37 protein-coding genes and 3 tRNA genes (1 of these 40 running past the window's edge) are annotated in these 57,671 nt (G+C 61.1%); 25 read left to right on the forward strand and 15 right to left on the reverse strand.

Going from position 1 to position 57,671, the window contains the following annotated elements; all coding sequences use genetic code 11:
- Positions 1-131 precede the first annotated feature (131 nt).
- The 4 genes from AP059_RS08995 to gltX all read right to left on the reverse strand — a co-directional run bounded on the left by AP059_RS08995 (position 132) and on the right by gltX (position 2,184).
- A tRNA-Ala gene (locus tag AP059_RS08995) sits at positions 132-207 on the reverse strand.
- A gap of 50 nt (positions 208-257) precedes the next feature.
- Positions 258-333 (reverse strand) — tRNA-Glu (locus AP059_RS09000).
- Between the two features lie 74 nt (positions 334-407).
- Positions 408-483, reverse strand: a tRNA-Ala gene (locus tag AP059_RS09005).
- Between the two features lie 219 nt (positions 484-702).
- On the reverse strand, positions 703-2,184 hold the full coding sequence (gene gltX / locus AP059_RS09010) for a glutamate--tRNA ligase (RefSeq protein ID WP_059762914.1): 1,482 nt from the start codon (positions 2,182-2,184) through the stop codon (positions 703-705).
- A gap of 262 nt (positions 2,185-2,446) precedes the next feature.
- Between gltX and AP059_RS09015 the strand changes: the two genes are divergently transcribed.
- Positions 2,447-3,751 carry an Nramp family divalent metal transporter gene (locus AP059_RS09015; RefSeq protein ID WP_371260629.1) on the forward strand — a complete coding sequence of 435 codons (1,305 nt, stop codon included), beginning with the start codon at positions 2,447-2,449 and terminating at the stop codon, positions 3,749-3,751.
- Positions 3,752-3,820: 69 nt separating this feature from the next.
- On the opposite strand, the gene AP059_RS09020 is transcribed toward AP059_RS09015, so the two are convergent.
- The 3 genes from AP059_RS09020 to AP059_RS09030 all read right to left on the reverse strand — a co-directional run bounded on the left by AP059_RS09020 (position 3,821) and on the right by AP059_RS09030 (position 27,677).
- Positions 3,821-4,780, reverse strand: a complete 960-nt coding sequence (locus tag AP059_RS09020) for an alpha/beta hydrolase fold domain-containing protein (RefSeq protein ID WP_059762916.1) — start codon at positions 4,778-4,780, stop codon at positions 3,821-3,823.
- A 104-nt stretch (positions 4,781-4,884) separates the two neighbouring features.
- Positions 4,885-16,620: a non-ribosomal peptide synthetase gene (locus AP059_RS09025; RefSeq protein WP_059762917.1), complete on the reverse strand. Its 11,736-nt coding sequence runs from the start codon at positions 16,618-16,620 to the stop codon at positions 4,885-4,887.
- Entirely contained in the window at positions 16,620-27,677 is an 11,058-nt protein-coding gene (locus AP059_RS09030) for a non-ribosomal peptide synthetase (RefSeq protein ID WP_059762918.1), read from the reverse strand. The genes AP059_RS09025 and AP059_RS09030 overlap by 1 nt, the downstream gene beginning before the upstream one ends.
- A 167-nt stretch (positions 27,678-27,844) precedes the next feature.
- Here AP059_RS09030 and AP059_RS09035 point away from each other — a divergent pair, with 167 nt between their 5' ends.
- Complete coding sequence (locus AP059_RS09035; RefSeq protein WP_082706782.1) at positions 27,845-28,795, forward strand: siderophore-interacting protein; 951 nt, start codon at positions 27,845-27,847, stop codon at positions 28,793-28,795.
- A 27-nt stretch (positions 28,796-28,822) separates the two neighbouring features.
- Here AP059_RS09035 and AP059_RS09040 read toward each other — a convergent pair whose 3' ends face one another.
- Together AP059_RS09040 and AP059_RS09045 are read right to left on the reverse strand one after the other, a co-directional pair.
- Complete coding sequence (locus AP059_RS09040; RefSeq protein ID WP_082706781.1) at positions 28,823-29,671, reverse strand: YceK/YidQ family lipoprotein; 849 nt, start codon at positions 29,669-29,671, stop codon at positions 28,823-28,825.
- 168 nt (positions 29,672-29,839) lie between these two features.
- A complete protein-coding gene (locus AP059_RS09045) occupies positions 29,840-30,616 on the reverse strand; it encodes a sulfite exporter TauE/SafE family protein (protein WP_059762921.1) in 777 nt (258 codons plus the stop codon).
- Between the two features lie 94 nt (positions 30,617-30,710).
- Between AP059_RS09045 and AP059_RS09050 the strand changes: the two genes are divergently transcribed.
- From AP059_RS09050 to lpxO, 16 genes are all read left to right on the forward strand, one after another.
- A complete protein-coding gene (locus tag AP059_RS09050; RefSeq protein ID WP_059762922.1) occupies positions 30,711-31,619 on the forward strand; it encodes a LysR family transcriptional regulator in 909 nt (302 codons plus the stop codon).
- Between the two features lie 215 nt (positions 31,620-31,834).
- On the forward strand, positions 31,835-33,043 hold the full coding sequence (locus tag AP059_RS09055) for a PepSY-associated TM helix domain-containing protein (RefSeq protein ID WP_059763062.1): 1,209 nt from the start codon (positions 31,835-31,837) through the stop codon (positions 33,041-33,043).
- On the forward strand, positions 33,040-33,582 hold the full coding sequence (locus AP059_RS09060; RefSeq protein WP_059762923.1) for a hypothetical protein: 543 nt from the start codon (positions 33,040-33,042) through the stop codon (positions 33,580-33,582). The genes AP059_RS09055 and AP059_RS09060 overlap by 4 nt, the downstream gene beginning before the upstream one ends.
- Complete coding sequence (locus tag AP059_RS09065; protein WP_059762924.1) at positions 33,582-33,926, forward strand: hypothetical protein; 345 nt, start codon at positions 33,582-33,584, stop codon at positions 33,924-33,926. Before AP059_RS09060 ends, AP059_RS09065 begins: the two co-directional genes overlap by 1 nt.
- Positions 33,923-34,477: a DUF6162 family protein gene (locus AP059_RS09070; protein WP_059762925.1), complete on the forward strand. Its 555-nt coding sequence runs from the start codon at positions 33,923-33,925 to the stop codon at positions 34,475-34,477. The genes AP059_RS09065 and AP059_RS09070 overlap by 4 nt, the downstream gene beginning before the upstream one ends.
- Before the next feature lie 34 nt (positions 34,478-34,511).
- Entirely contained in the window at positions 34,512-35,450 is a 939-nt protein-coding gene (locus AP059_RS09075; protein WP_059762926.1) for a metal ABC transporter substrate-binding protein, read from the forward strand.
- The gene (locus AP059_RS09080) at positions 35,447-36,202 is read left to right on the forward strand and encodes a metal ABC transporter ATP-binding protein (RefSeq protein ID WP_059762927.1); all 756 of its coding nucleotides are present in this window, start codon (positions 35,447-35,449) and stop codon (positions 36,200-36,202) included. The genes AP059_RS09075 and AP059_RS09080 overlap by 4 nt, the downstream gene beginning before the upstream one ends.
- A complete protein-coding gene (locus AP059_RS09085; protein WP_048366105.1) occupies positions 36,199-37,098 on the forward strand; it encodes a metal ABC transporter permease in 900 nt (299 codons plus the stop codon). Before AP059_RS09080 ends, AP059_RS09085 begins: the two co-directional genes overlap by 4 nt.
- Positions 37,099-38,004 (forward strand): metal ABC transporter solute-binding protein, Zn/Mn family, encoded by a 906-nt coding sequence (locus AP059_RS09090; protein WP_059762928.1) that lies wholly within the window; start codon positions 37,099-37,101, stop codon positions 38,002-38,004. It abuts the gene before it with no gap.
- A gap of 181 nt (positions 38,005-38,185) precedes the next feature.
- Positions 38,186-38,437 carry a DUF1654 domain-containing protein gene (locus tag AP059_RS09095; protein WP_059762929.1) on the forward strand — a complete coding sequence of 84 codons (252 nt, stop codon included), beginning with the start codon at positions 38,186-38,188 and terminating at the stop codon, positions 38,435-38,437.
- Positions 38,438-38,441: 4 nt separating this feature from the next.
- The gene (locus tag AP059_RS09100; RefSeq protein ID WP_048366108.1) at positions 38,442-39,131 is read left to right on the forward strand and encodes an endonuclease; all 690 of its coding nucleotides are present in this window, start codon (positions 38,442-38,444) and stop codon (positions 39,129-39,131) included.
- A gap of 157 nt (positions 39,132-39,288) precedes the next feature.
- Positions 39,289-40,002: a GntR family transcriptional regulator gene (locus AP059_RS09105; RefSeq protein WP_059762930.1), complete on the forward strand. Its 714-nt coding sequence runs from the start codon at positions 39,289-39,291 to the stop codon at positions 40,000-40,002.
- Positions 39,999-41,003, forward strand: a complete 1,005-nt coding sequence (locus AP059_RS09110; RefSeq protein ID WP_059762931.1) for an ADP-ribosylglycohydrolase family protein — start codon at positions 39,999-40,001, stop codon at positions 41,001-41,003. Before AP059_RS09105 ends, AP059_RS09110 begins: the two co-directional genes overlap by 4 nt.
- Positions 41,004-41,097: 94 nt before the next feature.
- Entirely contained in the window at positions 41,098-42,561 is a 1,464-nt protein-coding gene (locus AP059_RS09115; protein WP_059762932.1) for a purine-cytosine permease family protein, read from the forward strand.
- A complete protein-coding gene (locus tag AP059_RS09120; RefSeq protein ID WP_059762933.1) occupies positions 42,554-43,489 on the forward strand; it encodes a PfkB family carbohydrate kinase in 936 nt (311 codons plus the stop codon). The genes AP059_RS09115 and AP059_RS09120 overlap by 8 nt, the downstream gene beginning before the upstream one ends.
- A gap of 231 nt (positions 43,490-43,720) precedes the next feature.
- On the forward strand, positions 43,721-44,620 hold the full coding sequence (gene lpxO, locus AP059_RS09125) for a lipid A hydroxylase LpxO (RefSeq protein ID WP_059762934.1): 900 nt from the start codon (positions 43,721-43,723) through the stop codon (positions 44,618-44,620).
- A 58-nt stretch (positions 44,621-44,678) separates the two neighbouring features.
- Here the strand turns inward: lpxO and copD are convergent, their stop codons facing one another.
- Positions 44,679-45,527: a copper homeostasis membrane protein CopD gene (gene copD, locus AP059_RS09130; RefSeq protein ID WP_059762935.1), complete on the reverse strand. Its 849-nt coding sequence runs from the start codon at positions 45,525-45,527 to the stop codon at positions 44,679-44,681.
- 4 nt (positions 45,528-45,531) lie between these two features.
- Positions 45,532-45,906: a copper homeostasis periplasmic binding protein CopC gene (gene copC, locus AP059_RS09135; RefSeq protein ID WP_059763063.1), complete on the reverse strand. Its 375-nt coding sequence runs from the start codon at positions 45,904-45,906 to the stop codon at positions 45,532-45,534.
- A 109-nt stretch (positions 45,907-46,015) separates the two neighbouring features.
- Here copC and AP059_RS09140 point away from each other — a divergent pair, with 109 nt between their 5' ends.
- Positions 46,016-46,561, forward strand: a complete 546-nt coding sequence (locus tag AP059_RS09140; protein ID WP_059762936.1) for a histidine phosphatase family protein — start codon at positions 46,016-46,018, stop codon at positions 46,559-46,561.
- Positions 46,562-46,567: 6 nt separating this feature from the next.
- Here AP059_RS09140 and bkdR read toward each other — a convergent pair whose 3' ends face one another.
- Positions 46,568-47,056 carry a Bkd operon transcriptional regulator BkdR gene (gene bkdR, locus AP059_RS09145; protein ID WP_048366117.1) on the reverse strand — a complete coding sequence of 163 codons (489 nt, stop codon included), beginning with the start codon at positions 47,054-47,056 and terminating at the stop codon, positions 46,568-46,570.
- Positions 47,057-47,262: 206 nt separating this feature from the next.
- Between bkdR and AP059_RS09150 the strand changes: the two genes are divergently transcribed.
- From AP059_RS09150 to lpdA, 4 genes are read left to right on the forward strand one after another with little or no spacing between them, the layout of a single operon-like run.
- Entirely contained in the window at positions 47,263-48,498 is a 1,236-nt protein-coding gene (locus AP059_RS09150) for a 3-methyl-2-oxobutanoate dehydrogenase (2-methylpropanoyl-transferring) subunit alpha (protein ID WP_059762937.1), read from the forward strand.
- 4 nt (positions 48,499-48,502) lie between these two features.
- A complete protein-coding gene (locus AP059_RS09155; protein WP_048366119.1) occupies positions 48,503-49,558 on the forward strand; it encodes an alpha-ketoacid dehydrogenase subunit beta in 1,056 nt (351 codons plus the stop codon).
- Positions 49,559-50,848 (forward strand): dihydrolipoamide acetyltransferase family protein, encoded by a 1,290-nt coding sequence (locus AP059_RS09160; protein ID WP_059762938.1) that lies wholly within the window; start codon positions 49,559-49,561, stop codon positions 50,846-50,848.
- A 2-nt stretch (positions 50,849-50,850) separates the two neighbouring features.
- The gene (gene lpdA / locus AP059_RS09165) at positions 50,851-52,239 is read left to right on the forward strand and encodes a dihydrolipoyl dehydrogenase (RefSeq protein ID WP_059762939.1); all 1,389 of its coding nucleotides are present in this window, start codon (positions 50,851-50,853) and stop codon (positions 52,237-52,239) included.
- Positions 52,240-52,302: 63 nt separating this feature from the next.
- Here the strand turns inward: lpdA and AP059_RS09170 are convergent, their stop codons facing one another.
- Positions 52,303-53,946 (reverse strand): ABC1 kinase family protein, encoded by a 1,644-nt coding sequence (locus AP059_RS09170; protein ID WP_059762940.1) that lies wholly within the window; start codon positions 53,944-53,946, stop codon positions 52,303-52,305.
- A 184-nt stretch (positions 53,947-54,130) separates the two neighbouring features.
- Here AP059_RS09170 and AP059_RS09175 point away from each other — a divergent pair, with 184 nt between their 5' ends.
- Both AP059_RS09175 and AP059_RS09180 read left to right on the forward strand, forming a co-directional pair.
- A complete protein-coding gene (locus AP059_RS09175; protein ID WP_059762941.1) occupies positions 54,131-55,516 on the forward strand; it encodes a nucleobase:cation symporter-2 family protein in 1,386 nt (461 codons plus the stop codon).
- A gap of 153 nt (positions 55,517-55,669) precedes the next feature.
- The gene (locus tag AP059_RS09180; protein ID WP_059762942.1) at positions 55,670-55,930 is read left to right on the forward strand and encodes a helix-turn-helix domain-containing protein; all 261 of its coding nucleotides are present in this window, start codon (positions 55,670-55,672) and stop codon (positions 55,928-55,930) included.
- Between the two features lie 3 nt (positions 55,931-55,933).
- Here the strand turns inward: AP059_RS09180 and AP059_RS09185 are convergent, their stop codons facing one another.
- Both AP059_RS09185 and AP059_RS09190 read right to left on the reverse strand, forming a co-directional pair.
- Positions 55,934-56,692: an ABC transporter permease gene (locus AP059_RS09185; RefSeq protein WP_048366188.1), complete on the reverse strand. Its 759-nt coding sequence runs from the start codon at positions 56,690-56,692 to the stop codon at positions 55,934-55,936.
- Between the two features lie 8 nt (positions 56,693-56,700).
- Positions 56,701-57,671 carry the 3' portion of an ABC transporter substrate-binding protein gene (locus tag AP059_RS09190; protein WP_059762943.1) on the reverse strand. Its footprint extends 229 nt past the window's final position, so the window shows 971 of its 1,200 coding nt (coding positions 230-1,200); its start codon lies off the right edge, out of view; its stop codon occupies positions 56,701-56,703.

A 57,671-nucleotide genomic window follows, 5' to 3' on the forward strand; every position in this document is an offset into this window, starting at 1 on the left:
AACCCCTGTTACCGCCGTGAAAGGGCGGTGTCCTAGGCCACTAGACGAAGGGGACACAAACCCTTCTAACAGTGATCAAGCTTAAGCTTGATCGATTCAACGCCAGTGTGGCCCGACGTTGAACTGTAAATTGGTGGAGCTAAACGGGATCGAACCGTTGACCTCCTGCATGCCATGCAGGCGCTCTCCCAGCTGAGCTATAGCCCCGATTTATCGCCTGGCGGCGGAGCAACACCGAAGTGCTGCTTCTGTAAAACTGGCGTCCCCTAGGGGACTCGAACCCCTGTTACCGCCGTGAAAGGGCGGTGTCCTAGGCCACTAGACGAAGGGGACACAAACCTTCTAACTGATCACGCTGATGCTTGATCGATTCAATGCCGGTGTGGCCAGGCATTGAACTGTAAATTTGGTGGAGCTAAACGGGATCGAACCGTTGACCTCCTGCATGCCATGCAGGCGCTCTCCCAGCTGAGCTATAGCCCCAAACAGTCAGTGTTGCTTGTTGCTGTGTGGACGGGGCGCATATTAAGACTGGATCGGGAGGCTGTCAAACTTATTTTCAAAGTTTTTTAAAAAAAATGGTCGAGAGAACAACCACTTACCCTTCCCGGCCCGTAAATACAGGCTAAACCTTCAGTACAACCGCATAGCAACTACCGCCAGACGCCGCCTTCGGCAGCTGCTACACGCCTTACATTCTGATCAACCGATTGCGTTGAACAGTTTTTCCCACTCTTTGTTTTCTTTCTTCGACACGCCGCCCAGCAAGTCCAGCGCCTGACGCAGACGGAAACGGGTCAGGTCCGGCCCCAGAATTTCCATTGCATCGAGCACCGACACCGAGCTGGCTTGGCCGGTGATCGAGGCAAACATCAGCGGCATCGCATCGCGCAGCTTCAACTCAAGGGACTCGACCACTGTTTGAATGCAGCCGGTGATCGCCTCTTTCTCCCACTGACGCAGGCTTTCAAGCTTCCACAGAATCAGTTGCATCAGCTGACGCACTTGATCGCCGGACAACTTCTTGTGCTCAAACAGCTTGGCATCCAGCTGCAAGCCGCCCGAGAAGAAGAACCCGGCCAACGGCGCTATCTGGCTGAAGGTTTCAACCCGGCCCTGAACCAGCGGCGCGATTTTCATCATGTACTCAGGGTTCAACGCCCATTGCTGCACACGGCTGGCGAATTCTTCGAGTGGCAGGTCGCGCAGCCACTGGCCATTGAGCCAGGACAGCTTCTCAACGTCAAAGATCGGCCCGCCCAGCGACACACGGGACAGGTCAAAGTTGTCGACCATCTCTTGCAGCGAGAACTTCTCGCGCTCATCCGGCATCGACCAGCCCATGCGGCCCAAGTAGTTGAGCATCGCTTCAGGCATGAAACCCATGCGTTCGTAGAAGGTCACCGACGTCGGGTTTTTACGCTTGGACAGCTTGCTCTTGTCCGGGTTACGCAGCAGCGGCATGTAGCACAGCTGCGGCTGCTCCCAACCAAAGTATTCGTACAGCAGAATCAGTTTCGGCGCTGACGGCAGCCATTCTTCGCCACGCAGTACGTGGGTGATGCCCATCAAGTGGTCATCGACCACGTTGGCCAGGAAGTACGTCGGCAAGCCGTCGGTCTTCATCAACACTTGCATGTCCATACGATCCCACGGGATCTCGACGTCGCCACGCAGCAGGTCCGGCACCACGCACACACCTTCGCTCGGTACTTTCATGCGGATCACGTGCGGTTCGCCAGCGGCCAGGCGCTGCGCCACTTCTTCTTTGGACAGCAACAGCGCGCGGCCGTCGTAGCGCGGGGTTTCACCCTTGGCCATTTGCTCGGCGCGCATCTGGTCGAGTTCTTCGGCCGTGCAGAAGCACGGGAAGGCGTGGCCCATGTCGACCAGTTGCTGGGTGTACTGCTTGTAAATGTCGCTGCGTTCGCTTTGACGATACGGACCGTGCGGGCCACCGACATCCGGGCCTTCGCTCCAGGTGATGCCCAACCAACGCAAGGCATCGTAGATCTGCTGCTCAGACTCACGGGTCGAACGCAGTTGGTCAGTGTCTTCGATCCGCAGGATGAACTCGCCGCCATGCTGCTTGGCGAAGCAGTAGTTGAACAAAGCGATGTAGGCGGTGCCTACGTGAGGGTCGCCGGTAGGCGATGGCGCGATGCGCGTGCGAACGGTGGTCATGGGCGGTCTCGAAGTGGAGATGAAACAAAGGGGCGAATGGTAACAGGCCGACCCCGCTTGGCTCCAGCACAGGACTGACCGGTGGGCCAGATCCCCACCTAAACCCGTGCAAAAGCCGGAAATAGAGCCGGTGTATCAACCTGATCAGCGGCAAAAAAACCGACACAGGTGTAACCTCGCTCCATTCTCATGCCGGTGCGCCTGGCCAAACCCGCCCCCCCTGGATACCCGGAGCCAGCGTTTGAAATTCAGTCTGCCGAAAATCGCCACAGCGCCGTTCTGCCCGCCTGAAGTCAGTGGCAGCGTACCGGTGGACGCCCGCGCACCCTTCTGGAAACGCGCCCTGCGTTTTGCTGGCCCCGGCTTGCTGATCAGCATCGGTTACATGGACCCCGGCAACTGGGCCACCGCCATCGAAGCCGGTTCGCGTTATGGCTATAACCTGTTGTTCGTGGTGTTGCTGGCCAGCCTCGCGGGCATGGCCGTGCAATGCCTGTGTTCGCGCCTGGGCATCGCCACCGGGCGTGATCTGGCGCAACTGTGCCGGGCGCGCTACAGCAAGCGCTCAGCCCGCGTGCAGTGGCTGTTGGCTGAAGTCTCGATTATTGCCACGGATCTTGCCGAGGTACTGGGCTGCGCGCTGGCCTTCCACTTGCTGCTGGGTTGTTCGCTGACTTTCGGCATCGCCCTGACCGCCTTCGACACCTTGTTGATCCTCGCCTTGCAGGGCAAAGGCTTCCGCCGCCTCGAAGCCATCATGCTGGTGCTGGTGTTGACCATTGGCGCGTGTTTCTTCGTCGAACTGGTGCTGATCAAACCGTACTGGCCTGACGTGTTTGAAGGGTTCAAACCGTCCTTGTCCGCCATCAGCGAAGCGGCGCCGCTGTACCTGGCCATCGGTATCCTCGGCGCGACGGTGATGCCCCACAACCTGTACCTGCACAGCTCAGTGGTGCAAACCCGGCGAGTGGGCAAAGACTACGCCAGCAAACTCGACGCCGTGCGCCTGGCGCGCATTGATACCATCGGCTCCCTGGCCTTGGCGTTGCTGGTGAACGCCGCGATTCTGATCCTCGCCGCAGCGGCCTTTCATACCACGGGCCACACCGAGGTGGTAGAGATCCAGGACGCCTACCGCCTGCTCGACCCCTTGGTGGGCGGCGCGATGGCCAGCGTGTTGTTTGGCGTGGCGCTGCTGGCCTCCGGGCAAAGCTCGACATTCACCGGCACCATCGCGGGCCAGGTGATCATGGAAGGCTACCTGGACCTGCGCATCCCGTGCTGGCAACGGCGCTTGATTACCCGTGGCCTGGCCTTGATTCCAGCGTTTGTCGGGGTGTGGTTGATGGGCGACAACGCCGTCGGCAAATTACTGATCCTCAGCCAGGTGGTGCTGAGTTTGCAGTTGCCATTTGCGCTGTACCCGCTGATCCGCATGACCAGCGACGAGACGTTGATGGGGCCTTTTGCCAACCGCTTGCCGACCCGGTTGCTGGCCTGGTTTCTGTTTGCCGTTATCAGCGCGGCCAACATTTGGCTGATTGCACAGATCACTTTTGGCGACTGACCCCTCACCTTGCCGCAGGCTGCGCGCCTTTGATCTTGAGCGCGCGCAGCCTGCGGTAGCGGCTACGAATCAATTCAAGTTTTTGTCCAGCCACTGCGCCACGCGCTGATGAATCCCTGCCACCTCCTCCAGCAAGCCGCTCATGCGCATGAAATCGTGGGTCATGCCCGACTCTTGCCACAGCGCCACCTCATTGCCCGCCCGCTGGAGCTTTTGGGCATAAGCCAGCCCTTCGTCATACAGCGGGTCGTAACCGGCCAGATAGACCAGTGTCGGCGCCAGGCCGCTAACATCTTGCGCCAGCAGCGGCGAAATCCGCCAATCCTGCACGTCATCTGCCGTGCGCGTGTAGTGCTGGTAAAACCAGTCCATCGTGGCGGCCTCAAGCAGATAACCTTGCGCGTAGCGCGTATGCGAATCACGCTTGCAACTGCCATCGGTGACGGGGTACAGCAGCACCTGCGCACGCGGCACAATGGCCACTTCTTGTGGGTCGCGAACCGCCAGAATCGACAACACGGTGCTCAAGGTGCCACCCGCGCTGTCACCGGTAAACGCCACACGCGTGGCGTCCAACCCGTGCCGCGCGCCCTCGCGCAGCAACCAGTTCACGGCGTCGCACGCGTCATGCACCGCCGTGGGGAATTTCCACTCGGGCGCCAACCGATAATCCACAGCCAGCACGGCGAAATGCCCGGCATCCGCCAGACGGCGGCACAAAGCATCATGGCTATCCAGGCTGCCGATCACATACCCCCCGCCATGAAAATACACCACCACCGGCAGCGGCCCCTCTGGCAACTGCGGGCAGCGATACAGCCGTGCAGGCAGGCTAAAACCGTCTCGGGCACTGATGCGCAGGTCATAGCAGTCGATGTCCGCTAGCGGCACATCAAACACCCCCGAACTCATTTCGAACTCCACCCGCGCATCGGCCGGTGTCATGTCATGCATCGCCTTGCTTTTGCCGGTCATGCGGCTGTATTCGGCCAATTCCAAAAACGCTTCAAGCTCAGGTACTACCGACATGCGTGTTTCCTTATCAATAAACAGGCTTCTTGAGGTGCGCAGGCGGCGCGCTTTTTAGGATTTAAAGATCGCCGCCTGCGACAGCTTCTACGCAATAAAAGTGCTCACGCCCGCTCAGGCTGCCCCGCCAGCAAGTGCTCCAGTCGGGTCAGTAACGCGGCCTGGCGCAGCAGTTCGTAGTGTCCACCCGCCAAAACTGCATGACTGGCCCCGGCACCGATTTGTGTCGCATGCTCGCGGCGCTCCTCGTCACGTCCCGCCACCCACCAGTGGTGCGCCTGAACCCGGGTTGCAGGCAACGCTGCCTGCGCCAGCGCCAATTGCTTGAGGCGCGCACCCACTGCAAAGATGTGGCTCAGCTCCGCCGCCCCGAGCAGCCCATGCTCACCCAGCCCGCTGCGCGGTTCGGCCATCGCGGCACCAATCACCCGCTCGGCACTTGGCCCTTGCTCCTCCAGCAACACGTTCGCCTCGGTCTCGGACACACCCAGCACAAAGCGTAAAAAGTCCTGCAAGTCTTCACGCCCGTCACTGGCCTCAGCCGTTCCCGCCACGTAGGTGTCGACCAAACCGGCAAACGCCACCTGCTGACCTTGCGCTTCAAGCGCTTGCGCCACCAGCAAGGCCAATGCCCCGCCCAACGACCAGCCAAGCAGGTGATACGGACCATTGGCCTGCTGCTGACGAATACGTTCGGCATAAGCGAGTGCCATGCTGTGTAACGATGCGTCCTGCCACTGGGGGTCGAGCAACATGCGGCACTGCACTCCATAGACGCTGCGGCGCCCGTCCAATTTACGGGCCAATGGCTCGTAGTCGAACACGGTGCCGAAACCTGCGTGCAAGCAGAACAGCGGCGGTACGTCCTTGACCCGGCTGTTGAGCGCCAGCAACGGGTCCGGCGCCTGATCCGCAACCACGGGTTCAAACCCGCCGAGTTCGGCAATACACGGTTTTTGCATCAAGTCGCGCAGTTTCAAACTCAAACCCAGCTCAGGCTGATTGCGCACCCGCGAAATCACTTTGAGCACTTGCAGCGAATCGCCACCCAGCTCGAAGAAGTTGTCGTCGATACCTACCGACTCCAGCCCCAGGACCTCTTGCCAGATCAACGCCAGCGCCTGTTCCAGCGCATTACGCGGCGCGCGGTAGGTGCCCTGGGTCAGTTGCGGTTCGGGCAATGCGCGCCGGTCCAGTTTGCCGTTGGCCGACAGCGGGAAACACGCCAACTGCACAATGTACGTCGGCACCATGTAATCCGGCAGTTGCGCTTGCAGTTGCTCCTTGAGTTCACGCTCCAGAGTGGCGCGGGCGCCAGCCACCACGTAGCCCACCAATTGTTTGCCACTCGCGCCTTCGATCACCTTGACGGCCGCGTCTTGCACACCGTCGCACTGACGTAGGCGCGCTTCGATTTCACCCAGTTCAATACGGAACCCGCGAATTTTTACCTGCTGGTCCAGACGCCCCAGATAGTCGATCAGGCCGCACTCGCGCTGGCGTACCAAGTCGCCGGTGCGGTACATGCGCCCGCCTGTGGCCTCGAACGGGTCCGGTACAAAGCGTTCGGCGCTCAACCCCGGCTGACGGTGATAACCCCGCGCCAGACATTCGCCACCCAAGTACAGTTCACCGCTGACACCCACCGGCAACGGGTTCATGTCTGCGTCCAGCACATACACCCCGCGGCCGGCCACACTGCGCCCAATCGGCGCATACGCCGCCTCACAGCGCTCGCTCACCTCGGCCCGCCACAGCAGCGGCGTGACCACGGTTTCGGTCGGGCCATAGCCGTTGACCAGTCGTTGTGGGCGCAGCGCCTGTTTGACCCGTTCAAAACTGGCGTGCGGCACCGCATCACCGCCAAAGCAGTAGGTGTGAACGGGCGGTGGATTGCCCTGCGTCAACGCCACATCGGCCAGTTGTTGCAGGTACGCAGGCGGGAAGCACGCCACGCTCACGTTGTAGGCATGCAGCACGGCTAAGGTCTGCTCCGCAGTCCACAGCTGATCGTCGCGAATCACCAAGCTGCCACCGGCCAGCAACACACTGAGCCAACGCTCTTGCGCGCCGTCAAAGGAGAAGGACATAAAGTGCAATTCGCGGCTGCGGGGGGTCAGTTCATACAGGTCGATGATGCCCTGACAGTGCCGTGCGATGGGTTGCCGCGCCACGGCCACGCCCTTGGGCTGGCCAGTGGAGCCCGAGGTGTAAATCAGGTACGCCAGATGCCCGCCCAACGATTCAACCGCGCGCGGCAACAGCGGCTGATCACTCAGTTGATCAAGCAGCAACCGCGGGGTGGCAGCCGTGAAGGCCACGCGTTCGTCCACATCGCTGTGGCACAGCAACAGGCTGGCGGCAGAGTCAGCCAGCATGAACGCCAGCCGCTCGGCCGGGTAGTCGAGGTCCAGCGGCAAATACGCAGCACCAGCCTTGAGCACCGCCACAAACGCCACAATCGTCTGTTCTGAACGCGGCAACGCCACGGCCACCAACGATTCCGGGCCAATGCCCCGCGCTTGCAGCTGTGCGGCCAAGGCGTCTGCCTGACGATCCAGTGCGGCATAGGTCAACTCACGACCGTCGCAGATCAAGGCCACCGCCTGAGGCTGACGCAGCACCTGAGCCATAAAGCCCTGCACCACGTCTTGCGTCGGCACCGGGGGCTGTGGCGTTTCAATCCGCGCCTGTGGCAGCCCAATGTTGCCGATCAGGCACTGCGCATCCAGCGGCAATTGCGCCAGCAAACCTTCGAACTGCGCGCGAATGTGTTCCACCTCAGGCGCGCTGAAGCGTTCGCGCAAGTACAGGTATTCCACCTCCAGGCCCTGATCGGTGGCGCTGACCATCAAGTCCATCGGAAAGTTGGTCACCCCGCCGCTGCCGACTTCGGCAAATTTCAGCTCGCCGTCTTGCTCACCGCGCAGGGCACGGTCTACCGGGTGGTTTTCAAACACGATAATGCTGTCGAACAGCCCTTGGCCGCCCTGTCCGGCCCAACGCTGAATATCCGCCAGAGGGGTGTGCTCGAAGTCACGGATCGACAGGTTGTAAGCCTGTAATTGACGCAACCAGTCACCCAGCGCTTGCTGCGGGTCAAGGGTCTGGATCACCGGCAAAGTGTTGATGAACAGGCCCAGCATGTCTTGCGCACCCGCCAACCCGGTCGGGCGCCCCGCCACCGTGGCACCAAACGCCACGCTGCGTTGCCCGGTGTGGCGCTGCAACAGCAACAGCCAGGCAGCTTGCACCACGGTGTTGAGCGTCACCCGCTGTTGGCTGGCAAAAGCATGCAAGCGGCGTGTCGCGTCGCTGTCCAGATAGGTGTAGAGCACGCCGTGCCCGCGGCCGTCGGTGTTGGCCGCATTCGCCAAAATGGTCGGCGCTTGCAATGCAGCAAGCTGCTCGCGCCAAAAGCCTTCGGCCACGCTGACGTCCTGCTGCGCCAGCCACTGGATGTAATCGGCATAACGCCCGCTCAGCTGCGGCAGGCTCTGATGGGCGTACAGGCGCAGCATTTCGCCGAGCAAACGTGACGCGCTCCAGCCATCGAGCAACAAGTGATGGTAGGTCCAGATCATCTGGTGCCGGTGCTCGCCCAGGCGCACCAGCGTAAAGCGCATCAACGGTGGGCAGCTCAGATCAAACCCGCGCGCCTGATCCTGCGCCGCCAAGGCCTGCAAAGCCGCGTCTGGTTCGCCATGCTCACGCCAGTCCAGTTCGACAATGGGCACGCGCGCCTGCTGATACACCGCTTGCAGCGGGTCAGCCAGACCGTCGCGCCAAAGGAAAGCGGCGCGCAGCACCTCGTGACGCTCAAGCAGGGCCTCCCACGCCGCGCAAAAGCGTTCGACCTGCAACCCTTCGACCGCCACGCTGAGTTGGTTGACGTACAGGTTCAGCTCCGGCGATTCGATGCAGTGGAACAACATGCCCTGCTGCATCGGCGACAGCGGGTAAAGGTCGTCCAGTGAGCTGCGATCAACCTGCACGGCTGCGCTCACTTGAGCAAAGGGCACGCTGTGGAGTTCCTGCGCGACCTGCGGTGCGGCATCCATCGCCAGCCGCGCCAACGCACGAATGGTTTGGGCCTCGAACAGTTGTTTGGGAGTGAACGCCAGACCTTGCGCGCCCGCCCGGCTCACGGCCTGCAAAGAGATGATCGAATCGCCGCCCAACTCGAAAAAGTTTTCGGTGACGCCAATCGCCTCCAGCCCCAGCAACTCTTGCCAGATGTCCGCCAGCAGTGACTCTGCCGGTGTGCCCGGCAGAACCCGTTCCAGCGCCTCACGGCTGGCGTGGGGCGCAGGCAGCGCCTGACGGTCAAGCTTGCCGTTGGGGGTCAATGGCAGCGCCGCCAGACACATCATGTGCGCGGGCATCATGTGCGCCGGCAAACGGCTGCGCAGGTGCGCATTCAACGCCTCGCGCAACGCGCCTTCATCGGCCAGCGGGTCGCGCGCCACCACATAACCGACCAATTGGCGGCTGACCGGGCCTTCACGGTCCACCACAAAGGCTTCGCGTACGCCCTCGTGTTCCAGCAGGCAGGCTTCGATTTCCCCCAGTTCAATGCGGAAACCGCGGATCTTCACTTGCTGGTCAATACGCCCCAGGTACTCGACCACGCCATCTTCGCGCAGTCGCGCCAGGTCGCCGCTGCGATACAGGCGTGCACCGGCCACGAACGGGTCAGGTACAAAGCGCTCGGCGGTCAGATCAGGACGCTGATGATAGCCGCGAGCAATGCCCTCGCCGCCCAGGTACAGCTCACCCGCCACACCTACCGGCAACGGTTGCAGATGACTGTCGAGCACATACGCACTGCGTTGCCCCACCGGGCGGCCGATCGGCAGGAACGCCGAATCAAATTGCGTGCCCGGATACGCGCACCAGATCAGCGGCGTGATGACGGTTTCGGTCGGGCCATAACCGTTGATGATGCGTGGCGGCTGCAACACCCGCTGCACTTCATCGAACGCGTGCTTGGGCATGCCCTCACCGCCCACGGTGTAGGAACGAATCGGCAACCGGCGCCCCGCTTCGCCGATGTAATCGGCCATTTGCAGCAGGTAGCTGGGGGTGAAACAGGCGATGGTAATGCCGTGGCGCTCGATCTCTTCGCAGGTGCGTTGAGCGCTCCAGACTTCATCGTCACGCGGCATCAGCGCCGAGCCGAACACCAGCGGCGTCAGCCAGCGCTCATGGGCACCGTCAAAACTGATAGAGGCAAATTGCAACTCGCGATCCTGCGGGGTCATGCCGTACAGCTCGCCAATCGATTGGCAGTGCATGGCCAGCGGGCCGTGGGCCACACTGACGCCTTTGGGGCGACCGGTCGAACCCGAGGTGTAAATCAAGTAAGCGAGGTTGTGCGCGCAGGTCAGGTTAGGCAGGTTGGTGCCCGGCAAATGCGCGACGGTTTCGCGATCCAGTTCCAGGACCGGCAGGCCGTCGATCCGGGGCAACTGATTGCCCAGCCATGACTGGCTCAACAACAGGGCAATGCCGCTGTCCTGCATCAAATAACTCAAGCGCTCGGCAGGGTACGCCGGGTCGAGCGGCACATAGGCACCCCCCGCCTTGAGGATCGCCAGCAAGCCAATGATCATCTGTGGCGAACGCTCCACTGCCAGACCCACCCGCACTTCCGGGCCAACCCCCAACTCGCGCAAGCGATGGGCCAAGCGGTTGGCGCGCTGATTGAGGTCGGCATAGCTGAAGGTGGTGTCGGCAAAGATCAGCGCGGGTGCCTCGGGACGCATCGCCGCCTGCGTTTCAATCAACTGATGCACGCAATGCTCGGTCAGCGGCTGCGGCGCCGGGTTCCAGTCATGCAGCAGCTGTTGGCGCTCGGCGGCACTCAGTAACGGTAAGTCACCGAGACGGGCGTGCGGCGCCGCGACCATAGCCTCCAGCAGACACGCCAGATGCTGGCTCATGCGCGCCACGGCTGTGGGGCTGAAGTGGCTGAGCAAATAGCTCCAGGTCAGGCTCAATTGCCCTTCGCTGACCGCCGCCAGTGTCAGCGGGTAGTTGGTGCGTTCATGGTTGTCGGGCAACGAGAAGCTCAGGCCATCCGGCGCGCCCTGTTGCAGGGCCTGGGCAATGGGGAAGTTTTCGAACACCAGCAGGCTGTCAAACAACGGTTCGCCTGCGCGACCGGCCCAGCGCTGCACGTCGCTCAATGCGGTGAATTCATGCTCGCGCAACTCAAGGTTGTGCGCCTGCAAACGCCCTAACCACTGCGCCACGCTTTCAGCGGCCTGTGGCTGGCTGATCACCGCCAAGGTATTGATAAACAGACCCAACTGCTGCTCGGCACCCGGCAAGTCCACCGGTCGCCCCGCCACCGTGGCGCCAAACGCCACCGTCTGTTGACCGCTGTAGCGCTGCAACAATACCGCCCACGCGCCTTGCACCAAGGTGTTGAGGGTGATGCTGTGCTGACGGGCAAACGCGGCAAAGGCCGCACTGCTCGGCGCGTCGAACACCTGCCGATGGTCGGCGTATGCATCGGCGGGAGCCGTGGTGGAGTGCGCCACGCTCTGGGCGAGCAGAGTCGGACTTTGCAAAGCGAGCAGTTGCTCGCGCCAAAAGGCTTCGTCCGCCACCGCGTCCTGCCCCTGCAACCAGCCAATGTAATCGGCAAAACGGCCTTGATGGTTCGCCACCTCGATCCCGGCATAACGCTGCAACACCTCGCCCAGCAGCAGGGCATTGCTCCAGCCATCGAGCAACACGTGGTGATGGGTGTAAATCAGTTGCTGACGCTGCTCGTCGAGGCGCACCAACGCCAGACGCAACAACGGCGGCTGGGCCGGATCGAACTGCAAGCGTTCGCTGCGCGCCAGCAATAGCAGCTCCGCGTCCTGATCGGCACGACCGCGCCAGTCGAGCACGGTGAGCGGCAGCTCCAGTGTGCGTTGCACCACTTGCACCGGTTCTGTGGCGCCCTGCGGCCAGTGGAACCCGCTGCGCAAAATCGGGTGCGCATCCAGTGTCGCTTGCCACGCCTGCCCCAATCGCGCCGCGTCCAGCCCTTTGGCTTCGACGCTGAGCTGGTTGACGTAAGCCCCGGCCTGCGGTTCGTAGAGGCTGTGAAACAACAACCCGCTCTGCATTGGCGACAACGGGTACAGGTCTTCGATCTGCCGCGCAGCCACCGGCAGTTCATCCAGTTGGCTTTGGCTCAGTGGCGCCAGCGGGAAGTCTGCCGGGGTCACACCGCCGTGTTGCGGGTTGACGCAGTGCGCCACCAGCGCCCGCAGGTTGGTTTCGATGGCCGCCGCCAATGCTTGAATATCAGCCTTGTCGAAGCACTCCTGACTGAAGCTCAGGTCCAGTTTCAGTTCACCGCCAAACACCTGACCGTCCACTGACAACCAGTTGGCCAGCGGCGAGTCCAGGCTCTGCGCCGCACCGCTGCTGTGGCGGGCGGGCACAAATAACGCATCGTCACTGAAGCTCTGGTCGAACTGGCCCAGATAGTTGAACGTGACCCTGGCGGTCGGCAACGCCGCAAGGCGGGCTTGCACCTCGGTCGGGCCGTGGTAGCGCAACACACCAAAGCCCAGCCCTTTGCCGGGGATGTCACGCAGTTGCTGCTTGATGGCCTTGATCGAGGTCGCCAGATCGGCGGCCGGGGTCAACTTGACCGGGAACAGGCTGGTGAACCAGCCCACCGTGCGGGTCAGGTCAAGCGTGTCGAACAGGTCTTCGCGGCCGTGGCCTTCGAGTTGAATCAACGCTGTCGAATCACCGGTCCAGTCGCACAACGCGCGGGCCAATGCGGTCAGCAACAGGTCATTGACTTGAGTGCGATACGCCGCGGGTGCCTGTTGCAACAGTTGACGGGTGTGTTCGCGGTTCAACCCCAGGCTGACCACCTGACGATGACGCAGGGCCTGGCTGCCCCCGGGGCGGGCCTTGGGCAACTGCGCGCTGACACCCTGCAACTGGGCCTGCCACCACGCCGATTCAGCCAGCAGAGCGTCGCTGTTGGCGTAGGCGCTGAGGCGGGTGGCCCAGTCTTGCAGGGCACTGGTTTTTTCCGCCAGCGCCTGCCCGGCGTACGCCGCTTGCAGGTCTTCAAGCAGGACACGCCACGACACGCCATCGACCACCAAGTGATGAATCACCAACAGCAAGCGTTGGCCTGCGTCCTCGTGGTCGATCAACACCGCGCGCAGCAGCGGGCCGTCATGCAGCGACAAGCTGCGCTGGGCTTCGTCACACAAGGCTTGCAGTGCCTCATCGCTTTGCACCTGTGCGGTCCACAGCAAATCGGTGGCGGCCGCGCTGTCGAGCGGCACATAACGCGCCGTCCATTGCCCCTCGATTTCACGAAACTGCAAGCGCAGCGCATCGTGCTGGGCCAGCACCTGCTGCACAGCGGTTTGCAGGCGTAACAAGTCCAGCGGTTCGCGCACATCAAGCAACACCGACTGGTTCCAGTGCTGCGGCTGCACCCGCTGGTGTTCAAAGAACCAGTGCTGCACCGGGGTCAGGGCTTGCACGCCGAGCACCGGGCCTTGGGCAATGTGCGGCGCGGCCTGCTGGCTCACCACAGCAGCCAGCGCGTGCAAGGTCGGCTGTTGAAACAGATCCCGTGGTTTCAACCCCAAACCTGCACGGCGGGCGCGGCTGACCACTTGAATCGAGATGATCGAATCACCGCCCAGCTCAAAGAAATTATCGTGACGACCGACCTGCTCGACGCCCAGCACTTCTTGCCAGATCGCCGCCAATTGGCATTCGTGCTCGCTGCGGGGTGCTTCAAACACGCGCTGGCTGACACTGACGTGCGGCGCTGGCAGCAACTTGCGTTCCAGTTTGCCGTTAGGGCTGAGCGGCATGCGCTCGATCAGCATCAGGTGCGTGGGCACCATGTAGTCCGGCAGGTTCTGCAACAGGTGCGCCTTGAGCGCTTCGCGCCACGGCGCTTGCGCCTCTGGGCGGCTAAGCACCGCGGCATCGGCGGGCACCAGATACGCCACCAACTGGTTATCCAGCGCCAGTACCACGGCGTCCTGCACCTGCGGGTGTTCTTGCAGGCGCGCTTCGATTTCGCCCAGCTCGATGCGCAATCCGCGAATTTTCACCTGATGGTCGATGCGCCCGCAGTATTCAATGGCGCCATCGGCGCGGTAGCGGGCCAGATCGCCGGTGCGATAGAGGCGCTCCCCGGTGCCAAACGGGTCGACCACAAAGCGCTCGGCGGTCAACCCCGGACGTGCGTGATAACCCCGGGCCAAACCGCTGCCCGCCAGGTACAACTCGCCAATCGCGCCGTTCGGCAACGCCAGCAGTTCAGGGCTGAGGATGTACGTACGCAGGTTGGCAATCGGGCGCCCGATGGGCACGCTGTCGCGGCCCTCTTCTACGCACGTCCAGTGGGTGACGTCGATGGCCGCTTCGGTCGGGCCGTACAGGTTGTATAACGACGCTTGCGGCAGGCTGCGTAACGTCTGGCGCTGCAACTCGACCGCCAGCGCCTCGCCACTGCACACGATGCGTTGTAACGAGGTGCACTGCGCGGCTTCCTCGGCGCCGATAAAGGCCTGAAGCATCGAGGGCACGAAGTGCAGCGTGGTGATCGCCTGCTCGACGATCAACGCCGCCAGCTGTTGCGGGTCGCGGTGCGCACCCGGTGCCGCCACCACCAGGGTGGCGCCGTGCATCAGCGGCCAGAAAAACTCCCACACCGACACGTCAAAACTGAAAGGGGTTTTTTGCAGCACCCGATCGGTCGCGCTCAGCCCATAGGCCTGTTGCATCCACGCCAGACGGTTGTACAACGCGCCATGACTGTTGCCCGCACCTTTAGGACGGCCCGTGGAACCCGAGGTGTAAATCACGTATGCCAGGTTCTGCGCGCTGGCCAGGTTAGGCACATCCTCGTTGGCGTACTCGGCCAGCCAATCGGCGCTGGCTTGCAGGCAGAGCACGGGCAAGCCTTCAGGCAACGGCAAGTCAGCCTGCACATGAGCCTGGGTCAGCAACAGGCTGATACCGCTGTCTTCAAACAGGTAGGCCAGACGCTCGGCCGGGTATTCGGGGTCCAACGGCACATAAGCGCCACCGGCCTTGAGAATCGCCAACAGCCCGATGACCAATTCCAGCGAGCGTTCGCACGCCACGCCCACGCGAACTTCCGGGCCGACACCCTGTTCGCGCAAGCAGCGGGCCAGACGGTTGGCCCGCTGATTCAACTCGGCATAACTCAGGCGTTGCCCGGCAAACACCAGCGCGCAGGCCTGGGGCGTTGCCGCCGCTTGCGCCTCGATGTGCAGGTGCACGCATTCCGGGCCCGGATAGGGATGTGCGGTGGCATTGAGCTGGTAAAGCGTGGCTTGAACCTCGGAGGCCGACAGCATCGGCAATGCGCCAATTGCGCAGTCCGGCTCGGCCACAATGGCCGCCAGCAGGTTGCGCCAATGCGCCGCCATCTGCTCGATGCGCGCGGCGTCAAACAGGTCGGTGGCGTAGGTCAGGCTGGCCATCAGGCGCTCGCCTTCCTCATGGGTGTCCAGTTGCAGGTCAAACTGGGTGGTGCGCCCTTGCCACTGCACACTGTCGATCTGCAAACCGGCCAACATTGCACTCAGCGCGCCGGGACGGCTTTGCTGGTGATTGAACATGACCTGGAACAACGGGCTGTGACTCAGGCTGCGCTCGCCTTGCAGCGCCTGTACCAGCCGCTCGAAGGGCAGGTCCTGATAGCCTTGCGCGTCCAGCGCACGGTCGCGGGTTTGTTCCAGCAGGCGGGTAAACGGCAGGTGCCCGTCAAGCTCGGCGCGCAGCACTTGCGTGTTCACGAAAAAACCGATCAGGCCACGGCTCTCAGCCCGATTGCGGTTGGCCACAGGGACGCCGATACGCAGATCCTGCTGACCGCTGTAGCGGTGCAACAAGGTCTGAAAACTGGCCAGCAACAGCATGAACGGGGTCACGCCGCGCTGTCGGGCCAGCGCCATCAGGTTTTTGGCCAGTACCGGCTCAAGGGTGAAGTCCAGCCGCGCACCCTGCTGCGTGGGTTGCGCAGGGCGCGGGCGATCACTCGGCAGTTCCAGCACCGGCTGCTCGTCACCCAGTTGCCCGCGCCACCAGTCCAGTTGGCGCTCCAGCTCACCGGCTTCCATCCAGCGCCGCTGCCACAGTGCGTAGTCGGCGTATTGAATGGGCAGCTCGGGCAGCGTCAGGGTTTTACCGTGCACATGGGCCGCATACAGCTGCGAGAATTCGTCGACCAACACCCCCATCGACCAACCATCGGCCACGATGTGGTGCAGGGTCAGCACCAGCACGTGGTCGTCGGTGTCCAGTTGCAGCAGGCTGACCCGCAGCAGCGGGCCGCTTTGCAGGTCGAACGGCTGGGCGATGTCGTGTTCAAGCAAAGCCAATGCACGCGGCATGCGTTCGGCCGTGGCCAGATCACGCAGGTCATGACGCGTCAACTGCATGCCTGTAGGCGCGAGCGGACTACTGCATTGAACCTGGCCATCGTGCTCGACAAAAACACTGCGCAAACTGTGATGGCGCCTGAGCAACGCATCGAAGCTGTGTTGCAAGGCGTCGACATTCAAACCGCCCCGCAGGCGCAGGGCCGCCGGGATGTGGTACGCGGCGCCTTCAGGGTCTAACTGCCAAAGGAACCATTGGCGTTGCTGCGCATACGACAGTTCGCACAGACCATCGGCAGGGGCCGTGGCCGGGATCGGCAACTGGCCGAAGCTGACGCCCTGCGCCTGCATTTTTTGCAGGAACTCACGGCGCTGTTCAGGCGCCAGGCTGGCAAAACGGTTGGCAATGCGCCACGCGGTCGAGTTTTCCATCAGTTGATCTCCATCTCGTCGAGCAGCGATTCGAGCGCGCTCAGACGACCATCGTTATCCGCAGGCGTTTGTGCCTGTGCCAGCGCGGCATAGGCTTGCAGGTCGGCGGCCTCGAACAGCGCGCGCAGCGCCAGCTCGATGCCCAATTCAAGTTCAACCCGGGCGCTGGCCTGGGCCGCGAGCAACGAGTGCCCGCCCAATTCAAAGAAGTTGTCGTGGCGCGCGACGCGCTCCACGTTCAGCACGCTGGCCCAGATTGCTGCGAGCTGTTGCTCCAGTTCGCCGACCGGCGCGCTGTAGGGACGCTGCCAGTCTTCGACGTCGGGCGGTGGCAAGGCCTTGCGATCGAGCTTGCCGTTGCCGGTCAATGGCAGGGCGTCAAGCAGCAGCCAATGGGTCGGCACCATGTAGTCCGGCAAGTCGACCTTGAGCGCTTCACGCAAATGTTCACGCCACGCCAGTGGGTCGGCGGGCGCTTGATCGGCCACCACATAGGCACACAACTGCGGCCCGTGAGGGCCTGAATGCACGGTCAGTACCGCTTGCGCCACGCCAATCTGCTGTTTGAGGCAGGCTTCGATCTCACCCAGCTCGATACGGAAACCGCGGATTTTCACCTGCTGGTCGATACGGCCCAGATAGTCGATATTGCCGTCCGCCCGCTGGCGTGCCAGGTCGCCGCTGCGATACAGGCGTTCGCCCGGCGCAAACGGGCTGGGTACAAAACGCTCCGCTGTCAGCCCCGTGCGGCCGTGATAACCCCGCGCCAACCCCGCCCCGGCGATATACAGCTCGCCCGCGCAGCCCGCTGCAACCGGCTGCAACTGGCTGTCGAGCAAATACCAGCTCAGGTCGCTGAGCGGGCGGCCAATCGGGCTTTGCACCTTGGCGTCCAGGTCCGCCGGGCTCAGCGCACGGAACGTCACGTGAACCGTGGTTTCGGTGATGCCGTACATGTTCACCAGCGTGCTGCTTTGATCACCGAAGCGCTCGTACCACGGGCGCAGGCTCGACACGTCCAGCGCCTCACCACCGAAGATCACCCACCGCAGTGCCAGTGGTTGTGTGCTCTGGCAGGCAATGGGCAGTAATTGACGGAACGCCGTCGGCGTCTGGTTGAGCACCGTGACGCCTTCGTCACACAACAATTGATGGAACGCCTGCGGCTCGCGGCTGATGAAATACGGCACGATCACCAGGCGCCCGCCAGTGCACAGGGCACCAAACAGTTCCCAGACCGAGAAGTCAAACGCGTAGGAATGGAACAGCGTCCACACGTCCTGCGCGCCGAAGCCAAACGCCGGCTGCGTGGCACTCAGCAAGCGGGTGACGTTGGCATGGCTGAGCAGCGCGCCCTTGGGTCGCCCGGTGGAGCCGGAGGTGTAGATCACGTACGCCAGAGTGTCCGGCAGGGTCTGGTTGGCCAGGTTGTCAGCACTGAACGCGTCCAGCGCCAGATGCTCCAGGCACAGCGTCTGCACCCCAACGCGGGGCGGCAGGTGCTCCAGCAGGTGCTCCTGGGTCAGCAGCAAGGCAATGCCGCTGTCTTCGATCATGAAGCTCAAGCGTTCGGCCGGGTATTGCGGGTCCAGCGGCACATAGGCACCCCCGGCCTTGAGAATCGCCAACACGCCGACCACCAGCGGTATCGCCCGCTCGGTGGCAATGCCCACGCGCACTTCCGGGCCAACGCCCAGCTCGCGCAGTTTGCGCGCCAGCCGATTGGACCGGGCGTTAAGGTCGGCATAGCTGAGCCCCTCGTCACCCCACCGCAGCGCCACGGCGTGCGGCTGCGCGGCGGCTTGCGCTTCGAACAGCTGGTGCAAGGCCGCAGCCACCGGCTGGCGCTGAACGTTCGGGTTCCATTGCTCAATCAGCGCTTGCTGTTCGCGCGGCTCCAGCAGCTCAAGTGCGGCAATCCGTTGTTGCGGCTCACGCACCACGGCGCGCAGCAGGTTGAGCCAGTGCCCGCCCAGCTGCGTCATGGTGGCGGCGTCATACACGTCGCTGGCGTAGGTCAGGCTGGCGTGTAACTGCTCGCCCTGCTCTTCGGTGTCCAGCGCCAGATCGAACTGGGCCGTGTGTGACTGCCAGTCCATGCGCTCAACCGTCAGCCCCGACAGGCTGCGCTCGACACTTTCGCCGAGCTGCCGCTGATGGTTGAACAGCACTTGAAACAACGGGCTGTGGCTCAGGCTGCGTTCCGGTTGCAGCGCTTCGACCAATTGCTCGAACGGCAGCTCCTGATGCGCTTGTGCCCACAAGGCGGCTTTTTTGACCTGTTGCAGCAGGCTGGCGAAGGTCTGCTGGCCGTCGATCTCGGCGCGCAGCACCTGGGTGTTGATAAAGAAGCCGATCAAGCCTTCGGTTTCGAGACGGCTACGCCCCGCGTTTGGCACCCCGACGTTGATCGTCGACTGGCCGCTGTAGCGATGCAGCACGGTCTGGTAACTGGCCAGCAGCAGCATGAACAGGGTCACGCTCTGTTGCTGGGCCAACTGGCGCAGACCGGCGGCCAATTCAGGTTCAATCAACAGTTCAAGGCGCGCGCCGCGTTCGCTGCGAATCGCCGGACGGGTCAATTCGCTGGGCAGCTCAAGCGGCGCAGGGTGCGTGCCCAGATGGGCTTTCCAGGCGCTCAGTTGGCGCTCGCCCTCACCCGCCTGCAACCAGTCGCGTTGCCAGGCGGCGTAATCGCCATAGTTAATGTTCAACGTTGGCAGCTGCGGGGCTTGACCCTGAACATGGGCCAGGTACAAGGCGCTGAACTCATCCACCATGACCTGCATCGACCAGCCATCGGCAGCGATGTGGTGCACGGTCAGCACCAGCACATGCTCCTCGGCTGCGACGTTGAGCAATAGCACCCGCAGCAACGGACCATTGCGCAGGTCGAACGGTTGACGCATTTCGTGGGCCACCAGCGCTTCAATTTCAGCGGCGCCAGGTGCTGACAATGCCAGCTCGCGCACTGCCAGTGGCAGGCTGGCGTGCAGCACGCCGCGCGCCTGTTCACCGTCCTGGGTGAACGTGGTGCGCAAGGTGGCGTGACGCGCTTGCAGGTCGCTGAAGCTGCGCAGCAGGGCTTCGCGGTTCAACACACCCTTGAGGCGCAAGGCTGCCGGGATGTTGTAGGCGGCGCTGTCAGGGTCCAGCTGCCAGAGAATCCACTGCCGTTGCTGGGCAAACGACAACACGCCCGCCTGCCCTGCTGGCAGTGCACGCAGCAGCGGTTGGCTGACGCTGTGCGGTTGCGCCGCGCAGCGGGCAGCGAAGTCACTGAGCACGCTGCATTCAAACAAACTGCTGAGGGGCAGTTCGATGTTCAATTGCTGACGCACGCGCGACACCACCTGCGCCACCAGCAGCGAATGCCCGCCCAGTTCAAAGAAGTTATCGTCCCGGCCCACGGCGTCCAGTTTGAGCACGTCTTGCCAGATCGAGGCCATGTGCGTCTCGATCCCGGCCTGAGGTGCCACCACTTCACGCTGCCAGTCGGCGGCTTGCGCCTGCGGCAGTGCCTTGCGGTCGACCTTGCCATTGGCATTGAGCGGCAACTGATCGAGGCGCAGCCACTGCAACGGCACCATGTATTCCGGCAGTTGCGCCTTGAGTCCGGCTTTGAGGTGTTCACGCAGGGTGTTCCAGTGCGGCGCGTCATCGTCGACCACGACAAAGGCCACCAATGCCTTGCCGATCGGGCCTTCCTGCACCACCACGGCGGCTTCGCGCACGCCATTGAGGTCACGCAGGCGCGATTCGATTTCACCCAGTTCAATGCGGAAACCGCGCACTTTGACTTGCTGGTCGATGCGGCCCACGTACTCTAACTGGCCATCCGCACGGCGCCGCGCCACGTCACCGGTGCGGTACAGACGCTCACCCGGCAGCTGCGCGTAAGGATTAGGCAAAAACACACTGGCGCTGCGCAACGGGTCGCCAAAATAGCCGCGCCCCACGCCCGTGCCCGCGACATACAACTCACCCACCACCCCGGTCGGTACCGGTTGCAAACCGCCGTCGAGCACGTACAAACGGTTGTTGTCAGTGGCCAGGCCAATCGGCAGGTAGGCACCCTCGGCTGACGCTGCGTCCACCCGGAACAGCGCCACGTCATCCGAGCATTCAGCCGGGCCGTAGGCGTTGACCAGCCCGATGTGCGGGTAACGTTGCAACCAGCGGCGCGCCAGTTCAGGCGGCATGGCTTCGCCGGTCGGCAGCATCCAGCGCAACTGCTCCAGGCTGCCTTGTGGTTCGTCGAGCAGGCTGTGGATCAGCGACGGTACGCTTTCCAGCACACTGATACCCCGCGCCGCCACGTGCGCCAGCAGCGCGGCCGGGTCGTGGGCGATGGCGTTGGGCACGATGTCGACCTGCGCGCCAAACAGCGGCGCGGCGAGAAATTGCCAGACTGAAATATCGAAACTCTGGGACGCGGTCTGTGCAATCACGTCGGCGCTGCCCAGATCCAGATACGGCTTTTTGCTCAACTGGTTATTCAGCATGCCCGCCTGCTCCACCATCACCCCTTTGGGCGTGCCGGTGGAACCCGAGGTGAAGATCACGTAAGCAAGGTTGTTGGGCGCGGTGTAGATGCCCGGCTGTGCGCTGGACAAACGCGCGCCTTGCACCTCTTCCCATACCAGTAATTGCGGGCGTTGCGCCGGGGTTAACTGCGCCAATATCTGATGCGCCTGTTCGCGGCAGGCGGCACTGGCCACCAGCAGCGGTACTTGCCCCAAGTGCAGCAAGTCGAGCAAGCGCCGCGCGGGCAGTTGCGGGTCGAGCGGCAAGTAAGCGGCGCCTGCCTTGAAGCTGCCGAGCATCATGCCCAGCAGCTCAAGGCTGCGTTCTGCCAGCAGCGCCACCGGCTGATCAACGCGCACACCGGCCCCAACCAGGGCATGACCGAGGCGGTTGGCGCGGGTGTCCAGATCGCGATAGGTCCAGCGCTGATCCAGGCAGGTCGCAACCACCTGTTGCGGGTGCGCCGCACATTGCGCTTCAAACAGGCGCACATAGCCGTGCGCCAACGGGTAATCCCGCGCGGTTTGATTGCCGGCCTGTAACACGTCCTCGCGTTCACCGGCGTCCACCACCGGCAAATCGGCAAACAGCCCATCGGCATGTTCGCCAATGGCCAGCAGCAACCGCTTGAAGTCAGCCAGCAAGCGCTCGGCGGTGGCGTCGTCGAAGAAGCGCTTGTCGTATGACAGGTGCAGGCCCAACGCATCGCCGGGGTACACCACCACGGTCATCGGGTAGTTGGTGTGGGTACGGGCGCTGTCGGACTTGGCGCTGATTTGCTCCGCGCCGCTGACCACGGCACTCTCGACCGGGGCATTTTCATAGACAAACAGGCTGTCGAAAATCGACTGGCCTTTGTCCAGCGCGCTGCACGCCTGAATCTGCAACAACGGCAAATGTTCATGCTCACGCAACGCCAGGTTGTGCTCGAACAAGCCTTGCAGCCACTCACGCACGCTGACCTGCTGGCCCGCACGCGGCAGACGCATGCGCAGCGGGATGCTGTTGATGAACAGGCCCACGGTGTCCTGCATTTCGGGGCGGTTGATCGGTCGCCCCGCCACGGTCACGCCGAACAGCACTTCATCCAGCCCGCTGTAGCGCTGCAACACCAGTGCCCAGGCAGCTTGGGTCAAGGTGTTGACGGTCAATTGATAACGTTGCGCCAGCTCACGCAAGGCACGCCCTTGACAGGCCTCGAGGTCGGCATACACGTCGCCGATCTGCGAGAAGCCGCCCTGACGGCGCAAAGCCCGATCGAACGGCAGCGGTGTGGGTTGTTCGAACCCGGCCAATTCCTGCGTCCATGCTTCAAGGGCTTCGCGCTCGCCCTGCTCTTGCAGCCATTGAATAAAATCGCGGTATCGCGCCGCAGGCGGCAGGCTGCGCTGGCCGCTGTAGAGCGCGAAGAAATCTTGCAGCAGCAGCGAACGGCACCAGGCGTCAATCAGGATGTGGTGGTTGCTGAGGATGAACCAGTAATGACCGGCGCTGCGGCGAATCAGACGCAGGTTGAAGGGCGGCGTGTTGAGCAGGTCGAATCCATCGGCGCGGTCCTGGGCCAACACCGCTTGCAGCGCGCTTTCGTGCTCGGATTCAGGGCGCCCGGTCCAGTCGTGGACTTGAACCTTGGGCGCGGCATCGCGGTGAATGATTTGCAGCATTTGCCCGTCATCGTCCAGGCTGAAGGAGGCGCGCAAGGCATCGTGACGCTGGGCCACGGCGTGCCAGGCCGCCGTAAAGCGCGGCAGGTCGATTTCACTGTCAATGATGTAGCGGTCTTGCATGAAGTAGATGCCCGAACCCGGCTCAAGCAGGGTGTGCACCAGCAAACCCTGTTGCATCGGCGACAACGGGTAGATGTCTTCAATGGCGCTGGCAGGCACTTTGAGGCTGTCCAGCTGCTGCTGGGTGAGACGCGCCAGCGGGAAGTCGGAGGGGGTCATGCCGCCCGTTTCGTGGGTCACGCAATGCTCGATCAGCGCACACAGCTCCTGCTGGTAGTCCTCAACCAGCGCTTCAAGGGTGTGCGCGTCGAACATCTCGCGGCTGTAGGTCCATTGCAGGTTCAACTCGCCGCCGTACACCTGCCCCTCGATGCTCAGCCAGTTGGCCAACGGTGCGTCTTGGTCTTGAGCCTGGCCCGCGCTTTCGGCAGCAGGGACAAACAGGGCCTGGTCATCAAACTGGCGGTCGAACTGCCCCAAGTAGTTGAACGTGATGCGCGGGGCAGGCAGCGCCGCCAGTTGCGCCCCCGCCTCCTCGCCTGCCAGATAACGCAACAGGCCGTAACCGACGCCTTTGTCCGGCACGCTGCGCAGTTGCTCCTTGATGGCTTTGATCGACTCGCCCAGCCCGGCCGCGGGGGTGAGTTGCACCGGGAACAGGCTGGTGAACCAGCCCACCGTGCGCGACAGGTCCACGTCAGCAAACAGCTCTTCGCGGCCATGACCTTCGAGCTGAATCAGGCTGCTGGCGTGACCGCTCCAGCGGCAGATCACCCGTGCCAATGCCGTCAGTAACAGGTCGTTGACCTGAGTGCGGTACGTGGCCGGGGCCACTTGCAGCAATTGACGGGTGCGTTCAGCGTCCAGGGTCAGCTCGACCTTTTGTGCGTGTCGCGTGTGCAGCCCCGCCTCGAGGTGATCGCGGGGCAGTTCGTGGGGCGCAGCCGCCAACTGGGCTTGCCACCACGCCAGCTCCGGTAGTCGCGCATGCGCCTCCTCGGCAAGCCGCGCGGTCCAGGCCTGATAGGCGCTGGTCTTGGGCTGCGGCGCGTGGGACGGCTGGGCATAAAACTGCTGCAAGTCTTCAAGCAATACACGCCATGAAACACCGTCTACCGCCAAGTGGTGGATCACCAGCAGCAGGCGCTGCGTGTGGTCGGGCATGTCAACCAGCAGCGCACGCAACAATGGTCCCTGTTGCAGATCGAGGCTGCGCTGGGCGTGCTCGCACAAGGCGTTGAGTTCATCGGTGCCAGCCGCCGCTTTGTGCCACAGCAGGCTGTCGGCTGGCAGGTCGGCATAGGCTTGCTGCCAACGGCCATCGTGCTGCTCGAAACGCAGGCGCAGAGCATCGTGATGGCTCAACAGTTGGCGCAATGCCTGTTCCAGCGGCGCCGCGTCTAGCGGTTGGCGCGGCTGCAACAGCAACGCCTGGTTCCAGTGATGAGGGGCGGGCATCGGCTGCTCGAAAAACCATTGCTGCACCGGGGCCAACGCCACGGCACCGTGGGCGATGCCTTGGTCAATGGTGGTGTGCGTACTCAGTTCGGCGACCCGCGCCAGGCTGCGAATGGTCTGGTGCTGGAACAGGTCACGCGGGCTGAAGGCGATACCGGCCTGACGCGCGCGGCTGACCACTTGAATCGAGATGATCGAATCGCCGCCAAGCGCGAAAAAGTTGTCGTCAACGCCAAGGGGCGAGACACCCAGCACCGTCTGCCAAATGTCGGCCAGCCGCTGCTCCAGTTCAGTGGCGGGCGCGGTGTAATCCTGCTGCGCAGACGATAGGTCGGGGCGCGGCAGAGCGCGGCGTTCCAGTTTGCCATTGGGCGAGAGTGGCAGGTGCTCCAGGCTGATCCAGTGGCCGGGCACCATGTATTCGGGCAATCCGCGCAGCAGATGCGCCGCCAGCGCGGCCTGCCAGTCCCCTGCCGTGGCCGGGTCATGGAGCACCACGTAAGCCACCAGTTGTTTGCCATCGAGCACCAGCGCCACGGCTTCGCGCACCGCCGCGTGCTCAGCCAGACGCGCTTCGATTTCGCCCATTTCGATCCGCAGGCCGCGCAGCTTGACCTGATGGTCGAGGCGGCCCAGGTACTCAATCACCCCGTCCACCCGCTGGCGCACAAGGTCGCCGGTGCGGTACAGGCGCTCGCCCTGATTGAACGGGCATGGCACAAAACGCTCGGCGGTCAGGCCCGGGCGGCGATGGTAATTGCGTGCCAGACCGGCACCGCCCAGATACAGCTCACCCGCCACCCCCAGTGCCACGGGGGACAGGTCGGCATCCAGCACCAGCGTGCGCAGGTTGGCGATGGGCAGGCCAATCGGCACACTGGCAGCGCCTTCATCGACACAGGTCCAGTGGGTCACGTCGATGGCGGCTTCGGTCGGGCCGTACAGGTTGTACAGCTCGGCGCCTGGCAGCTTGGCGAACACCTGTTGTTGCGCGTCGACCGCCAGCGCCTCACCGCTGCACACGATGCGGCGCAGGCTGGTGCAGTGCTCAACCCCGGTCTCGTGGATAAACGCTTGCAGCATCGAGGGCACGAAATGCACGGTGCTGACCTGATGCTGGCGCAGGGTCTCAATCAGGCGCAGCGGCTCGCGATGCTCACCCGGTTGCGCCACTACCAGCCGCGCGCCGGTGAGCAGCGGCCAAAAGAATTCCCACACCGACACATCAAAACTGAACGGGGTTTTTTGCAGCACCGTGTCGTGCTCGTTCAAACCGTAGGCTTGTTGCATCCAGCACAGGCGGTTAACCAGTGCAGCATGCGTGTTGCCCGCGCCCTTGGGGCGACCGGTAGAACCTGAGGTGTAAATCACGTAGGCCAGGTGCCGGGCATCCTGCGCCAGGTTCAGGTTGCTGTCGTCATCGCCTTGCAGCGTCTCGCCAACCTGATCGAGGGCGATGACCTGAATACCCGCCACCGGCAAGCGGGTCAGCAGCGCTTGCTGCGTCAGCAACAACCCGATGCCGCTGTCCTCAATCATGTAAGTCAGGCGCTCCTGCGGGTACTCCGGGTCCAACGGCACATACGCACCGCCGGCCTTGAGGATGGCCAGCAGGCCGACCACCATCTCGACCGAACGCTCAAGTGCAATGCCGACCAGCACATCCGGCCCCACCCCCTGTTCGCGCAAGCGGCGCGCCAACTGGTTGGCCCGCGCATTGAGTTGCGCATAGGTGAGGGACTGATTGCCAAACACCAGGGCGGTGGCCTGCGGTGTGCGCAGCACTTGCGCTTCAATCAGCGGGTGCAGGCACACATGGACGGGGTACACGGCGCCCGTGTTGTTCCAGTCGCGTACCTGGGTGTGCAGCTCGCTGGCATCCAGCATCGCCAGCTCGCCAATCCGGCAATCGGCGTTGTCGACCAGGGCCCGCAGCAGATTGCCCCAGTGCCGCGCCATACGGCTGACGGTCGAGGCGTCGAACAGATCGTTGGCATAGGTCAGCGCAGCATTGAGGCGCCCGCCTTTTTCCCAGGTATCGAGGCTCAGGTCGAACTGCGTGGTGCGCCCTTCCCACTCGATCAAGCCCAGCGCCAACCCCGAGGCCGTGCTGACTGTTTCTATGTCGGCCACCTGCGGCTGGTGGTTGTACATCACTTGAAACAGCGGGTTATGGCTCAGGTTGCGCTCCAGCTTGAAGGCTTCAACCAACTGCTCGAACGGCAACTCCTGGTGCGCCTGTGCGCCGAGCGCGGTTTCCTTCACGGCGGCCAGAAAATCAGTCACGCGGGTTTGCGCATTCAGCTCGCTGCGCAGCACCTGCGTGTTCACAAAAAAGCCGATCAGCCCTTCGACTTCGCGGCGGTTGCGGTTGGCAATGGGCACGCCAACCCGCACGTCGGTCTGGCCGCTGTAGCGATGCAGCAAGATGTTGAACGCCGCCAGCAGCAACATGAACAAGGTGACATTGTGCCGTTGTGCCAGTGCTCGCAGTTGCTCGACCAGCGCCGGATCGACCGCAAACTCATGGCGCGTGCCGCGATAGCTGGGCATGGCCGGGCGCGGGTAATCGGTGGGCAATGCAATGACCGGGTGCTCGTCCCCGAGCTTGGCCTGCCAGTATTCGAGCTGGCGCGCCTGCTCCCCGGCTTCCAGCCAGCGGCGCTGCCACAATGCATAGTCACTGTATTGAATGGGCAGGTCGGCGAGCTGAGACTGCTGGCCGCGCTCGAAGGCGTCGTAGCCCTGAATGAACTCATCAATCAGCACGTTCATGGACCAGCCATCAGACACGATGTGATGCAGGGTCAGCAGCAGGACGTGCTCGTCATCGGCCAGCTTGATCAGCTTGATGCGCAACAGCGGGCCACTGGCCAGATCGAAGGGCAACAGTGATTGACGCTGCGCTTCGCTGGCGATCGCCTGTTCACGCTCAAGGGCGGGCAACAAGGTGAAATCCATGTGTTCAACCACCAGCGGCTGGCTCAGGGCCGCCTGCTCAAGGCTGTCATCTGCCTTTTGGTGAAACACCGTGCGCAGGGTTTGGTGACGCTGCACCACATGGGCGAAGGCCTGCTCCAGGGCCACGATATTCAGGGCACCGGTGAGGCGCACAGCACCCGGCAGGTTATAGGCACCGCTGTGCGGATCAAGCTGCCACAAAAACCACATGCGCCGCTGCGCATAAGACAGTGCATGGCGGTCATCCTGCGCCACGTCTGCCGGAATCGGGAACTGCGAAAAGTCGATCCCTTCTGCGCGCAAGCCGTCGAGAAATAACCGGCGCTTTTCCAGCGGTAACTCGATGAACCGGCGGGCAAGTTTGAGGGACTTCTCAGCATTCATCTGGCTTCTTCCGTACGTATTGGCTATCGAGCGTTGGCTCGGCTATCACTACGGAACGGATGAACAGCGAGGAAAATTAACGCGCTGAGCCCGTGCACCAGCGGTCTTAAATTGAAGCGCCCCGGCAACGTTATAGAGAACGACTCCTGTTTAACATGGTGCTGTTTATGTCTGTCGCCGCCACGCTGGTGCAAACCCTGCGCAAACGCCTGAGCAAACCCAGCGGTTATGAACTGTTCGATATCCAGCTCAAGCAACGCATTGCCTTGAGCCCCTCACTGCTGCGCTGTGTGTTCAGCGGCAAAGACGTAGCGCTGATGCGCACGCTTGCGCCAGACCAGCGGGTCAAACTGTTCTTTCCGGCTGCCGATGGCAGCGCGCCCGATCTGCCCAAAACCGGCGACTGGCAGGCCGCGCGTCGCGCCATGAGCGCCAACCAAACACCGCCCATGCGCACTTACACCCTGCGCAACCTGCGCCCCGAAGCAAACGAGCTGGACATCGACTTTGTGCTGCACGGCGAAACAGGGCCTGCCTCGCGTTGGGCCGCACACAGTGTGCCGGGCGACGGGCTACAAATCGTCGCGCCCAATGCCGCGTACCGCAGCGACCCCGGCGGCTACGAATGGCAACCGCCTGAAGGCGTGCGTCAGGTGCTGCTGATTGGCGACGAAACCGCCTTGCCTGCCATCGCCGGTATTCTCGAACAACTCACCGAGCACCCGGATGCACCGCACGTACAGGCCTTTATTGAAGTGCCTGAAGAGTCAGATTGCCTGGCGCTGCTGTGCGGCTTGAACGCCAAGGTGCATTGGTTGCCCCGTGCCAGCCTGGGCAAGCAACATGGCGAAGGCATGACCCTGGCCGCCCGCGAACTGGCGCGTTTGCCGCCGGTGCGCGGCAATTTGGACAGCACATCGCCCATTGAAGAACTGGACCTGAACACACAACGCCCGTGGGAACGGGCCAGTGCCAAACGGGGCGATTTTTATGCGTGGGTCGCGGGGGAATCGGCTGCGGTCATGGCCATTCGCAGGTTCTTGATCAACGAACAAGGGCTACAGCGCCAGCAACTGACGCTCATGGGCTATTGGAAATTGGGGCGGTCGCTGGAGTAAGGCGCACCGTTGCGTGCATGTGATTGTTCAAACCACTTTGCGAGGGTTCAAAACAGCCTTGTTATGCGGCGCAGGCAAAGGGCACTTACCCTGCGCGGCCTGCTGTTTCAACGATTTAAAGACAGCCTGCACCTCAGGTTGATTCAACGCGCCAGGGTCATACACCGACGTATTTGATCGAACAAAGACCAGTTCATTGCACGGCATGAAGTAAATGATGATCGACTTGTCTGCCACTTTCTCAGCACTGGCCAGAAGGGTTTGTTTTATTTTTATTGTATTTCTATAGTTGATCCCATTAGGCGCTTGATACACCGGCCCTACTTTGTGAAAGCTCATGGCTTTGCCCGAACTGCGCGGATCAGCCGCAAACAATTGCGCCGGATTAATCGTCCCCGCGACGGGTTCAACACCGCTCTTGGGGTCGGGGGCTGCTACAGCTTTTGCAATAAGGGCTCTCTCTAATCTGAAGGGCGCATTTTCAATAAAATCCGTATTGCCGGTCGGCGCCGAATAAGGAGGCCAAGCCATGTAATCGAAGTCGCTGGCACCGGTTAAATTTATGCTGTAAAGCGGTGCCGAATAGCCCACCGGAGGGGGCATGTACACCACCACCGGCTTACTTTTTTGATAGGCATCGTAAGGGTATAAAACAATATCTACTCCCAGATCCACTGGCATGGAGACTATTGCCATCAGTGGCACTAAACCCAAGGAAACCACCCAAAATAAAGGCTCGCTAACTATTTTTATATCTTCGTTAACACCATCAAACGTGCCTGTTCGATGACCTAATATCGTCCCACACCCTGACAGCAGCGTAAGACACACACCCAAGACAACTGCCGGTAATATTTTTGTGCGTGCGGCGTCCATTGCGACCTCTTAGTCCATTTTTTCAGGCGGCACTTGTAACCCATCACGCGCCATAAAGCTATTAACGTGGCTCACGGCAAGCTTCATCTCAGGTCTTGGAATATGCCCCTGAATGCCTGCCCATTTAACGCCACCCAGCGAGGCAAAACAGCCCTGTTTGAACCTGGACTAAAACCCGTTCATATAAGCGCGATAGATCAGCATCGCACCGCTGGCCAATATGATCACATTCACTGCCCGTATGAAGGTTTCACGCGACACTCTGAGCGTAATGTGGTTGCCCGCCCAAAGCCCCACGATCAAGGCCGGTAATAAATAGAGCGCCATCACCCACAATGAAAGGTCGGTATAGGTGCCCGCCAGCGTTAACATCGTCAGCCGTACCAAGGTACTGATCCCGATCAAGGTACTTTGTGTGGCACCGGCTTTTTCTTTGGTCTGGAGACGGCCATTTAAATAAATGGCGTACAAAAATCCGCCACTGCCAAACAACGCGCCCACTAATCCGCCACTGACCCCCAAGGGCATTGCCCATGCAGTCGGTAATACCGTCTTTGGTCGCGGCGTGAATAACGCATAGACGGCATACAACGTGACAAAACAGCCCATCATCAACAGCAGTGCATCCGCCTGAGTGCTCAGCAGTATTACGATGCCCGCCACACTGCCGAGCGCCATAAAGGGCACTAACCTGAACAACTCTGCAGGCACCACATTTTTATATGAGCGCGCCAATCGGCCAAAAGCCGCCACACAGTCCAATAACACCAACAAGGGAATGACTTGCGACAGCGGCATGTAATGAAGCAGCACAGGTCCGGCCACCAGCGCCGTTCCAAACCCCGCAATACCAAAAATGACATACGCCACACTGACCGTCGCAAAGATGATTAAAAACTGTGCCTGCGCATACGGGGCATGAAGAATAAAATCGAGCATTGCCAGAACTTCCCAGGTATTTGAGACAGCCTACCCAACCCTGAAAAGCTCGACTAATATCAAAAAAACAAGCCACCTATCTCATTTCGGCATAGCGCTTATGATTTCGATGAAACAGTTACGCTATTTTGTAGCCATCGCAGAAAACGGCAGTTTCATGGCAGCGGCACAAACGCTGTTTATTGCTCAATCGGCACTCAGCCGGCAAATCCAGGCATTAGAAAAACACTTGGGCATTCTGTTATTTGAGCGCACCGCGCGCCAACCGGAGCTGACCCACGCCGGTTTAGCCTTCTTACCCAGAGCCAAAGCTATTTTGATTGACGTTGAAAGTGCCAGCCGCCTGGCCACCTCAACGGGTCTGGGGCAAAGCGGCACAATCCGCTTGGGCCACGCCAGCACCGTGCCACTGATCGGCAGGTTAAAAGAGGTGATGGGGCTGTACCTGGAAGCATCCCCTGATGTCTGCATTGAAGTGTCAGAAGAATCCTCAGAAACACAACTATTGAACCTGGTGGAGGGCCGTACCGATGTGGGCTTGCTCCGACTCCCGGTGCTGCATCAATTGAATGACATCAAGCTTGTCCCGCTCTTTACCGAGAAGGTGGTGGTGGCCGTGAGCCCCAGTCACCCGTTGGCCTCGCGGCAGCGCATGACACTGGTCGAATTGCAGGACGAACACTTTGTAACGATCACCCACGCCAAACGTGGCGGGCTGAGTTCCCTTTCTTACGATCTGTGCGCGCGCGCCGGGTTTTCGCCAAAATCAGCGCAGGTTTATTCACTCAAAAGTACGCAGTCGATGCTGATTCAGGCCGGATTCGGGATCGCATTGTTGCCTGCCTCCACAGTGCGGGCGTGTTCATTGCACGGGATTGAGTTGGCTGATGACGGCTGTGAGAGCACTGTCGCGCTGGCGTATCGCGAACGCGGCCCATCTTTGGTGACGGCCTTCGTCAAACACTTCCAGCATGTCTGTGCTGAACATCAAGTGCGCGTCCACGGCTAATTTTCCATTCCCTCACTCGTTATCAGTGATGGCCCCTTCATTCTCTGGCCAGCAAAGGCCGCCGGGCGCTGATGTTTCTGCGCCCCAGACGCCCGTAGAAACAATTCTTTACATCTCAAGGTTAGGGTTTTGCCTTTCTCATCCGTCCTACATGGATAAGCAATCGCTTCTCAATGGCGATTAACACCCGCTCAACCGCGAGTTTGCCGTTTCCCATGTCCAAAAAGTCCCGCTCCAAGCTTTGGTTTCTGGTTCACAGTTGGCTCACCCTGCCGATCTGGTTCTTTGTGCTGATTGTGTGCGTCACCGGCACCCTGGCGGTGGTCAGCCAGGAGATTGTGTGGCTCGCCACCCCTGAAGCCCGCGCCAGCCAACCCTCGGACGACGCACCGCTGCTCACCTATGAGCAAGTGCTCAACGCCATTCACCAGGCAGAACCCAAGCTTGCCGTGCAGTCGATCAGCCGACCGGACGAATCGCATTTCGCACTGGTGGCCGATGTGGTGTACCCGGACGGGCGCTCACCGTCGCTCTATATCAACCCGTACACCGGGGCGATTCAGGGCGAGAGCCCAGCTTTCGACTTCAAGGCCTTTACCCGCGCCCTGCACGGTTGGTGGCTGGTGCCGTTCACCAACGGCTACAGCTGGGGCTGGTATTTGGTGTCCTTCCTCGGCTTGCCGCTGCTGGCCTCGTTGGTCACGGGGCTGGTGGTGTACAAAAAATTCTGGAAAGGCTTCTTCAAGCCCAACCTGCGCTTCAAGCACGGCGCACGGATTTTCTGGGGCGACTTCCATCGCCTGTGCGGCATCTGGTCCATCTGGTTTATCGCGGTGATCTCCATCAGCGGCCTGTGGTTCCTCATCCAGGCGTTCATGTTCGATAACCAGATTTCCATTTCCACGGAAGGTAACCCGCCGGTGGTGGCGCGTCAGGATGTCCCGATCATGCCAGACGGCAAACCGGCCCCGCAGATCAGCCTGGACAAGGCCGTGGCCATTGCTGCCGAGAAAATCCCGGGGCTTGAAGCCAGCTTCATCAGTTTGCCCAGCAATGCCTTCGGCCACATCGAAGTCGGCGGGCCGGGTTGGTATCCCCTGCTGTTCCAGACCGCCGACATCAACCCGTATAACGGCCTGATCGAAGGCTCACGGATGATCGCCGACCGCTCCGGCCTGGAGCTGGTCACAGAGTCCATGCGCCCTTTGCACACCGGTGACTTCGGCGGGCTGTGGGTCAAGCTGATCTGGTTCTTCTTCGGCCTGATCCTGAGCATGATGGTGTTGAGCGGGCTATTGATCTGGACCAAACGCACCGCGCTGGCCACCGCCAATGCGCTCAAGCGCAGCAATAAGCCCGCACGTTCAGTACCCGCGCAAGCGGCCACCGCCCGCACTGACGCCACCTCGGAGGCCAACGCATGAGCAAGGCAGCGGCTGCACAGCCGACTTCCAGCAGCCTGAGCCGGTTTTGGCATAAATGGCGCTTTCACATCAACATCCTGCTGTTGCTGGTGCCATTGGGCTTCATGCCCAAATACTTTGCCGATGCGTCGCTGTTTCGCGGCGACAGCGGCTTGGGCGAGCGCGAAGTCGGCACCGTTGAGATCGGCCCCTGGAGCCTGCAACTGGCCGAACTGCGCGATGAAGCCCCTCGCCCGGATGGCCCGGCAGGCTACATGAAAAGCTTTAACGCAGCCTTGTGCGACGCCTGCATCGAACCGGTCAAGGCCGTTTACCTGCGTGTTGGCAAGCCGCGCAGCTTGCGCACCGCCGGGGTGATTTTCTTCGGTACGCCTTATCGCCTGGGAGCCACCGTGCCGATCCCCCTGCGCACCCAAGAGGATGCCGACCTGTGGATCACCCTGGAAGGCTGGGACGGTTCGGTGCATCAGGCATCCATTCCCCTGAAGCAAGCCTCACCGGCCACGGTGGCCTGGCTCAAACAACGAGGAGGCAAGTAATGAGCACACGTTTGTCCAACTGCCGAACACGACGGCTGATGACCGCAGGTTTGGTGGCATTGCTGGGGGTCAGCCATCAGGCGTTGGCCCACAACCCCATGTGCGAATGCAAAGAAGTCGAAGGTGCGCAAATACGCTGCACGGGCGGGTTCTCGGATGGCAGCGGTGCGCCGGGCGTCACCCTGGACGTCATCGGCTACGACGAGACCATTCTGGTACCCGGCAAGCTGGGGGCCGATTCGACCCTCACCTTCAAAAAGCCCGATGCTGAGTTTTATGTGCTGTTCGACGCAGGTCCCGGCCACATCGTCGAAATTGACCAAGCCGACATCGAGGCCCCATGAACACTCACGTCGTGCGCCCGGCCGGAGCCGGGCATGAAACCCTGTATGTGCTGCTGTTATGCCTGTTGATCCTGACGGTCGCAGGTTCGGTGGTGGCCTGGCGTCACGAAACGCAAGCCGTCACCTCGGTGGCGTCCCATCAACTGGATGCACGACGCGATCTGAGCGCCGCCGAACAAGGGATCTATGCCGACCTGCGGGTCACCCTCGACGAAATCCAGCTGTTAGGCGAAGACTCAAACGCCCTGCCCGAACCCACCGAACTGGCCGCTGAAGGTTTTGCACCGTTTGCCATCGATGCCAGCTCAGTCAGTCGCGGCGGCCATCAATGGCAGTTGCTCGGCGATGAGGCGTATCTGGGCATCAGCCCGAACCCAAGCGTTGCCGGCTCGTTCTTACTGCGCATTGGCGCGCAGCCTGACGTGTGGCTTAACCGCAACAGCGCTGTCAGCGCCCCCACCGATTTTAGCGATGCAGCCCTGAACCAGAGTGGCTGGCAGCAAGTGATCGCGCAATTCGATGCCGGGGTGACTCGCCAGCATCGGCACTGAACCCACCGCTTGACCTGAGAGAAGACTGCTCGCCATGTCCATTTCATCTGTTCTGCGTCGCCGCACCTTGTTGCTGGCCGGCCTGTTTGCCTTTTGCCTTGCGCCGCAAGCCTTTGCCGACACCCCTGCACCGCTGGCCAAACCGTTGCGCATTGGCATCACCCTGCACCCGTATTACAGCTACGTGAGCAATATCGTTGGCGACAAGGCCGAGGTCGTGCCGTTGATTCCGGCAGGCTTTAACCCCCATGCCTACGAACCGCGTGCCGAGGACATCAAACGCATCGGCACGCTGGACGTGATCGTGCTCAATGGCGTTGGCCATGACGACTTCGCCGACCGCATGATCGAAGCCAGTGAACGCCCCGACATCCCGGTGATCGAGGCCAATCAAAACGTCCCGTTGCTGGCAGCCACCGGCAATGCGGCTCGCGGTGCTGGCAAGGTGGTCAACCCGCACACCTTTCTGTCGATCAGCGCCTCGATTGCTCAGGTCAACAACATTGCCCGCGAGCTGGGCAAGCTTGACCCGGCCAACGCCAAAACCTACACCGCCAATGCGCGCGCCTATGGCAAACGCCTGCGCCAGATGCGCGCCGCAGCGCTGGCGAAACTGACCGAAGCACCCAATGCCGACCTGCGCGTGGCCACCGTACACGCGGCTTACGACTATCTGCTGCGCGAATTCGGCCTGGAGGTCACCGCTGTGGTCGAGCCTGCACACGGCATCGAACCAAGCCCCAGCCAACTGAAAAAAACCATCGACCAATTGCGCGCGCTGGATGTGAAAGTGATTTTCTCGGAGATGGACTTCCCGTCCACCTATGTCGACACTATTCAGCGTGAGTCCGGGGTCAAGCTGTACCCGCTGTCGCACATTTCGTATGGCGACTACAGCGCCGATAAATACGAAAAAGAAATGACCGGCAACCTCAATACCGTGGTCAAGGCGATACAGGAGGCAGGCGCATGAGCGCAGCTGAGCCTTTGGGCACCGTCACTGTAGGCCCGGGCGTGGAGTTTGATCAGGTCTCGCTGACTCTGGGGCGCACCCTGATTCTGGATCATGTCAGCTTCAACATTCGCCCCGGCAGTGTGCACGCACTGGTCGGACCCAACGGCGGCGGCAAAAGCTCACTGATCAAGACCCTGCTCGGGCAAATGCCCCATCAGGGCCGTCTGTGCCTGAACTGGCCTGCCGAACCTGGCCTGATCGGCTACGTGCCACAAGCACTGGAATTCGACCGCGGCTTGCCCATGACCGTCGACGATTTCATGGCCGCCATGTGTCAGCGCCTGCCTGCATTCATGGGGCTGTCACGCAAGGTGGCGCCAGCGATTGGTGACGCGCTGGAGCGGGTGGGCATGCAAGACAAACGCAAACGGCGCATGGGCGCTCTGTCCGGTGGCGAGCGCCAGCGCGTATTGCTCGCGCAAGGGCTGATTCCCTCCCCGCAGTTGCTGGTACTGGATGAACCGATGTCTGCGCTGGACGAAGCCGGTGCTCAAGTCTTTGAGCGCCTGCTCGCCGACTGGCGGCAGGGCGGTGTCACCGTGGTGTGGATCGAGCATGACTTGGCAGCGGTCAAACGCTTGGCAGAGCGCGTAACCGGCCTCAATCGCCGCGTGCTGTTTGACGGGCCTCCCGAGCACACCCTCAGCCCCGATCGCTTGCTGAGCCTGTTCTCAACCCATCCCACCGCTCAGGGGAGTGCTCACTCATGAGTTACGAAGCATTTCGCCTGATGGTGCAGGGCTGGGCCACAGCGGGTTACCTGCCCGAAGTTCTGGCCTATGGTTTTGTCGTCAACGCCTTGCTCGCCGGGCTGCTGATCGGCCCCGTGCTCGGCGGCCTGGGCACGCTGGTGGTCGTAAAGCGCTTCGCGTTCTTTTCCGAAGCGGTCGGGCACGCGGCGCTGACCGGCGTGGCCATTGGTATCTTGCTCGGCGAACCCTACACCGGCCCGTATGGCAGCCTGTTCGGCTATTGCTTGCTGTTCGGCATTTCCCTGAATTACCTGCGTAATCGCACCGGGTTAGCCCCGGACACCTTGATCGGCGTATTCCTGTCCGTCTCGTTGGCACTGGGCGCCAGCCTGCTGCTGATTCTGGCGGGCAAGATCAACGTGCACATTCTCGAAAACGTACTGTTTGGCTCCGTTCTGACCGTCAACGGCAACGATCTGCTGGTATTGGCCATTGTCGGCGCGTTGGTGCTGGGGCTGAGCCTGCCGTTGTACAACCGCATCATGCTCGCCAGCTTCAACCCGCAACTGGCCGCCGTGCGCGGGGTCGCCGTGAAGTCGCTGGACTACCTGTTCGTGATTCTGGTGACGCTCATCACCGTGGCCGCCGTGAAAGTCATCGGTGCGATTCTGGTCGGCGCTTTGCTGGTCATACCCGCAGCGGCTGCGCGCTTGCTCAGCCAGTCGCTCAGAGGCTTCTTCTGGATCTCGGTCCTGATCGCCACTGTCAGCACGCTCTGCGGCATCCTGCTACCGATTGTGTTCGACCTGCCCATCCCCTCCGGCGCTGCGATCATTCTGGTGGCCGGTATCGCCTTCGCCCTCGCTGCCATTGCGCGCGGGGTGGTCCCCAGCCTGAAAGGGAATATTGGATAAATGCACACTTTGCGCACCCTCACCCTCGCGCTGGCCCTCACCGGCCTGTTCAGCTCACCGCTTCAGGCCGCCGATGCGCCCTCACCACCGGTGCGCATTCTGGCCAGCCTGCCCATCACCTATGGCTTGGGCCAATTGTTGCTCAACGACAGCGGCGTGAGCCTGGAACGCGCCGCTGCCGCCAACTTGCCCGGCAGTCGACAGAGCGCCTACTTCAGCGGTCGCGGCGCCCCTGCCCTGCACAAACTGGCTGAACACGCCGACGCGGTGATCGGGCTGCGCTCCGTGTGGAGCGATGACCCGCTCTACCCAATGGCACGGCGCAGCAACATCCGCATCGTCGAAGTCGATGCAGCACGCCCGGTCGACGGCAGCTTGCCGGGCATCGCCTTGCAACCGGGCACCCCGCACGACGGTCTCAACAGTCAACCGTGGCTGGCGAGCAACAACATGGGGCGTATGGCCGACGTTATCGCGGCCGACCTGGTGCGCCTGGCGCCCGCCGCAAAACCGCAGATCGAAGCCAACCTGGCAGCCCTCAAGCAACGCCTGCTCAAACTCAACGCCGACAGCGAAGCGCAACTGGCCAAGGCCGATAACCTGAGCGTGGTGAGCTTGTCCGATCGACTGGACTACCTGCTGGGCGGCTTGAATCTGGAGCGCGTGGACGTCGAGCACAGCCCTGACCAGACGTGGACACCCGAAACCCTCAACGCCCTGACCCAAACCCTGAAAGACAATGACGTTGCATTGGTGCTGGACCATCGCGCACCGTCCGATGCATTAAAAACAGCGGTGACGCAAGGTGGCAGTGAACTGCTGGTGATCAGCACGGACGGGGCTGACCCGGTCGCCGAATTGCAAAGCAATATCGAGGCGATTGTTAAGGGTTTGACCAAGCGCTAGAGATTTTCCACATCGCTGCAAAACTCGGTTGCGGCCTTGTATACAAGGCCGCAACCGGAGCCGCTCATGCCATAAATGGATAAACGGACACCGCGTAAAAGCAGCGCCGATGCACCAAACGGTTGCGAAATGACGCGCAGTTAAATACTGTATGCGCATACAGCTAACCAAGGATCGCATCATGGCTAAAAAAGCAGCGAAAGCGCCAACCCCTCCGACCCCCTACGAACTTTTCGGACTTCGCATTCAAAAAGAAATCAGTTCTCCCAAGGCACAAAAAGCCAAAATGGCTGTCCTTTTGCGTCAGGAAGGTGACAACCCGGAGTGGTGGGAACGCCTGATAGAAGAAATCTCCGAAAACGATAACGTCACCATTGCCCTCCGCGATTGTGGTGGGGTCAACGTTTTCTGGACCGTGCCCGAGGAAGACTGAGTTAATGAGGGTTCGTTTACTGGCACTTGCCAGCCTCTTCACTGCTTTAAGCGTACAGGCGGCTGCGCCGCAAACCTTTAGCGAAGCAAAAAAGGTTGCCTGGAAGCTCTACGCGCCACAGTCCACCGAGTTTTACTGTGGCTGTAAATACACCGGCAACCGCGTCAACTTGCAAGCATGTGGTTACGTGCCGCGAAAAAATGCCAATCGCGCGGCACGCATCGAATGGGAACATATCGTGCCGGCGTGGCAAATTGGTCATCAACGTCAATGCTGGCAAAAAGGTGGACGCAAAAACTGCACCCGTAACGACCCGGTGTACAAGGTGGCTGAGGCCGACTTGCACAACCTGGTGCCAAGCATTGGCGAGGTCAATGGCGACCGTAACAATTTCAGCTTTGGCTGGCTCCCGGCACAACCCGCCCAGTACGGTTCGTGTTTGACCCAGGTCGACTTCAAAGCCAAAAAGGTCATGCCACGCCCCTCCATCCGCGGGATGATTGCACGCACCTACTTTTATATGAGCAAGCGCTACAATTTACGCCTATCCAAACAAGACCTTCAGCTGTACCAGGCTTGGGATAAAACCTACCCGGTGCAGGCGTGGGAACGTCAACGCAACCAGGCGGTTGCCTGTGTCATGGGCCGCGGAAATGAATTTGTCGGCCCCGTTAATCTCAAGGCCTGCGGCTGAATTAAAAGTCGGCTTTACTAAGCCTTGGGTCCTGCACCCAATGCAGGATTCAAGGTGTCCACACATGAGTGGATCGGTTGTGGCGCCTTGGCGTTTTACCCTCATCAAAGAGGTCCATTTATTGCCCAAGTGCCATTACTGAGCTATTACTCTGCACATGATTAGACAAGCTCGTTCCAACAAGAAGCAACGCGTGGTTGATGAACTCGTTCACCGGATAGAAAGCGGGCTATTAGCCGATGGTTTACCCCTCCCTGAAGAAGACCAACTGGCTCAAGAGCTGGGCGTCAGTCGCAGCACGTTGCGTCATGCCTTGACTGAACTGGAACGCCGGCGTTACATCGCGATGCAAACGGGCGGCGGCTCTGTTGTCACCTATGACGGCATGACTCTGGACCAAAACAACGGCTGGACTCAGGCACTGGCCGACACCGGTGCGCGTATCCACACTGAGTTGCTGCGATTTGAAGCCATCGAACGGCCTGAATTGCTCCATCAGTTTGGCGTGAGCCATTTCATTGCGCTCGACCGTCGGCGGCGACGGGCTGATGGCACCGCCGTTTCGCTGGAGCGCTCGCTGATGCCTGCCACCCACGGTCTTGAAAGTTTGCCGCGTGTGGGATTGATCGATAATTCGTTGACCATTACCCTCGCCGCCTACGGCTTCGTGGGTGAGCGTGGCGATCAATGGATCGGGGCCGAACCTTTGAGTGAGGAAGAAGCGCTGCTGCTGGGCCGTGCGCCCGGCACTGTTTTCCTCAAAGCCTTGCGCACCACCTACGACCGGCAGGGGCGTTTTATGGAGCAGGTCGAAAGCTGGCTTGATCCCCTGCATTTTCGGATGCACCAATCGTTTGGAACGCCAACATGAGTCAACTGGATCGCGCCCTGGGGGCCTTTTACGGGCTGGCATTGGGGGACGCTTTGGGTATGCCCACCCAATCGTTTAGCCGAGCCCAGATCCTCGAACGTTTCGGCGCCATCACCGACCTGCAAGACGCGCCCGCCGATCAACCCATTGCGCCCAACATGCCCAAGGGATCCATCACCGACGACACCGAGCAAGCCATTCTGGTCGCACAGTTGCTGGTCGAAGGGGATGCCCGCATAGATCCCGCACAACTGGCGCGACGGTTGATCGACTGGGAAGCCCGCATGCAAGCCAAAGGCTCACAAGACCTGTTGGGCCCTTCAACCAAGCACGCACTCAGCCTGATCCTGGCCGGACACAGCGTTGCAGAGGCGGGACGCTTCGGCACCACCAACGGCGCGGCCATGCGCATCACCCCGGTGGGGATCGCCTGCGATATCGCCCGCCCCGATCACTTCCTCAACGCAGTCGTTCAAGCCTGCCAAGTGACCCACAACACCAGTCTGGGCATCGCCAGCGCAGCCGCCGTGGCAGCCGTTGTATCAAGCGGCATCAATGGCAAAACACTGGAACACGCGCTCAATGCTGGCACTGAAATGGCCTTTAGAGCCGAGCATCATGGGCATTGGGTGGCAGGTGCTCGCATCGGGCCGCGTATACGTTGGGCGCGCGAAGCCAGCACGCGGTGCAATAACGATAACCTGGGCGACTTGCTGTATGACGTGATTGGCACCTCTGTCGCCTCGCAAGAGTCTGTAGTCGCCGCTTTTGCGCTGGCGCAACGTGTGGCCAGTGGCGCCATGAACAGTTTCGACGCGCTGTGCATGGCAGCCAGCATTGGTGGTGATACCGACACCATTGGCGCCGTACTCGGGGCCATGCTCGGCGCGTGCGAAGGGCTGGATCACTGGCCTGCGCCGCTGATAGGCCACGTAAAAGAGGTCAATCAGTTGCAACTTGAACCCTTGGTCAAGGCGCTACTGAACCTGCGCAACGCCTAAACTCCCCCGCAATGGAATGCACACAGGCTTGAACACTGAAGCCTGCGCGACACGCTGCTTACAACCATAAAAACAGCCTCAGGAGCTGCACCCCATGAGTCACCTTCGCGTCGGGCACAGTGCCGGACAACTGGAAACCCGCGGCATCGAGCCAGTCCCCGAAAACGAATGCAACGGCAACCCGCTGCAACTGTTCTGGGTATGGTTTGCCGCCAACATCAGCATCCTCGGCCTGCCACTGGGCGCCACACTGGTCGCCTTTCACCAACTGGCTATCTGGCAAGTCATCCTCGTTGCCTTGATTGGCGCTGCCGGTTCGTTCGCCGTGGTCGGGGTGATCTCGATTGCTGGCCGCCGTGGGCGTGCGCCCAGCCTGACTCTGTCGAGGGCTATTTTCGGCGTGCGGGGCAACATCGGTCCCACGTTGGTCTCGCTGATTTCACGGGTCGGCTGGGAAACCGTCAACACCACGACGGCAGCCTTTGTATTACTGGCACTGAGCAGCATCGTGTTTGGTACCCCGACCGAAGCTAAAAGCGCCCCCCTGCTAACGCTGACCTTCATCGGTATTTTTGCCCTGCTCACGCTGGCAGTGTCGGGCTTGGGCCATGCCACCTTGCTGCTAATCCAGAAGTGGGCCACTTATGTGTTCGGCGCGCTCAACCTGCTGGTGGGTGGATTCCTGTGCGCGACCATCGATTGGCATGCCGTGTTTAGCGCCAGCCCTGCTCCCATGAGCGCAGTGGTTATAGGAATTGGCATCATGGCGGCAGGGACCGGGATCGGCTGGGCCAACGCGGGCGCCGACATGTCGCGCTACCAAAAGCACACCGTCAGCGCAACGCAACTGGTGGCGTCTGCTGCGTGGGGTGCGGGTATACCGCTGGTGCTGTTGATCACGCTCGGCGGCTTACTGTCAGTGGGCAATCAGACATTAGCCTCCGCCACCGACCCCGTTGCCGCGATCCGCAACATGCTCCCTGCATGGATGGCCGTGCCTTATCTGCTCAGCGCGTTTGGCGGCTTGTTGCTGTCCAATCACCTGTCGGTCTATTCCGCTGGCCTGACCACGTTGACCCTCGGGGTAAAGATCAAACGGGTGCAGGCAGTCGTGGTTGATATCGTCGCTATTTTTTGTGGCTCGATTTACTTCATGCTCTACGCCGACAGCTTTTACGGGCCGTTCATTACCTTTATTTCCCTGACGGCAATTCCGATTACTGCGTGGGTAGCCATCTTTGTCGTGGACTTGATCCATCGTCATTACTACAGCGCCAAAGACTTACTGGACGTCAGTGCGAGCAGCGCCTACTGGTACAGCGGCGGCATCGAATGGCGCGCCCTGAGTGCCTGGGCCGTGGCACTGGTGCTGGGGTTTTGTTTTACCCGCGTGGGCAGCAACGACACGGACTGGTTCGTCGGCCCATTGGCGAACTCCTGGCTGGGCCATAACGGACTGGGCTGGGTCGTCACCTTGGTGGTGGCGGGCGGCTTGTACGCCGTGATGGGTGGCGCCAAAGACCGGCGACAGGCTGCAGAGCGATTTACCAATGTCTAGATTGCTGCACACCGGCCAAATCATCATCGACCTGGTAATGGCACTCGACACCCTGCCGGTCAGCGGGGGCGATGCCTTGGCAAAAAGTGCCCGTTTTGAGGCAGGCGGCGGCTTTAATGTGATGGCAGCGGCGCAGCGCAACGGCCTGTCCACCTGGTATCTGGGCCGACATGGTCAAGGCCCGTTCGGCGACCTGGCGCGTCAGGCGATGCTCGCAGAAGGCATTACCCCCACCCTGGCGCCAGCTGCGGACCAAGACACCGGGCTGTGCGTGGCACTGACTGAGGCCAGCGCTGAGCGCACGTTCATTTCCTATATTGGCGCGGAAGGTGTGTTGACATCCGATGATCTGGCGCGGGTTCGGGTTGAGCCACACGACGCGGTGTATGTCAGCGGTTACAGCCTGCTGCACAGCGCCAAGGCCAAGCCGTTACTGCACTGGTTACTGGGATTGGCGCACAGCGTGCACGTCAGCTTTGACCCTGGACCTTTGCTTGGGGACATCCCCGCCGAGCTGATGCACGCGTTGCTACCGCGCCTCAACCTGTGGACCAGCAACCGCCTTGAGGCGCAGATCCTGACGGGCACTCAAACCCTTGCCCAGGCGTTACTCGCACTGCAAGGACGCTTGGCGCGTGACTGCTTGAAGGTGATCCGCGATGGCGCGCAAGGCTGCTGGATCAGCGACCCGCACGGCCAACACGCCCTTGCCGGGTTCAGCGTGCAGGCCGTCGACAGCAATGGTGCTGGCGACGCTCACACGGGGGTATTGATCGCCGCATTGATGGCCGGTCATTCACCGGTTGATGCTGCACGTCGAGCCAACGCTGGCGCCGCCATTGCGGTCACACGCAGAGGCCCGGCGACTGCGCCACACGACCATGAAATCGACGCTTTCATGGCCCGACATGCGGATTTCAATCTTTAAAAATAGATTTAGCACAAGAGCACTCAGTCAAATTCCTACAAGCAACCCGACCAAAGACTGTAAGCAAAAGTGTATAAAAATCTTCATAAAAGCTGGAAAATGCCCAAAGGGCTGTTTTAACCTTACCCATTGGCTTACCTCCTGCGACACCTGTGCCCGGTAAATCTTCAAGATTTCGGGCCAATTGCGTGCACGCGGGACGGCGTTTTCTCTCGACTTGTGACGATACTTTTGAAACTCATCATTATTGCTGTTTACGTTTTGTCCATCGCGTATGTCCACCTGCGGGGCAAGGTTCGGCATAAGCTGGGCCGTCAATTAAGCGACCACTCCACCTTTCTGGCGCCCATCAACTGCTTCCTGTATCTGTTCTCCAAAGTGCCCAGCCAGCCGTACTTAAAACCGGCGGACTTTCCCGAACTGAACGTGTTGCAAGCACATTGGCAAGAGATTCGCGAGGAAGCGCGCCAACTGATGCACGCGGGCGAGATCAAGCGCTCCGAAACCCCCAACGACGTCGGCTTCAACTCGTTTTTCAAAACTGGCTGGAAGCGTTTCTACCTCAAATGGTATGGCGACAATCACCCTTCTGCCGTCGAGTTATGCCCCCGCACCATCGAACTGCTCAACGGCATCGGCTCCATCAAGGCTGCAATGTTTGCCGAGCTGCCTGCGGGTTCAAAGCTGGTGCGCCACCGCGACCCGTATGCGGGTTCCTTGCGCTACCACTTGGGTCTGGATACGCCCAACGATCCGGGCTGCTACATCAATGTGGACGGCCAGAATTATTACTGGCGTGATGGCGAAGGGGTGATGTTCGACGAAACGTTCATCCATTACGCCGAGAACAAAACCGACAAAAACCGCATCATTTTGTTCTGCGACATTGAACGCCCGATGCAGTACCGCTGGGCGGCAGCATTTAACCAATGGTTCAGCCGCACGGTGATGGCATCCGCCAGCTCACCGAATGACGCGAACGACAAAATCGGCGGGCTTAATCGTGCCTTTACCAAACTGTACAAAATTCGTTTACGCGGCAAAGAACTGAAAAAACGCAATCGCACGCGTTACTACCTGGAAAAATGGGCCATTTTCGCCGGTTTGCTGGCTTTATTCCTGTTGATCTGATGCAGGCACAGCAGTTGAGTCACCGTGCAGGCGCTGCCGCAGGCTGCGATCTAATGCTTCAGATCACCAGCGGCGGCAACGTCCCCAGCAACGACACGGCAGCCACACCCGCCAGCCCAAGCAACCCTTCCACCAGCACGCTGCGGCGCAAGACCCTGGTATGACCCGCACGGCTCATCAACAGGTTGAACAGCGCCAGCCCCAGCATCGCCACCACCACCAGCACCTTGATCAACAGGATCAAGGCGAAACCGTTAAACAACGGCGTCGGCCAAAACTTCCCCGTGAGCACACGGGTATTGACCAGGCCTGTGAACACGATCGCAGCCACCAGCACACCACCCATTTGGCTAAAGCGCCACAGCAGCCGCTGCACATTCACCTCGCCGGGGTGTTTGAGGACCAGCCATAACACCAGCAAACCGCCCAACCAAGCGCCCACGCCCGTCAGGTGTATCGCTTGATTGAGCATGAGCAATTGCCCCTGCCAACCGTCGAGCATGGCGCCATGCCCAACCGGGGCCAGGGTGATGAGCAACAAAAAACCGAGCAGGCAACGAATCCGCAGCTGAACGCGAGCGTACATAGCCGTGACTAACAGGCCACTGAACAGTAAATGCGCGGCCCACACCTGACCGAAAAAGGTGCTGCCCAGTACCAGCCACAACGTCGAAGGTTGCACGGTGTCTGACCAACTGCCTGCCATTGCTTGCGTGGTCAGCAATAACCAACAGACTGCGCTGGCCAGCGCCACACAGGCCAGTACGCGGCAGACCGTGAGCAACGCCTGATCAACCGCCCTGCTCACCGCACGGCCTGGCAGCAGACACCGAAAGGCACTGGCGCCAAACATCAGCAGCACCGCGGCAAAATGCACAAAACGGCACACCACCATCGGGTCAGGCATCAACTCACTGACTCACGGTGAAACGGTACTGCCCCTCGCTTTTGTGCGTATCAACCGACACGGCATGCCACTTCACTTGATAGTCACCGGGTGCTAACGGCGCGGCCGGGGTCACGATCAATACTTTTTTGTCCGTGGGTTCGGTCTTGACGCTGCTCACGGGAACAGGTGCTGCATCGCGACTGATCACAACCTTGGTAAACGCCTGCTCGACCCCTTCGGTGAATTGCAGGCGCAGCTGCGCAGGGCTGGCAACGGTGCTGTCCGCCGCGGGCGTCGACTGTTCGAGATGAGCATGGGCAAACGCAGTCCCCGCGCTGGCCATCAGCGCCAGCAGGGCCGTGGCATTGAAAAGTTTTTTCAGCAGAGTGACCGGCATGACAATGTCCTTGAATTGGAAATACGCGGTCATAATACGCGCCTAAGCTCGATTGAGGAGCTGCGCTGCCCACACTGATCGCCTGATCATAATCCACAGGTTTTTACCCATGCCCATTCGTCTCAGCTTTGTATGCCACGCCCGCACGCAGGCCCAGCGCCTGGGACGCTTTGCACTGGATGAACCGGCAGAAGCCAAAAGCCTGGAAAAAGCCACGCAAATGGCCGCTGTTTTGAAGAAGCCCGTGCGTATCCTGTGCGCGCCGGAAATCCGTGCGTTGCAAACAGCACACGCGTTGGGCGGCGAGATTGAAATCGTACCCGCACTGGAGGATTACGATTTCGGCGATTGGAAAGGCCAGAGCCTTACAGACCTGCAAGAGAGCATCCCGCACGTGCTGGCTGACTGGCTCAGCAACCCCAATGCTGCGCCGCACAATGGCGAATCGGTTCAGGATTTGTGCCTGCGCGTGGGCAACTGGCTCGACACGTTTGGCGAAGACGGCCATTTCGCCGTGGTCACTCACCCGTTCGTGATACGCGCCGCCCTCCTGCATGCCTTGGCCGCCAGCACCGCGTCCTTCAACCTGATCGACATTGAGCCGCTGGCCATCGTCGACCTGCGTTTTAACGGGCGCTGGCGACTGCGGTTCTGATCCGCCCTACTCCTCCAGCACCAACCCGCCCGCCGGTAAGGGCAGTGCCGTTTTATAGCGCACTTGCTTAAGGGCGAAGCTGGAGCGGATGTTGGCCACGCCCGGCACTTTAGTCAGAAAGTCCATCATGAAGCGCTCCAGCGCCTGAATGCTCGGCACCAATACCCGGATCAGATAGTCGGGGTCGCCCGCCATCAAATAGCACTCCATCACTTCGGGCCGGTCCGAGATCGCCGCCTCGAAATGCTGGAGCGCTTCCTCGACCTGTTTTTCCAGGCTCACATGGATAAACACATTGACGTGCAAGCCCAGCATGTCGGCGTCAAGCAAGGTGACTTGTTCGCGAATCAAGCCACGTTCTTCCATCGCCTTGACCCGGTTAAAGCACGGGGTGGGCGACAAGTTGACCGAGCGCGCAAGGTCCGCATTGGTGATGCGCGCGTTCTCCTGAAGGCGATTGAGAATCCCGATATCCGTTCGATCTAGCTTACGCATGAGACAAAACTACCTGTTTTTTATGTTTATGCAGAATTCTTATCCTTAATCACTACAAAGCACAACGAACTACAGATAAATAATCTTCACTGTCCGGAATATGATTGTTGTAGGACAAGATCTGCGGGATTCCCGCCAAGTTCTTGCATGCATTACCTAGCTCCCGCGCCCTAATAATCACGACAAGATCGAGCGTAGAGAAAGCCATGAATCAAGACTATGCACCACTGCGCCTGCACGTTCCCGAACCCTCTGGCCGTCCAGGCTGCAAAACCGACTTCAGCTACCTTCGCCTGACCGACGCCGGTCTGGTGCGCAAGCCCCCTATCGACGTAGAACCGGCTGACACCGCTGACCTGGCCAAAGGCTTGATCCGCGTGCTTGACGATCAGGGCCAAGCCCTTGGGCCGTGGGCCGAAGGCGTGAGCAGCGAGGTGCTGCGGGCCGGGATGCGCGCCATGCTCAAAACGCGAATATTCGACACGCGCATGGTGGTCGCCCAGCGGCAGAAAAAAATGTCGTTCTATATGCAAAGCCTTGGCGAAGAAGCCATCGGTAGCGCGCAGGCCCTGGCCTTGAACATCGACGACATGTGCTTCCCCACCTACCGCCAGCAAAGCATCTTGATGGCCCGCGACGTGCCGCTGGTGGACCTGATCTGCCAGCTGCTGTCCAACGAACGCGACCCGCTCAAAGGCCGCCAGTTGCCCATCATGTATTCGGTGCGCGATTACGGTTTTTTCAGTATTTCCGGCAACCTGGCCACGCAATTCATGCAGGCCGTGGGCTGGGGCATGGCGTCGGCAATCAAGGGCGATACCAAAATTGCTTCGGCCTGGATCGGTGACGGCGCCACCGCCGAGTCCGACTTTCACACCGCCCTCACGTTCGCCCACGTTTACCGTGCCCCGGTCATCCTCAACGTGGTGAACAACCAATGGGCGATCTCGACCTTTCAGGCCATTGCCGGTGGCGAGTCCACTACCTTTGCCGGACGTGGCGTGGGCTGTGGCATTGCGTCATTGCGCGTGGACGGCAACGACTTCATCGCCGTCTATGCGGCATCGGTGTGGGCCGCAGAGCGCGCACGCCGCAATCTGGGCCCGACGCTGATCGAATGGGTTACCTATCGCGCTGGCCCGCACTCCACCTCTGACGATCCTTCCAAGTACCGGCCAGCCGATGACTGGAACCACTTCCCGCTGGGTGATCCGATTGTTCGCCTCAAACAGCACCTGATTGCCACAGGCAACTGGTCTGAGGAGGAGCACCTCGCCGTCAGCGCAGAACTGGAAGCCGAAATCATCGGCGCACAAAAAGAAGCCGAGCGTTTCGGCACGTTGGCGGGCGGGCAAATGCCCAGCGCGGCGACCATCTTTGAGGACGTGTACAAAGACATGCCCGAGCACCTGCGCCGCCAACGTCAGCAATTGGGGTTATAACCAGATGAACGACAACAATAAAATTCAGATGGAGAACGCCGTGAGCACCAGCACCATGACGATGATCCAGGCCCTGCGCTCGGCGATGGATGTGATGCTTGAGCGCGACGACAACGTGGTGGTGTTTGGCCAGGACGTGGGCTATTTCGGCGGCGTATTTCGTTGCACCGAAGGCCTGCAAGCCAAATACGGCAGCTCACGGGTGTTCGATGCGCCGATCTCCGAAAGCGGCATTGTCGGCGCAGCGGTCGGCATGGGGGCCTATGGTTTGCGCCCGGTGGCCGAGATCCAGTTTGCCGACTACTTCTACCCCGCCTCTGACCAGATCGTGTCTGAAGCCGCCCGCCTGCGTTACCGCTCGGCCGGTGAGTTCATTGCCCCGATGACCCTGCGCATGCCCTGCGGCGGCGGCATCTACGGCGGTCAGACCCACAGCCAAAGCCCCGAAGCGATGTTCACCCAGGTGTGCGGCCTGCGCACCGTAATGCCGTCCAACCCTTATGACGCCAAGGGCCTGTTGATCGCCTCTATCGAAAACGATGACCCGGTGATCTTTCTCGAACCCAAACGCCTCTACAACGGCCCGTTCGATGGCCACCACGAACGCCCGGTCACGCCGTGGTCCAAACACGCCGCCAGCCTGGTACCCGACGGCTACTACACGGTGCCACTGGACTGCGCCGCGATTGTGCGCCCCGGTACTGAAGTCACCATCCTGACCTACGGCACCACGGTGTATGTGGCGCAAGTGGCCGCCGAAGAAACCGGCATTGACGCTGAAGTCATCGACCTGCGAAGCCTGTGGCCGCTGGACCTGGACGCCATCGTCAGCTCCGTGAAAAAGACCCGCCGTTGCGTCGTCGTGCACGAAGCCACCCGCACCTGCGGCTTTGGCGCCGAGCTGATCGCACTGGTTCAAGAGCACTGCTTCCACTACCTGGAAGCGCCAATCGAACGTGTGACGGGTTGGGACACACCCTACCCGCACGCACAAGAGTGGGCCTATTTCCCCGGCCCGGCGCGAGTGGGTGCGGCTTTGCAACGGGTTATGGAGGTCTGAATGGGTACGCACGTTATCAAGATGCCGGACATTGGCGAAGGCATTGCGCAAGTTGAATTGGTGGAATGGTTTGTCAAAGTCGGGGACATGGTCAGCGAAGACCAGGTGGTTGCCGATGTCATGACCGACAAGGCCACGGTAGACATCCCCTCCCCTGTGGCAGGCAAGGTACTGGCGCTGGGCGGCCAGCCCGGCGAAGTGATGGCCGTGGGCAGCGAGTTGATCCGCATCGAAGTCGAAGGCGCGGGCAACCTGCGTGAACCCGCGCACCCGGCGGCTGAACCGGCCCCGGCTGGCGCACCGAAAGCGGCGCCACAAGCCCGCGTGGAAGTTGCCAGTGTGGCAGCTGCGGCCGCCAAAGCCGCGCCAGCCTGCGCCCCGGCTGCTCGCCCGGCGCCGGTGGCACGCGAAGCCAACGAACGCCCGCTCGCCTCGCCTGCGGTGCGTAAACGCGCTTGGGATGCAGGCATTGAGCTGCGTTTTGTGATCGGCAGCGGCCCCGCAGGTCGGGTCTTGCACGATGACCTTGAGGCGTATTTGGCGCAGGACGCCAGCCCCGGCCAGACACCGGCCAGCGGTTACGCCAAGCGCAATGATGAACAGCAGATCCCGGTTATCGGCCTGCGGCGTAAAATTGCCCAACGCATGCAAGACGCCAAGCGCCGCGCCGCGCATTTCAGTTACGTCGAGGAAGTCGACGTCACGGCCCTTGAAGAACTGCGCGCCCAGCTCAATCAGAAATGGGGTGACACGCGCGGCAAACTGACCCTGCTGCCGTTTCTGGCCCGCGCCATTGTCGTGGCGCTGCGCGATTTCCCGCAGATCAACGTGCGCTACGACGACGAAGCGCAGCTCATCACCCGTTTTGGCGCGGTGCACCTGGGCGTCGCGGCGCAGAGCGACAACGGTTTGATGGTGCCCGTGGTGCGCCACGCCGAAAGCCTGACGCTGTGGGGCGCCGCGGATGAAATCACGCGTCTGGCCAGCGCCGTGCGCACCGGCAAAGCGAGCCGCGAAGAGCTGTCGGGTTCGACCATCACCCTGACCAGCCTCGGTGCGTTGGGCGGTATTGTCAGCACCCCGGTGGTCAACTTGCCTGAAGTCGCAATCATTGGCGTTAACCGTATCGTCGAGCGCCCGGTGGTGGTTAAAGGCCAAATCGTGATACGCAAAATGATGAACCTCTCCAGCTCCTTCGACCATCGCGTAGTCGACGGCATGGACGCGGCGCAATTTATTCAGGCCATGCGTGGCTTGCTCGAACAACCTGCCACCTTGTTTGTGGAGTGACCATGCTGCCAACTCAACACACCACGCTGCTGATTATCGGCGGCGGCCCCGGCGGCTATGTAGCGGCGATTCGCGCTGGCCAGTTGGGCATCCCGACGGTGCTGATCGAAGGCCAGTCGCTGGGCGGCACCTGCCTGAATGTCGGGTGCATTCCGTCCAAGGCGCTGATTCACGTCGCCGAACAGTTCCACACCACTCAGCGCTACAGCGGCAACAGTTCGCCACTGGGCATTAAAACCGCTGCGCCAAGCCTGGACATTGCGCAGAGCGTGCAGTGGAAAAACGGCATCGTTGACCGCCTGACCACGGGAGTCGGCGCCTTGCTGAAAAAGCATGGGGTCAAGGTCATTCATGGCTGGGCCAATATTCTGGATGGCAAAGCGGTCGAGGTGGACGGCCAGCGCATTGAGTGCGAGCACTTGTTGCTGGCCACCGGTTCAACCTCTGTCGAGCTGGCGATGCTGCCCATTGGCGGCGCGATCATTTCGTCCACCGAGGCCCTGAACCCTGACGCGATCCCCAAACGCCTGACCGTGGTGGGTGCGGGCTACATCGGCCTGGAACTGGGCATTGCTTATCGCAAGTTGGGCGCCGAAGTCACTGTGGTGGAAGCGCGTGAGCGCATCCTGCCCACTTATGACATGGAGCTGACGCAACCTGTCGCTGAGTCCCTCAAGGCGCTGGGCATCACCGTGTACCTGGAACACAGCGTCGAAGGCTTCCAGGCCAGCACGCGTACCTTGTCGATGCGCAATCGCCAGGGCGAAAGCCAGACACTGGAAACCGATCAAGTGCTGGTGGCCGTCGGGCGCCGTCCGCGGACCCGGGGTTTTAACCTTGAAACGTTGGCGTTGACCATGAACGGTGCGGCCATTGGCGTCGACAGTCGCTGCCAGACCAGCATGCGCAACGTATGGGCGATTGGTGATGTGACCGGGGAGCCGATGCTGGCTCACCGTGCGATGGCGCAAGGCGAAATGGTCGCTGAAATCATCGCGGGCAAACACCGCGAATTCAGCCCTGTGGCGATTGCAGCGGTGTGCTTTACCGACCCTGAAATCGTGGTAGTGGGCAAAACCCCGACCGAGGCCCAAGCCGCCGGGCTGGATTGTTTGAGCGCCAGCTTTCCGTTTGCCGCCAATGGCCGGGCCATGTCGCTGGAATCCAAAACCGGCTTCGTGCGGGTTGTCGCGCGGCGTGACAATCACCTGATTGTGGGCTGGCAAGCCGTGGGGGTTGGGGTCTCGGAATTGTCGACGGCGTTTGGCCAGTCGCTGGAAATGGGGGCCTGCCTGGAAGACATCGCGGGCACCATTCACGCGCACCCCACCTTGGGCGAGGCGGTGCAAGAAGCAGCCTTGCGGGCGCTGGGGCATGCGTTGCACGTGTAAACGCCACACACTCGCAGACTGCGCGCTTTTAATGGTTGAAAAACGCGCAGCCTGCGGGGCTTGTCAGCCTTTGAAGAGGCTCCACAAAAACGCCAGCAGGCCGCCCAGCGTGGCAAGCCCGGCCAACCAGCCAATGGCCGACAAGCCATGCCACACCGGCCCTGCCGCCGCGATTTGCGGGCCAAAAGCGATTAATAGCGCGCTGATCAGCAGCGCCAGCGAGAGCCGCGTAGAAGCCAGACGTAACGAACGCTCCAGCTTTTCAATGCCTGGCATGTCGACCTTCAGATCCAGCACGCCGTGCTTGAGGCGATGCACCAGCAACCGGGTCAGTTTAGGCAAGTCGCCCAACACCCCGCGCCCAAGCTCCAACCCTTCAATGCCAAAGCGTTTGGCGACCTTCCAGCTCACTTGCTCGCGCAGCATTTTCTCGACCGCAGGCTTGGCCGCCGCTACCAGGTCCAGTTCAGGGTCGAGCCGGGTCAATACGCCGTCAGCGGTGATCAAGGCTTTGAACAACACCAAAAGATCGGGGGGCAACATGAGGCGATGTTCACGCATCAAGTCGAGAAAGTCCGTGATCAGCGCGCTCATTTTCAACGCCCGCCCGGTGTGGCGCGCCATGTACTCACGCGCAGCGCGTTCAATGTGAGTCAGGTCCTGCACCCGCTCACCGCTCCAGTCGATCAACACCCCAATCAGCGCCTCGGTGCTGCCCTCGGTCAGGGCGCGCATAAAGGTCATGACCTCAAAACGTCGACGCTCATCGAGGCGCCCAACCATGCCCAAATCGATGAAACCCACACGGTTATCGCTCATCGCCCGTAAATTGCCGGGGTGCGGGTCGCCATGAAACAGGCCATCTTCGAGCAGCATCTTGATAAACGCGCGCGCACCGCGTTGCGCCAGCAGCCCTGGATCAAGCCCCTGGGCTATCAACGCTTCGCGCTCCAGCGGCGTGAAGCTGGGCAAGAACTGCTGCACCAACAATCGCTGGCTGCTGTAGGCCCAGTAGATACGCGGGATGACGATATTCGGGTCACCCGCAAAGTTATGCGCCAGGTTCTCGCCATGCTGGCCTTCCTGAGTGAAGTCCAGCTCCTCCAGCATCGCCCGCGCCAATTGGCGCACCATCTGTCGAGGCTGGTAGACGGCCAGCGCTTCATTTTGCTCAATCAACTGGGCGACGCTTTCCAGCAATTGCAGATCGGCCGTCATCGTGGCGCGCAGCCCCGGCCGCTGCACTTTGACCACCACCTGATCGCCGTTCAACAAACGCGCGCGGTACACCTGCGCCATCGAAGCGGCCGCCAGCGGCTGGGTGTCAAATTCGGCAAATACGCGGTCAAGGTCGCAGCCCAAATCGTCCAGCACCTGGGCCTGCAATTCGGCCCAGGGCAAGGTCGCAGCGTTGCTGTGCAACGCTTGCAGCTCTGATACCCACTCGGGCGGCAGGATGTCGCTGCGACTGGCCAAAATCTGCCCGCACTTGATAAACGTTGGCCCCAACGCTTCGAGCGCCATGCGCAGCCGTTGCGCCGTGCTGGCGGGCAGCCCGTCACCCGGCTCGGCCGCGGCGGCGTCATTGAGCAAGCGCCCCAGCCCCAAACGCAGCAGCACGTCCTGCGCGCCAAAGCGCACCAGCGTGGCCACGATCTGATGAATACGGCGGTGATGCTTCAAGGCGGTCCAGGTGGGTTCAAGCATGGGCACACGTCCTTGGGTCAGGGATTGAAAGAGCCGGGGCGGCGCTTTCTCCGACCGCGCAGGGCGCAAAACATTCGCATGATTAAAGTCCCCACGGGGCTCAATGCCAAGCCTGCGCAAGCAAACGCTGTGCGTGATGGCCCAAGACCAGTAGAATCGCGCTCTTTTTTCCAGGGCGCTCGCCATGACCTCTCCCAAAACGCCGCTTGAAGCCGAGTCCCAGAACAGCGATCTGGTCTTTGGTCTTGAAGACCGCCCCAAGCCGTGGATCGGCTTTCTGGCGGCCCTGCAACACCTGCTCGCTATCATCGTGCCCATCGTCACCCCCGGCCTGCTGATCTGTCAGGCGCTGGGCGTGTCGAGCCGTGACACCAACCTGATTGTCTCGATGTCGCTGGTGATTTCCGGCATCGCGACGTTCGTACAGTGCAAGCGGTTCGGCCCGTTTGGTGCCGGATTGCTGATCGTGCAAGGCACCAGTTTCAACTTTGTCGGCCCGCTGATTGCGGGTGGCGCGCTAATGGTTCAGCAAGGCACGCCGGTTGAAAGCGTGATGGCGGCGATTTTTGGTGTGGTGATTGCCGGCTCGTTCGTCGAGATGGGGATCTCGCGCGTACTGCCTTTTGTGAAACGCATGATCACCCCGCTGGTTACCGGCATCGTGGTGCTGATGATTGGCCTGACCCTGATTAAAGTCGGCCTGATCAGCATGGGCGGCGGCTTCACAGCGATGGGCAACGGCACTTTCGCCAATGGCGAAAACTTGATGCTGTCGGGCGTGGTGCTGGCGATTATCGTCATCCTCAACCGCATCCCGCTGGTGTGGATGCGCAGTTGCGCCATTGTCATTGCGCTGGCGGTCGGCTACGCACTGGCAGGCTATCTGGGGCGACTGGACTTCACCGGCATGCACCAGGCCGAACTGTTTCAGGTCCCGGTGCCGCTGCATTTTGGTTTGGGCTTCTCGTGGGCCTTGTTCATTCCGATGCTGGTGATTTACCTCGTCACCTCGCTTGAGGCGATTGGCGATGTGACGGCGACCAGTAAAGTGTCGCGCCAGCCCGTGGAAGGCCCGGTGTGGATGCAGCGGATCAAGGGCGGCGTGTTGGTCAACGGTGCCAACTCGCTACTGGCCGGTATTTTCAATACCTTCCCCAGCTCGATCTTTGCGCAAAACAACGGGGTGATTCAGCTGACCGGTATTGCCAGTCGCCACATTGGGGTGTGGATTGCTGCCATGTTGATTTTGCTGGGGCTGTTGCCCAGCGTGGCCGGGGCCATTCAGGCGGTGCCTGAACCCGTGCTTGGCGGTGCGGCAATGGTGATGTTTGGCGCGGTGGCCGCCTCTGGCATCAACATTCTGGCCAGCACCACGCTGGACCGACGCGCGTTGCTGATTATTGCGGTGTCGCTGGCCCTGGGCCTTGGCGTGTCGCAAGTGCCCGAGTTCCTGGCACACATGCCGGCGGCATTGCGCAACGTGCTTGAATCGGGCGTGGCCACAGGCGGTATCTGCGCGTTGTTGCTGAACTGGTTTTTGCCTGAAGCCGAGAAAAAAACCGGCGCGTGAGCCAAGACCCGCGGCAGGATCTGTCAGCCAGAGCCTGCCGCGGCCTGTCACCGTTGATACTGAGCTGCGTGCCCATCGTCACATCAAGCTTTTCCCTGGTTGCGACTTGGATTACTCTTTCAGCCTCTCTGAATGCCTCGGACAGGCTACGACATGAGTACCTACGGTAAACGCCTGCAAGAAGAACGCTTACGCCTGGGCCTGACACAAAAGCAGCTGGCGCTGGCCGGTGGGGTGGGTCGCCACGCTCAGAGTTTTTATGAGCGCGACCTGCGCCTGCCCAGGGCACATTATCTGGCGGCGATCACCCTGGTCGGGATTGACGTGCTGTACATCCTGACCAACCGCCACACCGAGCACTTGGCTCCAGCGCCCACCCTAGCCTGCGGGAACGGACAGCTCAGCGAAAACTGACCGTCACCCCGCATGCGCCCAACGCCGATGCAGCCCTCGGGCAAATGCATCCAGCGCAAATCCCAATACCCCGATCAACACCACCATGGCCATCAGTTCCGAATAGGCCAGGCGATCGCGGGTGTCGAGGATGAAATAGCCCAATCCGGCACTGACACCGAGCATTTCGCACGGCACCAGCACGATCCACAAAATGCCGATTGAAAGCCGCACTCCGGTCAACACGTGGCCCACCACACCGGGCAGGATGACCCGACGTAAGGTTTCCCAGCGCGTGGCGCTCAAGCTGCGGCTCAGTTGCAGCCAGCGCGGATCAAGCGCACGCACACCGGCAACGGTGTTGAGCACAATCGGCCACACTGCCGCGAAGGTCAGCAAGAAGTAGATCGGCTGATCGCCCACGCCCATCAACATCACCACCACCGGCATCCATGACAACGGCGAAATCATGCGCAAAAACTGAAAAGCAGGTGTGGTGGCGGCTTCCAGGTTGCGTGAGCCACCAATCAACAGCCCCAATGGCACACCCATCAGCAATGCCATCAGCAGACTGATGACAATCCGTTTCAGACTCACCCATACGTTTTCGTACAGCTGCGCGCTGCCCAGCAGCTCAAACAGACTGGCAAAGGTGGCTTGCGGTGAAAAACGCGCGGCCAAGGCTTGCCCACTGCCCAGCACCTCGACGCCCAGCCACCAGGCCAATAACAGGCTCAGCAGCCCTGCACTGCCGAGCCACCACTGACGTTTACGTGAGGGAATCAACGCCTTCAAAAGCCAAACTCCTCGGTGCGCTCAAAGCTGTCTGGCAAACCAAACGCCTTCAGGCCGCCCACTGCGCCAATACTGTTTTTGACGAAGCGATCGTCCACCAGATCAGCGGCCACGTGCTTGGGATCGAGCGCTGCCAAAAATTGATTGTCGCCCTGGATCAAGGTGCTCTTGAGGCGCGTGACCAGTTCTTCGGTGTAGCTGGGGAACGGATAAGGCTGGAAATCAATGCGCTGCTCATTCCAGCTCACCTGCTGGATGGCGCCATCGGCCTCATAGCCTGCGCGCTCGCTGATCGCAGGTGCCAGCACGCGCTGCAACACACTGCTGCTGTGCGGGGTGTAGCGGTTATTGCCGTCCTTGGCCAGCAACTGGGCGGCCTCAGCGCGGTTATCACGCGTCCACAGTTGCGCCTTGACGATCGCATTGACCACTTTTTGCGACCACTCGGGGCGATTATTCAAATCGTGCTCGTGCATGAACACCACGCAGCATGCGTGGTTGCGCCACAGGTCGCCGGTAAAACGCTGCACACGGCCCACCTTCAAGTCCTCGGCCAAGGCATTGAACGGTTCGGCCACGATATAACCGGCTATCCGTTGGGTCGCCAGTGCGGGCGGCATGTCGGAGGGCGGCATCACCACCAGGTTCACTTCATTGGCCGCTAAGGAGCTGCCCACCGCACGCGTGACCGGTTGCAAACCGTTGTCACGAAACAGCTGCTGCACCACAACGTTGTGAATCGAATACCAAAACGGGATGGCGATGGATTGCCCGCCCAATTGCTTGACGTCGCTAATGTGCGGCGCCACGGTCAGACCCGAGCCACCGACGTGGTTCCAGGCCACCACTTTGGCCGGCACTTTGCTGCCATAGCGTGCCCATACCGTCATCGGCGACAGCAAATGGATCACGTTGACTTGCCCAGAGATGAACGCTTCGATCACCTGCGCCCAGCTGCGCAGCAGCA

Source organism: Pseudomonas sp. TAA207 (assembly GCF_001529285.1).
Taxonomy (GTDB): Bacteria; Pseudomonadota; Gammaproteobacteria; order Pseudomonadales; family Pseudomonadaceae; genus Aquipseudomonas; species Aquipseudomonas weihenstephanensis.

Excerpts from the sequence above, each read along its gene's own strand:
- AP059_RS09055 (WP_059763062.1), top strand. The coding sequence starts at position 31,835 with ATGTCCAAAAAGTCCCGCTCCAAGCTTTGGTTTCTGGTTCACAGTTGG.
- AP059_RS09070 (WP_059762925.1), top strand. The coding sequence starts at position 33,923 with ATGAACACTCACGTCGTGCGCCCGGCCGGAGCCGGGCATGAAACCCTG.
- AP059_RS09060 (WP_059762923.1), top strand. The coding sequence starts at position 33,040 with ATGAGCAAGGCAGCGGCTGCACAGCCGACTTCCAGCAGCCTGAGCCGG.
- AP059_RS09155 (WP_048366119.1), top strand. The coding sequence starts at position 48,503 with ATGAACGACAACAATAAAATTCAGATGGAGAACGCCGTGAGCACCAGC.
- AP059_RS09065 (WP_059762924.1), top strand. The coding sequence starts at position 33,582 with ATGAGCACACGTTTGTCCAACTGCCGAACACGACGGCTGATGACCGCA.
- AP059_RS09025 (WP_059762917.1), bottom strand. The coding sequence starts at position 16,620 with ATGGAAAACTCGACCGCGTGGCGCATTGCCAACCGTTTTGCCAGCCTG.
- AP059_RS09115 (WP_059762932.1), top strand. The coding sequence starts at position 41,098 with ATGAGTCACCTTCGCGTCGGGCACAGTGCCGGACAACTGGAAACCCGC.
- copD (WP_059762935.1), bottom strand. The coding sequence starts at position 45,527 with ATGCCTGACCCGATGGTGGTGTGCCGTTTTGTGCATTTTGCCGCGGTG.
- copC (WP_059763063.1), bottom strand. The coding sequence starts at position 45,906 with ATGCCGGTCACTCTGCTGAAAAAACTTTTCAATGCCACGGCCCTGCTG.
- AP059_RS09100 (WP_048366108.1), top strand. The coding sequence starts at position 38,442 with ATGAGGGTTCGTTTACTGGCACTTGCCAGCCTCTTCACTGCTTTAAGC.
- AP059_RS09095 (WP_059762929.1), top strand. The coding sequence starts at position 38,186 with ATGGCTAAAAAAGCAGCGAAAGCGCCAACCCCTCCGACCCCCTACGAA.
- AP059_RS09040 (WP_082706781.1), bottom strand. The coding sequence starts at position 29,671 with ATGGACGCCGCACGCACAAAAATATTACCGGCAGTTGTCTTGGGTGTG.
- AP059_RS09105 (WP_059762930.1), top strand. The coding sequence starts at position 39,289 with ATGATTAGACAAGCTCGTTCCAACAAGAAGCAACGCGTGGTTGATGAA.
- AP059_RS09180 (WP_059762942.1), top strand. The coding sequence starts at position 55,670 with ATGAGTACCTACGGTAAACGCCTGCAAGAAGAACGCTTACGCCTGGGC.
- AP059_RS09085 (WP_048366105.1), top strand. The coding sequence starts at position 36,199 with ATGAGTTACGAAGCATTTCGCCTGATGGTGCAGGGCTGGGCCACAGCG.
- lpdA (WP_059762939.1), top strand. The coding sequence starts at position 50,851 with ATGCTGCCAACTCAACACACCACGCTGCTGATTATCGGCGGCGGCCCC.
- AP059_RS09080 (WP_059762927.1), top strand. The coding sequence starts at position 35,447 with ATGAGCGCAGCTGAGCCTTTGGGCACCGTCACTGTAGGCCCGGGCGTG.
- AP059_RS09120 (WP_059762933.1), top strand. The coding sequence starts at position 42,554 with ATGTCTAGATTGCTGCACACCGGCCAAATCATCATCGACCTGGTAATG.
- AP059_RS09035 (WP_082706782.1), top strand. The coding sequence starts at position 27,845 with ATGTCTGTCGCCGCCACGCTGGTGCAAACCCTGCGCAAACGCCTGAGC.
- AP059_RS09150 (WP_059762937.1), top strand. The coding sequence starts at position 47,263 with ATGAATCAAGACTATGCACCACTGCGCCTGCACGTTCCCGAACCCTCT.
- AP059_RS09140 (WP_059762936.1), top strand. The coding sequence starts at position 46,016 with ATGCCCATTCGTCTCAGCTTTGTATGCCACGCCCGCACGCAGGCCCAG.
- AP059_RS09110 (WP_059762931.1), top strand. The coding sequence starts at position 39,999 with ATGAGTCAACTGGATCGCGCCCTGGGGGCCTTTTACGGGCTGGCATTG.
- AP059_RS09075 (WP_059762926.1), top strand. The coding sequence starts at position 34,512 with ATGTCCATTTCATCTGTTCTGCGTCGCCGCACCTTGTTGCTGGCCGGC.
- AP059_RS09175 (WP_059762941.1), top strand. The coding sequence starts at position 54,131 with ATGACCTCTCCCAAAACGCCGCTTGAAGCCGAGTCCCAGAACAGCGAT.
- AP059_RS09090 (WP_059762928.1), top strand. The coding sequence starts at position 37,099 with ATGCACACTTTGCGCACCCTCACCCTCGCGCTGGCCCTCACCGGCCTG.
- AP059_RS09050 (WP_059762922.1), top strand. The coding sequence starts at position 30,711 with ATGATTTCGATGAAACAGTTACGCTATTTTGTAGCCATCGCAGAAAAC.
- gltX (WP_059762914.1), bottom strand. The coding sequence starts at position 2,184 with ATGACCACCGTTCGCACGCGCATCGCGCCATCGCCTACCGGCGACCCT.
- AP059_RS09020 (WP_059762916.1), bottom strand. The coding sequence starts at position 4,780 with ATGTCGGTAGTACCTGAGCTTGAAGCGTTTTTGGAATTGGCCGAATAC.
- AP059_RS09030 (WP_059762918.1), bottom strand. The coding sequence starts at position 27,677 with ATGAATGCTGAGAAGTCCCTCAAACTTGCCCGCCGGTTCATCGAGTTA.
- bkdR (WP_048366117.1), bottom strand. The coding sequence starts at position 47,056 with ATGCGTAAGCTAGATCGAACGGATATCGGGATTCTCAATCGCCTTCAG.
- AP059_RS09170 (WP_059762940.1), bottom strand. The coding sequence starts at position 53,946 with ATGCTTGAACCCACCTGGACCGCCTTGAAGCATCACCGCCGTATTCAT.
- AP059_RS09160 (WP_059762938.1), top strand. The coding sequence starts at position 49,559 with ATGGGTACGCACGTTATCAAGATGCCGGACATTGGCGAAGGCATTGCG.